Below are 46,887 nucleotides of genomic sequence, written 5' to 3' on the forward strand. Positions count from 1 at the left end.
GGCCCAGCCGGCAGCCCCGGCAGCCCCTGCGGCTCCGGCCCCAGCTGCCCCGGCAGCTCCTGCGGCTCCGGCCCCCGCGGCCCCTGCGGCTCCGGCCCCCGCGGCCCCGGCCCCGAGAGCCGGAGCGGTCGACACGGCGCTGTCATTCGCCACCCAGCAGCTCGGCGACCGCTACGTGCTCGGCGGCTCCGGGCCGAACGTCTGGGACTGCTCGGGGCTGACCAAGGCCGCCTACGCGGCGGCGGGCATTTACATTGGCTCGCACTCGGCCACGAACCAGTACCGCACCATGGCCAACGAGGGTCGCCTGGTTCCCTTCAGTCAAGCTCAGCGCGGCGACCTCGTATTCTGGGGTGGGGGCGGCGACTACTACCATGTGGCTATCTACGTGGGCGGCGGCAAGATCCTCGAGGCCCCGAACCCGTCCTCGCCCGTGCGCATCCATGGCATCTGGTCTGCCGGCGACGTGGCTCCCTACGTGGGCCGACCCGGCTGACCGGCGAAACGATCACCGGGTTGTCTGGTGCGTGGGCATCTCGGGCGTGTCTGCGAATTCGTGTCACCACACCACGATCGCGCTCAGGACAGTCTCACTGCCGAGATCTCTTCTCGGTTGACTCGACTGCCACCGATCGATCGGGCAATGTGTTCGGCCCGGTGCACAAGGGTCGTCTGCGCCTCCTCGGCAAAGACGGGCCCGCGCGGCGCCGGGAGGGGTGTCACGTCGAGGACGGCTTGGAGGGTCAATCTCACGCCCAGGTAGGAGAGCAGCTCGATGTCACCGATCTTCTCGGCCCTCCACTTGATATGACCGACCCAGCCCGGTAGGAATTGGAGCTCGGTTCGAAGTGTCTCCGTGCGGGCCGTTCGGTGGAGTGACGGGTCCCGGCGGGCCAGAGTTCGCCACACCTGGTAGAAACCGTGCTGCCTGTGGGGCATCGCCCAGAGCGGGTCCGGGTTCAGGTAGGACGACACCCAGGTGGCCAGGTACTCGTCCAGCCAGGGTGCCGATGGCCGCGTTGCGACGGGAGAATTCCACTGCGCGATCTTCATGTCCCGGACCGCCACGCCCACCACGGACACGCTCTTCCCCGCGATCGTGAGCTGTTCGGCGAGTTCGGGAACACGGTGGGCGAGGGCGGCTTCGAGGTCGGCAGTGACGATGGGGCCGCGGTCGGCGTCGTTGAGGTAGGCGTCGCGGGATCGGGTGAGCGCCACGCCCGGGGTGGTGGCGGTCTCGAATGGGCGGGGTTCGTGGCCCGCGAGAGGATTCACGGCGATGAAAGACTCCACAGGCCAGGACGGCACGATGTCATGGGCCGCCGTGGCCACCTGGGCGCGCAGAATTAAATTCATGACAATACTCCTGAGGTCACTGGCGGGCGGGGGACAGCGGGCTGGCGGGGGAGGGTGGTCGTCACGGTCCTGGTGTAAATGAGATCACCGAGGTGGAGTAGCCGGTGTGGGTTACGGGAGAGCAGTTGGACCGCGATGAGGCCGAAGGCGGGCAGGGCCATAGCCAGGCGGGGCGGCGTTGATGGTTGTCACGGGATCCAATGCCGCTGTAAACATCTGCAGGAGGACCACGTATCCGAAGGCCAGCACCACTATTGACGCGGCACCGGTGAGAAGCGTTCGAAGCGTGAAGTCGGTGCTCAAGGCTGTGCCCAAAGTGACGCTGGCGGTCACGGCAACGAACACGAGCAGAGCGGCACTGGCCGTTGACACGGTGGGGGAGAACACCCATTCGGCTGCAGTCAACGCCGCCAACGGCACCAGCACCGACAGCGTCATGGCTGCGGCGAGTGCGAAGGGCGACTGGATCTGTCGGGGTGGGAGGTCCCGGTCGACGGCGTGGTGGCGCACACCCATGCCGGCCCCGAGGGAGAGGGTGGATTTGAATAGGGAGTGGGCGACCAGGTGGAAGATTGCTGCCGCGAACACTCCCAAACCGCAGGCCATGATCATGAACCCCATCTGCGCCATCGTTGAGAACACCAACCGGCCCTTCACATCCGGCCGGACCAGGCGGACCGCCGATGCGTAGACCAGCGTCACGGCGCCGGCCACGAACACCCCGATCATGACGCTCTGGTGCGGCGCGATGGCCGGGGCGAATCGGATCAGCAGGATGGCGCCGGCGTTGACCACACCGGAGTGGGGGCCGCCAGCGTGAACGGTAACCAGCCCTGGAACGGAATCTGGGCTTGAGCGGGCTAACGCCGAGACCACGAGCAGCGCAGCACAGCTCAGTTGGAGCGGCACCGGTAACGACTCCGTGACCACACCAAGATGATCCAGGGGAATGTCTCCTCCGGCGGTGACCAGCAGGATGGCGACAGGAACCAGGAAGGCAGCATCGGCGACCAGGAACCGGGATCCGGTGCGCCGGACGCCGTCCCGGGCCTGCGCAATCGGCCGATAGGTCGTCAGGAGAACAACGAGGGCCGCCCCGGCTCCGATCCAGGCCACGGTGAACAGGGCCACCGACCCGGCGCACACCATCAACACGGTGAACCCGGTGAGCAGATTGGCGGCGACGAAAAACCAGACCTGTCGAAGGTCACCGCGCAGGTATCGAATCGCGAAGACCTGGATCAGTGCGCTGAGTCCCAGCACCAGCATCGACAAAATCAACGCCAGGGTATCCAGGTGCACGGAGGTAGACCCGAACACCACCTGCGCACTTTGGTGTGGTGCGGCAACGGATGCGATAGCGACCGCGACAGTCACAAGGAACCCGAACCCGACCACAGTCGCTGCAAGGCGGGCCACCCTGTCCCCGCTCACCCCCGGCCAGCCGAGGAGCGCAGCGCTCAGCCCCGCGATCCACGGCGTCAGGGTCATACCACCCACTACAAGCCAATCAACCATCGGCGCCTCTCAAAAGCACGCCTTACAAAACCGGAAAAACATAGCACATGTTGAGTGTCGGGATTTGAGTGTGTCAAGAGGCTCGTCGGGTGGGAGATAATCGAGAGATGTCGACCTGGACGTTTTTGACCAATCACGCCCACGTGTTGTTGTGCGTGGCGGATAACCCGAACGTACGGCTACGCGACGTCGCCGTTCAGGTCGGCATCACCGAGCGAGCGGCGCAACGAATCGTCACCGAGCTGGAGGAAGCTGGCTACCTGGACCGCGAACGCGAAGGTCGCCGCAACACCTACCGGCTCAACACGGCGATGCCGCTTCGGCACCCTCTGGATCGCGATCATCGCATCGGGGAGTTGCTTGCTACCTTCGCCAACACCCGTGACCAGTAACAGGTCCGCGGTCTATCTAGGATCGAGAGTGGGGTGTGTGTATCTCGTGAGCCGTGCGGGCTTGGCCACCACCACACCTGCCTTCATCGACATCCCTGCCAATTGAGGGCATGGTGTGGCGGGACATCGGCGGGATGATCTCCGGTCTGCGCGTGATCTAGGCCCGGGACGAGTCCCGGCGGCCCGCACTCACGCCCGCCCGCCCGCACGGCACCACGGGGCACGGGTCGAGTCTGCCGAAAACCCTCACCGGACTACAGGTGACGCGTCTTAGTGGCCCTCTTCCGCCAGTTTCGTGAGGCCGTCGCGCACGATCTGGTCGGCCTCCGCGGCGTCGCCCCAGCCCTCGGTCTTGACCCATTTGCCGGGTTCGAGGTCTTTGTAGTGCTCGAAAAAGTGCTCGATCTCCTTGCGGGTGTACTCCGGGATGTCGGTGACGTCCTGGATATAGTCCCAGCGCGGGTCGCCGGCGGGAACCGCGATGACCTTCGCGTCTGAGCCGCCATCATCCGTCATATTGAACACGCCGACCGGGCGAACCGACAGGCCGACCCCTGGGAACAGCGGAAACTCGATCAGGACCAGGACGTCGACCGGGTCGCCGTCGAGTCCCAGGGTGTTCTCGAAGAAGCCGTAGTCGGTCGGGTACACGAAGCTCGTGTAGAGAACCCGGTCCAGGTACACCCGCCCGGTCTCGTGATCGACTTCGTATTTGTTGCGGCTCCCGCGAGGGATTTCGATTACTGCGTCGTATGCGGCCATGGCCTGGTCTCTCCCTTGTTCACAGTCTGTCGATAACGTTACTGGATGGAGTCCCCACGCCGCCCGAGGCTCACCCCGGCGATCGCCGATGTGCGCCGCCATGTTCGCACCCTGCTCATCGAGGCCGGGCCGGCCCGCGGCGGCCGCCTGGTGCTGGTCGGCCTCAGCGGGGGAGCCGACTCGCTCGCCCTGGCCGCAGCCACGGCTTTCGAGGCGCCGCGCGCGGGCCTGCGCGCCGGGGCGGTCATCGTCGACCACGCCCTGCAGGACGGTTCGGCCGGCGTCGCGGCGGCCGCGGCGGGGCAGGCGCGGGAACTCGGCCTCGACCCGGTTCTCGTTCTTCGGGTCACGGTCGACCACGGCACGGATGCCGGCGGTCCGGAGGCCTCCGCCCGCACCGCTCGGTACGCGGCCTTCGACCAGGCGCGGCGGGAGACCGGCGCGAGCCACATCCTCCTCGGGCACACTCTCGACGATCAGGCCGAGACCGTGCTACTCGGCCTTGCCCGGGGATCGGGCCCCACAAGCCTGCGAGGAATGAAGCCGGTCGGCGGGCCGATTCTGCGGCCGCTGCTGGGCATCCGTCGCGCCCGGACCCGGCAATTCTGCGTGGATGCCGGCCTGCACCCCTGGCAGGACCCGCACAACGACGACCCCCGCTTCCAGCGGGTGCGGGTACGCCAGACCGTGCTGCCCGCACTCGAGCGGGAGCTGGGGCCCGGCGTGGCCGAAGCGCTCGTGCGCACGGCCGGGCAGCTGCGCGAGGACTCGAGCGCGCTCGACGACCTGGCCCGTGGTCTCAGCGAGCAGCTGAGCGAACCGCTCAGCGACCCTGCCGACGGCGCCGGAATCCGGCTGGACGCGAGCCGGCTGGAGGCGAATCCGCCCGCGGTGCGCCAGCGGATCATCCGGTTCTCGGTCGAACGGGAGTTCGGGGTGTCCCTGGAACGCGTGCACACGCTGGCCGTGCTGCGCCTGGTCACCGACTGGCACGGGCAGAAGCCGCTAGACCTGCCAGGCATTAGAGTTGTACGGCAGGACGGTTGGCTGATTTTCACCGCGCCTGGACACGCCCCGAGCAAAGGACCCTCCCGCTCCCATGGAACCCCGCGACATTGAAGGCGACCTCACCGAGATTCTGATCGAGGAGGAGCAGATCCGCACCCGGCTCGCAGAGCTGTGCCGCCTGATCGAGGCGGACTATGCCGGCAAGGATCTGTTGCTGGTCGGCGTGCTCAAGGGAGCGGTCATGGTCATGGCCGATCTGGCGCGCGAACTCGTGCACCCGATCACGATGGACTGGATGGCGGTCAGCTCCTACGGGTCCGGCACGCAGTCCAGCGGCGTCGTGCGCATCCTGAAGGACCTCGACACCGACCTGCACGGCCGCAACGTGCTCATCGTCGAGGACATCATCGACTCCGGTCTGACGCTCTCGTGGCTGCTGTCCAACCTGAAGTCTCGCGGTCCGGAATCCGTTGAAATCTGCGCCCTGCTACGTAAGCCGGATGCCGCTCGCGTCGACATCGACGTGAAATACCTCGGTTTCGACATCCCGAACCAGTTCGTCGTGGGCTACGGTCTCGACTTCGACGAACGCTACCGCAACCTGCGCTCGGTGGGCGTTCTCGCTCCGCACATTTACAGCTGAGCCTGGTAGCGCTTTGGGCGAACACACGGTCTTCGTCCAGCGCGGTCACGGTAGCCTGTGACCACGATGAACGTCAAGAAGCTACTGCGCGGGCCGCTCCTCTACATTCTCCTGGCGATTGTTGCTGTGTGGGTAGGGTCGAGTCTCATTACCATGTCGGGATTCAAAGAGATTCCGACCCAACAGGGACTGGAGTTCCTGAAAGACGGGAAGGTCTCCGAGGCCACGATCGTCGACGGTGAGCAGCGCGTCGATCTCACCCTGACCAAGGCGGATAAGGACCTCGGTAGCGAGGTCCAGTTCTACTACGTCGCCCCGCGCGGCGAAGAGGTCATCACGGCCGTCACCACTGCCAATCCGGCCGACGGCTTCACCGACGAGGTGCCGAAGTCCAGCTGGTTCCTGTCGCTGCTCGGCATCATGCTGCCCCTGCTCCTGATCGGCGCGTTCTTCTGGTTCATGCTCGCCGGCATGCAGGGCGGCGGCAACAAGGTGATGCAGTTCGGCAAGTCGAAGGCCAAGCTGGTATCCAAGGAGAGCCCCCAGGTGACGTTCGCGGATGTCGCGGGCGCCGACGAGGCCATCGAGGAGCTCGAGGAGATCAAGGAGTTCCTCAAGGAGCCGGCGAAGTTCCAGGCCGTCGGGGCACGCATCCCCAAGGGCGTTCTGCTCTACGGCCCTCCCGGAACCGGAAAGACGCTCCTCGCCCGGGCCGTCGCTGGCGAGGCCAGCGTGCCGTTCTACGCGATCTCAGGCTCCGACTTCGTGGAAATGTTCGTCGGCGTCGGCGCCAGCCGCGTGCGCGACCTGTTCCAGCAGGCCAAGGAAAACGCCCCGGCCATCATCTTCATCGATGAGATCGACGCCGTCGGCCGTCACCGCGGAGCCGGTATGGGCGGCGGGCACGACGAGCGCGAGCAGACCCTTAACCAGCTGCTGGTCGAGATGGACGGCTTCGACGTCAAGGCGAACGTCATTCTCATCGCGGCCACCAACCGGCCCGACATCCTCGACCCGGCGCTGCTGCGCCCCGGCCGCTTCGACCGTCAAATCGGCGTGGACGCGCCCGACATGCTCGGTCGTAAGCGCATCCTGGAGGTGCACTCCAAGGGCAAGCCGATGGCTCCCGGCGTCGACCTCGAGGTGCTGGCGCGCAAGACGCCCGGCTTCACCGGCGCCGATCTGGCCAACGTTCTCAACGAGGCCGCGCTGCTCACCGCGCGTTCCAACGCGCAGCTGATCGACAATCGCGCCCTCGACGAGGCCGTCGACCGCGTGATGGCCGGCCCGCAGCGCCGCAGCCGTGTCATGCGAGACAAAGAGAAGCTGATCACCGCGTACCACGAGGGCGGCCACGCGCTCGTGGCGACCGCGATGCGCAACACCGACCCGGTCACCAAGATCACGATCCTGCCCCGTGGCCGCGCCCTCGGCTACACGATGGTGATGCCGGTCGAAGACCGCTACTCCGTCACCCGCAACGAACTGCTCGACCAGCTCGCCTACGCCATGGGCGGGCGGGTGGCCGAGGAGATCATCTTCCACGACCCGACCACCGGCGCCTCGAACGACATTGAGAAGGCCACTTCCACCGCGCGCAAGATGGTCACCGAGTTCGGCATGAGTTCGGCCGTCGGCCCGCTCAAGCTCGGGCAGGGTTCCGGTGAGGTCTTCCTCGGCCGCGACATGGGCCACCAGCGGGACTACTCCGAGCGGGTCGCCGAAAGCGTCGACGCCGAAGTGCGCCAGCTGCTTGAAGACGCGCATGACGAGGCCTACCAGGTGCTGATCACGAACCGGGCCATCCTCGACGAACTGGCCGCCGAGCTGCTCGAGCACGAGACGCTCGACCAGCACGCGCTGGCCGCGCTCTTCACGGGCGTCGTCAAGCTGCCCCCGCGTCCGCAGTGGCTGTCCAGTGACAAGCGTCCGGTCTCCGACCTGCCGCCCATCGCGATGCCGACTCCCAAAGCCCTCATCGAGAGCGGTGTCGCCGATGGCAGTGCCGCTGGCGAGACCGCCGCGAGCACTCCGGCCCGCACTCCGGCCCGTACCCCTCGCCCCGCCACCGCGTAGGCCCCCGGGTGGCAGTGGACAGGGTGCGGATCGAAGCCGCGGTCGCCGAGATCCTCGCCGCAATCGGCGAAGATCCCGTCCGTCCGGGCCTCAGGGCGACCCCTCGCCGAGTGGCCGAGTCCTACGGTGAGTTCTTCGCCGGGATGGCGGTGGACCCGGTCGACCACTTGCGCGACACGATCCCGGTGGGCCCGCACACGGGTGAACTGGTGCTCCTGCGCGACATCGCCTTCCGCTCCGTCTGCGAACATCACCTGTTGCCCTTCCTCGGCATCGCCCACCTTGCCTACGTGCCGAACGAACGGGTCGTGGGTCTGGGCAAGCTGCCGGCCGTCGTCGACACGATCGCCGCCCGGCCCCAGATGCAGGAACGCCTGACCGAGGAGATCGCCGAGGCGCTCCAAATCGGGCTCGCCCCGCTCGGCGTACTGGTCGTGCTCGACGCCGTGCACGGCTGCGTGACCGCCCGCGGTTCGCGCCAGACCGCCAGCTCGACCGTCACGATGGCCAGCCGCGGGTCCCTCGCCGAACCCGTGAAACGCGCCGAGATCATGGCCCTGATCGGCTCCGGCCGGTGACCCGGCCGCGCACCCTGATCATGGGGGTGCTCAACGTCACACCGGATTCCTTCAGCGACGGCGGCCGGTGGGCGTCGACGGATGCCGCGATCATCCACGCCCTCGACCTGCAGTCCCAGGGAGCCGACCTGATCGACGTGGGCGGCGAGTCCACGCGCCCCGGCGCCGGCCGGGTCGCGCCCGCCGAGGAGCAGTCCCGGGTGCTCCCGGTGATCAGCGAACTCGCCCGGCAGGGGCTCTCGATCAGTGTCGACACTCTCAATTCGAGCACCGCGGCCGCCGCGGCCGCCGCCGGGGCGCAGATCATCAACGACGTCTCCGGCGGCCTGGCGGACCCGCTGATGGCATCCATCGCCGCACGCAGCGGGCTGACCTACGTCGCCATGCACTGGCGGGCGCACGCTCCGACGATGGACGACCTCGCTGTCTATGGCGACGTCGTGGCCGAGGTGCGGGCCGAGCTGGTCGCGCGGGTCGACCTGCTCACCGCGGCTGGCCTGCCGCCGGAGAAGATCGTTCTTGACCCGGGGCTCGGCTTCTCGAAGCTGCCCGAGCACAACTGGCGTTTGCTGGCCCACCTGGACGTCTTCGCCGACCTGGGGTTCCCGGTCATGGTCGGTGCCTCTCGCAAGCGGTTCCTCGCCGGGGTGCTCCCGGCCGACGCGGGCGTGCTGGAACGCGATCTGCCGACCGCCGTGGTCAGCGTGCTGGCCGCGCAGGCCGGCGCCTGGGCGGTGCGCGTACACGACGTCGCGGCGACGCGAACGGCGCTGAATGTGCTGGCACTGGCGGATTCCGCCAGAATGGGACAATGAGAAGCGACTCCATCACGCTCACCGGCCTGCGGGTCAACGCGCACCACGGCGTCTACGACTTCGAGCGGGAGAACGGACAGGACTTCGTCATCGACGTGACGGTTTGGCTCGACCTGCGGCGTGCCGCCGCGAGCGACGATGTGACGCAGACCATCCACTACGGCGAGCTCGCCGTGGAGGTGACGGATGCTGCCCGGCACAACCCGGTCGACCTGATCGAAACCGTCGCCGAGCGCATCGCCGCCGCGGTGCTGGCGCACGACGCCGCCGACACGGTGCAGGTGACGGTGCACAAACCACAGGCACCGATCTCCGTACCGTTCACGGATGTCGCGGTGCAGATCCTGCGGACGCGCGCATGACAGACGGGACCCCGGCGCTGCTCGCCCTGGGCAGCAATCTCGGCGACCGCATGGCCACCCTCACCGCGGCGATCGACGCGCTGGAACAGGAGCCCGGGCTCGAGCTGACCGGCGTTTCCCCGGTCTACGAGTCCGCCGCGGTGAAGGTCGGCGGCGTCGACGACGAGGCACCGCGCTATCTGAACCTGGTGGTCGGCATCCGTTACACCGGGCACCCGCACACCCTGCTCGACGCAGTGAACGCCATCGAGAAGGACCACGGTCGGGTCCGGGTCGAACGTTGGGGCGACCGCACCCTCGACATCGACATCATCGTCTTCGGAACGGCCTCGCTGCACGACGAGCGCCTGACCATCCCGCACCAGCGGGCCGCCGAGCGCGACTTCGTGCTGGCCCCGTGGTTGGACCTCGACCCGGCCGCCGTGCTGCCGGGCCGCGGCCCGGTGCGCGCGCTGCTCGGCGCGATCAACACCACCGTGCAGCGGTACCCCGCACTGCCGTCCGCGGGCGGCAGCCGGTGAAACGTACGCAGCCGTCGGCGCTGATCGCCCTGGGTCTGGCCGGCCTGGTCGTCGTGTTCCTGCTCGAGCTGGCCGCCGCGTCCGGCGGCTCGGCGATGTTCCTGCCCCCGGCCACCCTGCCGATCGCGCTGATCGCGATCGGGATCGGCGTCCTGGCGCTGGCCTGGCCGATCCGTCAGGCCATTCGCGGCTCGGTGCGGAAACACGTCAACCCGTTCCTGGCCATCCGGGTGGCACTGCTGGCGAAGGCGTCGGCGCTGAGCGGGGCGCTGCTTCTCGGCGGCGGACTGGGAATCGTGCTCTACATCCTGACCCGCTCGGTCGTGCCGGCGGTAACATCGTTATGGCCTGCAATCGGGACGGCGGTAGGCGCCGGGATCCTCCTGACCCTGGGGCTGGTGGCCGAGCACTTCTGCACGCTTCCCCCCGATGACGACGATCAAGAGCAGGGAGAAGTGCGTGCCTGACGCGGCTGTAGGACTGGACCTCCCCGACGTGGAGGAGTGGAAGCGCGTCTCCCCGCGTTATGTGGTGGTGGAGACGGTCGGCACGATCGTCTTCGGGCTGGTGCTCACGGCCATGGCCGCGGCGGTGTGGCTGCTCCTCGACGTGCAGTGGGCGCTCTACGTGATCGGCGCGATCGTGTTGATCACCGGGGCCAGTGTCGCCTTCGAACCGCGCCGGGTGCGGGCCATCGGCTATCAGCTGCGACGCGACGACCTGCTCTTCCGCCGGGGCATCATGTTCACCCGGTTCGTGTCCGTTCCTTACGGGCGGATGCAGCTGGTCGATATCACGCGCGGCCCGATCGCGCGCTGGCTGGGTCTGGCCGACCTCAAATTCGTGACCGCGGCGGCCTCGTCGGGGGTGCTCATCCCGGGGCTCGCCGAGGCTGACGCGGAGAGCCTGCGCGACCGGCTCGTGGAGCTGGCCGAGAGTCGCCGGGCCGGGCTGTGACCACGCTCGCCGACGGGGAATGGCACCGGCTGCATCCGGCCAGCCCACTGCTGCGCGGCGGCATCTTCATCGTCGCCGTTCTCGGCTTCATCATCGCCAACCTCCGCGAGCGGCTGATCGACGTCTTCTTCGGGGTGCCGAGATACGGCGGGGACCCGATTGACGCGATCCTCGAGCGCGGCGTCGTCGGCTGGGCGCTGATCGCGGTCGCGGTCGTGCTTGTGCTGATCCTGGTGGTCTTCTACCTGTCCTGGCGCATGCACACGTTCCGGGTCACCGGGGAGGTTGTCGAGGTGCGCAGCGGGATGCTCTTCCGCAGCAACCGCCGGGCCCGCCTCGACAGAATCCAGGGCGTCAACATCGTGCGCCCGTTCATCCCTCGCCTGATCGGCGCCGCGAAGCTCGAAGTCAGCGTGGCCGGTCAGGACGCCAATGTGCAACTGGCCTACCTGGGTTCGACCCTGGCGGACCAGCTGCGACGGGACATCCTTCGCCTCGCGTCCGGACTGCGGCAGCAGCCCATTTCCGCCCCGGATGCCGCACTGGCCCAGGCCTCCCGTCCCGGTCTCGCTCCCGCGTCACCCCACTCTCCCGCGACCGCCGTCGCCGACCGGGCCCGCGACCTCTTCGCGCCCGAGCTGGACCCCGACGCCGCCCCGCCGGAATCGGTGGTGCGGATTCCGCCCGGGCGGCTGATCGGATCCGTCGTGTTCAGCGGCTTCACGGTCTTCGTCGTGCTCTCCGGAATCGCCCTGATCGTCAGCGTGACCGCCGGCGGCAGCGACTGGCTGCTCGTAGCCTTCATCCCTACCCTGATCGGCAGCGTCAGCTTCTATTTCACCCGGGTCACCAAGTCGCTGCGCTACAGCATCGCCGGCACCCCCGACGGCGTGCGGGTCGGCTTCGGGCTGCTCACCACGAGCAACGAGACCCTGCCGCCGGGCCGGATCCACGCGATCGGTGTCTCGCAGCCGTTGCTCTGGCGCCCGTTCGGCTGGTGGCAGGTGCGCATCAACACGGCCGGTCACTCCAGCACCCAGGGTGCCGCCGGCGAGGCCAACACCACAACCCTCCCGGTGGGCACGCTCGCCGACGTCGCCCGGGTGCTCGAATTGATCCTGCCCGGGTTCGACTCGGCGGAGCAGCAGGCCCTGATCGAACGGGGCCTCCGCTCGAAGGGCGGTGACGACGGCTTCACGAACGCGCCGCGCCGGGCTGCCTGGCTGCATCCGTTCTCGTGGCGCCGCACCGGCTACACCGTCGTGGGCGGCATCGCCCTGCTCCGGCGCGGCGTGATCTCGCGGGAGCTGGTGCTGGTGCCGCTGGCCCGGTTGCAGAGCGTCGCCATCTCGCAGGGCCCTGTGACCCGGATGCTGCGCCTCGCCTCCGCCCGGCTGCACACCGTCGCCGGGCCGGTGTCCGCCTACCTCGGAGTGGTGGCCGCCGCAGAGGCCTTGGTTTTCTTCGACCGGATCGCCTCCGGGGCCATCGTGTCGGCCCAGTCCGACACCAGCCACCACTGGAACCAGCCGATCCAGGACCAGCCGATCCAGGGCCAGCCGATCCACGGCCAGCCGACCGCGGCCCAACCCACCTGGAAAAAACCGAACGGAGTCACCGAATGACACCGCGTCCCGGACGGCTCGGAATCGGCATCATCGGTGCTGGCCGGGTCGGCCCCATCCTCGGCGCCGCCCTCGCCGGCGCGGGCCACGCGATCGTCGGGATCTCCGCCATCTCGCAGTCCAGCCGCGACCGGGCCGAGGCGATTCTTCCGGGCGCGCCCATCCTCACCGTTCCCGAGATCGTCGAGCGCAGCGAACTGGTCATCATCGCCGTCCCCGACGCCCAGCTCGAGAGCCTCATCAGCGGGCTCGCGGCCACCGGAACCTGGCAGGCCGGCCAGCTTGTGTTGCACACCTCGGCCCGGTTCGGCACCGCGGTGCTGGCCCCGGCGCTGGCCGGTGGCGCGATCCCGCTGGCCATCCACCCGGCCATGAGCTTCACCGGCACCAGCATCGACCTGGCCCGCCTCGCCGACAGCTACTTCGCGGTGACGGCGCCCACACCGGTGCTGCCGATCGGGCAGGCGCTGGTCGTGGAGATGGGCGGCGAGCCCGTGATCGTCGCGGAGGCCGACCGGGCTGCCTATGCCGAGGCCGTTGCCACCGCCACGGCGTTCTCCACCTCGATCGTGGAGCAGGCCACCGGGCTGCTGGCCGGCATCGGTATCGAGCACCCCGGAGCGGTGATCGCGCCGCTGATGCGCTCCGCCATGGAGAACGCGCTGGCCCGCACCAGCCCCGACCGCCTCGACCTCTCCCAGCTCGACGAACTGGAGTCGCTCGACACCCGCGCCCAGGACGATTTCGACGAATGACACAACCGCAACACACCGGAGGACGAGTGAACGTGCTCACCAAACCAGAAGTCATCGGCACCATCGAGGAACTGCGGAGCCGCCTGACCGACGCGCAGAGCCGCATCGAGAGCGAGCGCGCCGAGCGTGGCGAGGCCGGCGGCACCCCCCGCGTCGTGTTGGTCCCGACCATGGGGGCCCTGCACGCCGGGCACCTGGCCCTGGTGCGCCGGGGCCGCAGCCTCGGCGACATCGTCGTGGTGTCGATCTTCGTCAACCCGCTGCAATTCGGGGTCGGGGAAGATCTCGGCAGCTACCCGCGCATGCTCGAGGCCGATGTCGCGGCTCTTGCCGCTGAGGGTGTGCCGTTCGTATTCGCGCCAACCAGCCAGCTGATGTACCCGGACGGCGCCGCTTCCACCCGGGTTGTCGCCGGCGCGGTCGGCAGCCTCTTCGAGGGCGCTGCGCGCCCCGGGCATTTCGACGGCATGCTGACGGTGGTCGCGAAGCTGTTCAACATCGTCGGCCCCGACGTGGCCGTGTTCGGCCAGAAAGACGCGCAGCAGGTCTTCCTGGTTGAACGGATGCTGGCCGACCTCGACTTCCGCACCCGCATCGAGATCGTCCCGATCGTGCGCGAAGACGGCGGCCTCGCCCTCTCCAGCCGCAACCGCGCTCTCGAACCGGCGCAGCGCGCCGCAGCCCGGGCGCTGTCCGCGGGGCTCGAGGCCGCAGCATCCGTCGCCGCCCAGGGGGTCGGCGCCGCACTGCAGGCCGCCCACGCGCGGATCGACGTGCAGCCGCTGGTTAAACTGGACTATCTCGTTGTCGTCGACCCCCAGACCTTCCTTCCGGTCGGGGGTGAGCATCACGGCCCGGCCCGCATGCTGGTCGCCGCGCTGGTCGGTCACACCCGGCTGATCGACAACGTGGCCCTGGACCTTCCCTAGGTCGCACCACCCGCACGACCGTCACCAGCCAGACCCTCACCAGCCCGACCTTTCATCAACACGTCGTCACATCAATGAGCACGCGCGGGAGCGCCGGGCATCGCCCGGCCGCCACCTGCCACGGAGAACCGCATGAGCGAGCAGAACCCAGCACCGACCGAGGCCGAAATCATGGCCGCCGCAGCGGCGGAGGCCGAGACCAACGAGCAGAAGGTCGTGCGCCTGGCCAAGCGTGACCGGTTGAACGCCGCCGCGACCAGTCCCGCCGGCGGCGCCTACCCGGTGTCCGTGCCCGTCACCGACACGATCCCCGCCGTGCGCGCGCAGTTCGGCGACCTCGAAGCGGATGCCATCACCGGCGTTACCGTCGGCCTCGCCGGCCGCGTCGTGCACCTGCGCAACACCGGCAAGCTCTGCTTCGCCAGCCTGCAGTCCGGGGACGGCAGCCGCATCCAGGCCATGATCTCCCTGGGGGCGGTGGGTGAGGAATCCCTCGCCGATTGGAAAGACCTCGTCGACCTCGGCGACCACCTCTTCGTCTCCGGCGAGGTCATCTCCTCCCGCCGCGGCGAGCTCTCCGTCATGGCGTCGGAGTGGAAGGTCGCCGCCAAGGCGCTGCTGCCACTGCCGAACCTGCACACCGCGCTCAGCGAGGAGACCCGCGTGCGCAGCCGGTACCTCGATTTGATCATTCGCGAGCAGGCCCGCCGCAGCGTGATCCAGCGCTCGCAGACCGTCGCTAGCCTGCGCCACACCTTCACGGAGCGGGGCTTCATCGAGATTGAGACGCCGATGCTGCAGGTCATGCACGGTGGCGCATCCGCTCGCCCGTTCACGACCCACAGCAACGCGTTCGACACCGACCTCTACCTGCGGATCGCGCCGGAGCTGTTCCTCAAGCGCGCCGTGGTCGGCGGCATCGACCGGGTCTACGAGATCAACCGCAACTTCCGCAACGAGGGCGCCGACTCCACCCACTCGCCGGAGTTCGCGATGCTGGAGGCCTACGAGGCTTACGGCGACTACAACTCGATCGCCGACCTCACCCAGAAACTGATTCAGGATGCCGCGTTCGCCATCGCCGGCTCGCACGTGGTGACCTGGGCCGACGGCACCGAATTCGACCTGGGCGGCGACTGGGACCGCATCGGCATGTACGACAGCCTGTCCGCGGCCGTCGGCTACGCGATCTCGCCGGCCACCCCGCTCGCCGACTTGAAGGTGCTCGCCGACACGGAGGGGCTCGATATCGACCACCCCATCCACGGCAAGTACGTCGAGGAGCTGTGGGAGCATTTCGTGAAAGGCGGCTTGACCCGCCCCACGTTCGTTATGGACTTCCCGATCGACACCAGCCCGCTCGTGCGCGGCCACCGGAGTGTTGCCGGGGTGGTCGAGAAGTGGGACCTGTACGTGCGCGGCTTCGAGCTGGCCACCGGCTACTCCGAGCTCGTCGACCCGGTCGTGCAGCGTGAGCGCTTCGTCGAACAGGCGCGCCTCGCCGCCGGCGGCGACCCCGAGGCCATGCGCCTCGACGAGGAATTCCTGCGGGCCCTCGAACACGGGATGCCGCCCACCGGCGGCATGGGCATGGGCATCGACCGTTTGCTGATGGCGCTGTCCGGGCTGGGAATTCGGGAAACCATCCTGTTCCCGCTGGTGAAATGATCATCCGATGAGGTCGAAGCCGCCTCGCGAGCCTGTGCCCGGCGAGCCGGTGCCCGGCCAACCGATCCCGCGCGTCCGTCGTCGTCCGTCCCTGCTCGAAATCTCGATCTGGGTCGGCGTCGCAGGAACCGGGATCTACGCAATCGGCACCGGTATCGCAGGGCTGCTGAACACGTAAACGCCGCGCGCCCGCCCGCCGTTTTCCCGTATCGTTGGAGACATCATGGACAACTTCTGGGTCAGCGCTTTCTGGGCGCTCCTGCCCACCGTCGCCGTCGGGCTGATCTTTTGGATCGTGATGCGTTCCATCGTGCGGGCAGACCGCACGGAGCGTAAGGTCTACGCCCGGATCGAGGCGGAAGAGCGCGCCAAGCTCGGGCTCGATAAACCGGTTACCTAGCACCGAATGTTCGGCATCGACATCTCGACCATCATCCTCGTGATCGCCCTGGTGGTCGATTTCTCCATTCGCGTGGTAGCAATCGTCGTCGTTCCTCGCAACCGTCGGCCGACATCGGGCATGGCGTGGCTGCTCACGATCTTCTTCCTGCCGTACATCGGCGCCCTCCTTTTTCTACTCATCGGCTACCGGACCCTGCCGAAAAAGCGGCTGGAGATGCAGGAGGAGATCAACCAGTTCATCCTCGACAGCACCGAAGGCATCGATCAGGTGCGTCGCGACCACCCCTGGCCACAGTGGCTCGAGTCGGTCGTCGAACTCAACCGCAACTTGGGGTCGATGCCGCTGGTCGGCGGAAATGAGGCGCGGCTACTCGGCGACTATGAGGGCACGTTCGCGGAGATGGTGACCGACATCGACAGGGCCCGCAAATTCGTGCACGTCGAGTTCTACATCCTCTCGCTGGATCCGACCACCGCATCGTTCTTCGACGCCCTCGAGAGTGCCGTCAAGCGGGGTGTCACCGTGCGCGTGTTGATGGATCATATCCAGTCGATGCGCAAGCCCGGCTACCGTCGGACGCTGCGCCGGCTCACGGAATCCGGCGTGAAGTGGGAGCTCCTGTTGCCGCTGCAACCGCTCAAGGGAAAGTGGCAGCGGCCGGACCTGCGCAACCACCGCAAGGTTCTCGTCATCGACGGCCTGGTCGGTTACATGGGGTCGCAGAACGTCATCGACCGCACGTACAACGTGCCGGGAAACATCCGTCGCGGCCTGAAGTGGAAAGACCTGATGACGCGGGTCGAGGGGCCGATCGTGTCGGGTCTCAACGCGATTTTCATCACCGACTGGTACAGCGAGACCGATGACCTGCTCACCCGGGACATCCAGCCGGTGCAGACCGAGGTCGTGCCGCACTCCCTCGACTGCCAGATCGTGCCGAGCGGACCCGGGTTCGAGGGCGAGAACAACCTGCGCCTGTTCCTCGCGCTGCTCTACTATGCCCAGGAGCGCATCATCATCACGAGCCCGTACTTCGTTCCGGACGAGTCGATCATGTACGCCATCACGACGGCCACTCAGCGCGGGCTGCGGGTGGAGCTGTTCGTTTCCGAGGTCGGCGACCAGGCCCTCGTCTACCACGCGCAGCGCTCCTACTATGAGGAGCTGCTTCGGGCGGGCGTGAAGATCTACCTGTACAAGGCTCCCTACGTGCTGCACGCCAAGCATTTCACGATCGACGACGAGGTGGCCGTGATCGGGTCGAGCAACATGGACATGCGATCGTTCAGCCTCAACTTCGAGGTATCGATGATGGTGCGCGGACGCTCCTTCGTGCAGCAGTTGAGGGCGGTGGAGGACGGCTACCGGGAGGACAGCCGTGAACTCACCCTGGAGGAATGGATGAAGCAGCCGCTGCGCTCCACGGTGCTCGACAATCTCGCCCGGCTGACCTCCGCGGTGCAGTAGCGGCGTGCGGCTCGGCTCCGAGCCCCGGCACCTCGATCCACCCAGGTCGGCGGTGGTCGTGGAGGCTCTCTCTCGCGAGGTCCGAACGCGCCGTCTCCGGGTTCCTGCTGGACATCATCGCCACGGCTGACTGTGCGGCCGTCGCCGGACTCGCTGAAGCTCGAGCCGAGACACAACGCCACGCCCGATCTCAATACCTTGCGTGCAATCACTAAGGCCGAGTTCGTGGAGCCGGTCTCAGTCGTCCTCAGCCGGTGGCCGAGTGCAGGCTCGACGCAGCGACCCCCGCCGCCCGGGGAAGGGGCGCGATCTCCCCGGATACAATGCTGCGGATCACGGCGATCGGCAGTTTGGGCTTCCGGTTCGCGTCGGTCAGACCGTTGGTCTCCTGCATCGTGTCCGTCAGCTGGGTGTAACAAAAGCCCGAGAGGATCGGGTTGTCCCGAAGGCTCCCGACGAGGCCTGATACACGATTTTCGAAGTCCTCATAGCTCGTCGCTGTCGTGTAGCCCCACGAGTCATCAGCGGCGTCGGGCGCGAAGCTGACCCCGCCGAATTCAGTGACCATGATCGACTGGCCATCGACCTCGCGGGGGATGAGCTGCAGACGACGGCCTGCCGGCCCCATACCCGCAACGAGGGATCGGATGGCGTCGATGTCCTTGTAATTGGCATCGAGCTGCTCGGCCGTGCCGGCATAGTCGTGGATTGTGAGGATGTCGGATATGGCGTGTTCCCAGCCGTCATTGGAGATGACCGGGCGGCTCGGATCGAGCGCTCGAGTCAGGTGGTAGAGCGACTGGGCGAAGCTCAACTGGGCGTCGTCGTGTGCGATATGTTGAACACCCCAACTCTCGTTGAGGGGAACCCAGGTGACGATGGACGGATGCGATCGGTCGCGGCGCACTACTTCGGTCCATTCGCGGGTGACTCGCGATACTGCCTCCGAAGAGAACTCGTAGGTGCTGCCCATTTCACCCCAAATCAGCAAGCCGAGCCGGTCCGCCCAATAGAGGAATCGGGGGTCCTCGACCTTTTCATGGATTCTCGCGGCGTTGAACCCCAGGGCCTTGATGAGTTCCACTTCGGCTCGCAGAGCTTCGGCCGAGGGCGCAGCGAGGTGCGACTGCGGCCAGTAGCCCTGCTCCAGCACCGATCGTACGAAGTACGGCCGGTCATTGAGCAGGAACCTGCCGCCCGCGACACCGACGCTACGAAGCCCGAAATAGGAGAAGGACTCGTCGAGAATGCTTCCGTCGTCAGCAATGATCGAGACATGCGCGTCAATCAGTCGCGGGTTTTCCGGTGACCAGAGGAGAGCTTCATAGGCCTGACCGTTCGCCTGCCGAGAAATTTGAATGGTTGCCTGTGATCGCGGCTCAACGGTCATGAAAGACTGCCGGGCGAGAATTCCGCCCGCGATGGACAGTTCCACCTGAACAGTAACGCTCGCCGCCGGGCGCCGTGTCAGGTCCACCTCGATCGCGACGTCCCCAGCCGGCACGTTCGGAATCCAACGCAGTGCCGTGATGCGCTGATCCGGCACAGACTCGAGCCAGACCGGTTGCCAGATCCCCGTGGTGCGGTGGTACCAAATGACGTGCGTATCCTCGAGCCAATCCTGTTTGCCCCGCGGCTGAGCTACGTCGTGGGGGTCGTCCTCGGCACGAACCACGAGCACGCAGTCCTCTTGGGGCGACAGCGCTTCGGTGATATCAAAGGAGAACGGCGTCTGGCCGCCCTCGTGAGACCCGATGAACTGGCCATCGATCCACACAGAGGCGCGGTAGTCGACCGCCCCAAAATGCAACACCACTCGGTCACGTGCGCGGGACAGGCCGCTCGCGGCCACGTCTTCGGGGCTGATGATGCGGGAATACCAGACAACGGGATGGAAGCCCGGCTCGGCGATTCCCGACATCTCCGACTCAGGTGGAAACGGAACAGTGATGACCCGGCCAAGGTGTGCAGGGTTTGCGAACCACTTCTCACGTCTGCCGATGTCGTGATCGTCGTGATCGAATGCCCACTCGCCGGCGAGATCGTGCCAATTCGGGCGGACAAGTTGCGGGCGGGGATACACGCCACCCTGGGCACTGGCAGAAAGCGGGAGAGAACGCGACATACCGCAATCATGCCGACAAATTACAGCGCTGTAAAGTCCAAGTTTTGGTCGAGGCGGCGAGGAGTGGATGGAGCGCTCTCGCGCACTTCGAGTGAATGCCCCACGATCCTGTGGCGGCCAACCCCCCGGTATCCAGCGATTCGTTCCTCGAGGAGATCGAAAGCAGCCGCGGCGATAGCGGTCTTCCTCGGCGCCACGGAGGTGAGTGTCGGGGACGTGTACGCGGCCAAGAAGGTGTTGTCCCAACCGACCACGGCCACATCTGCGGGTACCGATCGCCCGGAATTATGGAGGGCTTTCAATGCTCCGATCGCAAACCGGTCGTCGCGGCAGACCACGCCGTCAAAACGCACCCCGCGCTCAATCGCCTCGGCAACCGCACGAAGGCCTGCTTCAGCCGTGAATTCCAACGCCGTGAATACCAACTCAGGATCCAGTTGGACCCCAGCCTCCAGAAGACCCTGTTGGTAGCCGAGAAGGCGCTGATTCGTCGAACCAGTGATGTCCGCCGCTATGACACCGAGAAAAGCGACGCGTCGACATCCTCTCGCTAAGAGGTGCCGCGTGGCATCGAGAGCGGCCGAGACGTTGTCGATCATCACGTGGTCCGTCATGACAGGCATGGCCGCCTCGCCGAGCAAGACCAGCGGAGTGCCAGGATCGAGCTTCGCAATGTCGAGCGATTCCATGCGGACGGGGTGAAAGATTACGCCGTCGACCAGCCCAGCCTCTCGATCGCTGAGTACCGCCCGTTCCGCGATGGGATCGCTCAAGGTCTGCTCGATAATGACTCGGTATCCTCGACGAGTTGCTTCTTCGGCAATATGACGGGAGAGTTCCGAAAAGTACGGATGGTCGATTTCGGGGATCGCCAGGGCGATCATTCCGGTTCTTCCGGTAGCCAGACGCCGCGCCGTAAGGTTGGGTCGGTAGCCGAGCTGGTCAATTGCCGCTTGCACCTTCTCGCGGAGCGCCGGGGCCACGTGAGGATAGTTGTGAACGACGTTTGAGACGGTCTTCATGGACACGCCCGCGAGCTCCGCGACGTCTATGAGTCGAACCCTTGCCATGTTTGTCCTGTCCTGTCCAGTCCGGTCCGGTCCATCCTAAGGCGACTGTGGCCAGGCGCTGGAAACGGCTTTTGTCGCGAATCCTCGCAGACTAGACAAATATCTTTCCAGCGCTGTACATTGACGGAAGGCGTTCGTCTGCCGCTCCGATTGGTGCGGGGAATGGGCGGCCCGCTTCGCGCATGGGTCGCGGAGCGATGTTTTCGATGAGGAGGACGAACGATCATGAAGCAGAAAGACTTCCTGGGGCGGCGAATGATTGGGGCCACTGCCCTCGGTGCCGCACTCATGCTGGTACTGGCCGGATGCTCTGCGGGCGGAACCGGGCAGGCGGCGAGTGAGCCTTTCACCGGTGAATACACCGGACCTGAGGTGGAGCTGTCCTATTGGAACGGCTTCACCGGCGGGGACGGTCCGTTCATGGAGAAGATGGTGTCCGACTTCAATGCTGAGCATGACAACATCAAGGTCGTCTCGAACACGATGCAGTGGACAGACTTCTACCAGCGACTGCCCGCAGCGGTGACCGCCGGCGAGGGTCCCGACGTCGGCGTGATGCACCTGGACCAGCTCGCGTCGAATGCCGCGCGAAACGTCATCGTACCGATCGACGATCTCACCGAGGACCTGGGTCTGACGTCAGACGACTTCACCGACGAAGTCTGGAATGCCGGCGTCTACAAGGACGCCCGATACGGCATTCCGCTCGATGTGCATTCCCTGGCCATGTACTACAACACCGAACATTTCGCCGCCGCTGGGATCGAAGAGGCCCCGACCGACGCGGCTTCCTTCCAGGATGCGCTCGACAAGCTCAAAGCAGCTGGGTACGAAACTCCATTCTGGATGCCGACGCGGTGGCCGAGCCACCTCATGAACCTCTCCGTGCTGTGGCAGAACGACGGTGAACCCTATGGTGACGACGGGGCAACGTTTGATTCAGCAGCCGGGGTAAAGGCACTGGAGTGGCAGCGCTCCATCGTGGACGACGGTTACAGCCCGAGTGACGTCGCCATCGACTCTCAGTACGTCGCCTTCAAGAATGGTGAAACCTCGATCACCTGGGACGGCATCTGGCAGATCAACGATCTCGCCGAGTCCGGTCTGCCTTACGCGGTCGCCCCGGTCCCCACAATTGGTGACACAGATGCCGTCTGGGCCAACTCCCATAACTTCTTCCTCCCCCGCCAGGCAAACGCGGACCAGAACAAGGTCAACGCGTCGAAGGTGTTCATCGCTTGGATGAGCGAGCAGTCCGCCGAGTGGGCAGGATCGGGCATGATCCCCGCCCGTCAGTCGGTGCGCGATGCGGGCGCCCTCGACGGCCTGCCGCAAGAAGCAATCGCGGCGACGATCGATTCGATGCGTTTCTTGCCGCCCATTCCCGGAATCGGTGGGGTGCAGGCCGAGACCCTCGAAATCGCAGTCGCCGACGGGGTTCAGGGAACGACGACGCCGAGTGACGCGCTCAAAAAAGCCGCCGGAACGGCGACGAAACTCATGGCCGACAACAAAGCCTCGTTCGGGGACTGACCAATGTCGACGAAGGTCGGTGAACGCGTCCTCCCCACGGGGAGGGCGCGCCGCCCCTCGGCTTCCGACCCGGAGTCGCAGAAAAATCGTGGAATGCGAGCGGGCACCCGGCAGCAGGGGATAGCCACACCCTGGCTGTTCCTCGCCCCCTACCTGCTTCTGTTTAGCAGCTTCGTCATCCTCCCCGCAGTTCTAGGGGTGTGGATCAGTCTTCATTCCTGGGACTACACGTTGCCGAACAAACCCTTTGTCGGCCTCGACAACTACGTCGCCTTGTTCTCACCCGGATCGACGGTTTTCGGTCCGTTCTGGGGGTCCATGCGGGCCACCGGCATCTTCACGGTACTCAGCGTGCCACTGCTCCTGATCGTCCCGCTCGCCGTCGCCCTACTCATGAGCAAGAAGTTTCCCGGACGTGACTTTCTCCGAGCAATCTACTTCGCCCCCTACGTACTCGGCGTCGCCGTCATCTCGGTGCTGTGGCGATACCTGCTCGACAACAACATCGGGCTGGTGAACCACTATTTGGGACTCCTCGGACTTCCGGATGACACCGCGTGGACAACGACGACGCCCGCGGCCTGGGTCGCGCTCGTGGGAGTGACCGTCTGGTGGACGCTCGGATTCAACGCCGTCATCTACCTTGCCGGCCTTCAGGACATCCCGATCGAACTCTACGAAGCCGCACGTGTTGATGGGGCCGGACCGTGGATGCAGTTCCTGCACGTGACGATCCCCGGGCTCAAGCCCATCCTCTCGTTCATCACCATCATCACCCTCCTGGCATCCGCCAACATGTTTGGCCAGTCCTATCTGATGACTCAGGGCGGCCCCGGACGTGAAACGCGCACGGCCATCTATCAGATCGCCGACGCGGGTCTGCGCAACTTTCAGATGGGCAGCGCCGCAGCGATGAGTTATGTACTGACCGTATTCCTCATGGCGATCAGTGCCTTTGTCTTCTACATCTTTCGCGAGAAACAGCCCAAGAAGCTCAAGAAGGAGGTGCGCTCGTGAACGCTCTCACGACCAGGATCAGTGCCGGTTCCCGTGCACGCAGTGCACGTCGACGGAGTGGCATAATCACTCGGGTCGTCATTCTCGGCGCGATCGCAATCGCGTTCATCAGCCCGATCATCTTCATGATCGTGACCAGCTTCAAGACCCGGGCTGACGCAACGGCTATTCCACCGACGTGGATTCCCAATCCGATTTCCGTGCAAGCTTTCGCGTCTATCCTCGCTCCCGGTACTGCGACTCCGGTGCTGCAATGGTTCGCAAACAGCATGGTCGCAGCCGCCCTCAATGCGACGCTCGTCGTCGTCACGGCGTCACTGGCGGCGTATCCGCTCGCACGAATGCAGTTTCGCGGCAAGAATTTCGTCTTCGTCATCATCGTCGCGACATTGCTGGTGCCGCCGGTGATCCTGGTGATTCCCAACTACCTCATCGTGAGCGAACTGGGGTGGCTCAACTCGCTCGTCGCGATCATCATTCCCACGGCGGCGTCCGCATTCGGAGTGTTCTTCATGCGACAGTTCTTCGTCGGCCTGCCGATCGAGTTGGAGGAGGCCGCCCGGCTCGATGGGGCGAACCGATTCGTCATCTTCATGCAAGTGGTCCTACCGCTCGCCAAACCCGCACTTGCGACACTCGCGCTGCTCGCCTTCCTCGGCAACTGGAATGACTTCCTCTGGCCCGTCTACGTCTTGTTCAGCCCGGAGATACAAACACTGCCAGCTGGACTGTCCACGCTTCAGTCCGCAAATGCCGTGCGCTACGACCTTTTGATGGCCGGCGCGGTTGTCGCGAGCGTGCCCGTGCTGGCGCTGTTCATCTTCCTCCAGCGCTTCATCATCGTGGGCGTCTCTCGCTCCGGAGTGAAGGGGTAGCACGTGTGGACCTCTGCCCGCCGCGCAGCGGTAGCGTGTGTGGCTGGAGCCATGACCGCCTTCGCGGTGAGTGGCTGCACGGCGGCTCCGGAGCACTCGGCACTTTCGGCGCCCGCCGCAGCAGATGCTGCGGTACTCAACACGAATTTTGCAGACCCCGACCTGGTGGAGGTCGACGGCACGTACTTCGCGTATGCCACGAACGACAACAACCGCAACGTGCAGGTCGCCTCCTCCACCGATCTCCTCGATTGGGAGGTGTTACCGGACGCGTTGCCGGATCTCCCAAGCTGGATCATTCCGGGAAAGACCTGGGCGCCGGAGGTGACGAGACTCACCGATGATTCATTCGTCATGTACTTCACGGCGACGAATTTTGCGCCAACGCTGCAGTGCATCGGTGTAGCCACTGCCAGCAACCCGGCCGGACCGTTCATCGTTCAGAGCGACGCCATGATCATCTGTCCAGAAGACGAAGGCGGCGCGATCGATGCAAGCACCGTGCTCATCGACGACGTCCTGTACCTCGTCTGGAAAAATGACGGAAACTGTTGCGACCTCGATACCTGGATCCAGGCGGCCACGCTCTCTCCCGACGGGCTCAGCATCACGGGCGATCCCATCAGGATCCTGAAGCAAACCGAGGATTGGGAGGGCAACCTTATCGAGGCGCCCACCATCGTGGTCCGAGGTACAGGACTCCTGATGCTCTACTCCGCGAACTCTCACGGAGACGACCGATATGCGGTCGGTGCTGCAACCGCTGCCTCAATCGATGGCCCGTGGACGAAGGAAACGGGTCCGATCCTCTCGACCGAAGGGTCCGGGGGGTTATATCGCGGCCCTGGTGGCCAAGACCTGATCTTTGGTCTGAATGGTAAGGACTATCTCGTCTTCCACGGATGGGACAAGGACTACACGTACCGCGCACTTCACGTTGCGGAGACCGAATGGGACGCCGACATTCCTCGGGTCCTGATCCCCGAGTAGCCCAATTGCGCGTGAACTTCCCTGTATCTCCACTGATTGGTGTCCCATGTCACTCACTCCGCTGTCGGGAACCCAATTCGTTCTCGAGGCTTACGGCTACACCGCTGCGATCGCGAGCATCGGCGCGAGCGTTCGATCGCTCCGATATCGCGGACGGAACCTCATCGTGCCGTTCGATGCCAACCAGGTGCGACCTTTCTTCCGGGGTGCCATCCTGGCACCGTGGCCGAACCGAGTCGTGGATGGAAGGTACACATTCGGTGGCGTCGAGCAACAGCTCAGCATCACCGAGCCGTCGAGGGGCCACGCACTCCACGGACTCGCGTCCTGGTTGAACTTCGCAGTGGTCAGGCAGGCGGCCGATCGGCTCGTCCTCGCGGCAACCGTCGAAGCGCAGCCGGGATATCCCCACCGGGTGGCGCTGGAGGTGGATTTTGCGCTTGACGCCGGTGGCCTTCGAACGGCAGTCACGGCAGTGAATGCCGGTCCAAATGCCGCCCCTTTTGGCGTCGCTCCGCACCCGTACCTTGTTGCCGGCGATGGCCGCGTCAACGACTGGACGCTGGAGCTCGCAGCCCAGCGAATCCTGACCGTGACTCCTGACCGCCTCATTCCCCTTCACCTCTGTGATCTCGATGCGGGTGATCTTGCCGTGTTTGACTTCCGCACGCCGCGGACTATCGAAGACACCTTCATCGACCATGCATTCACCGGCTTCGACCGGGACGATGAAGGTACGGCGACACTTCGATTGACGACGACCGCGGGCAGTGGAGTGGAAATGATCTGGGGTCTCGAATGCCCGTGGGTTCAAGTGCATACGGCTGATCAACCAGTACCCTCGATCGACAGAATCGGACTCGCCGTCGAACCAATGACCTGTCCACCGGATGCGTTCAACTCTGGAATGAACCTGAACGTCCTTGAGCCATCCGGCTCAACGCGCGCCTCCTGGACGGTTCGTGCAATCGATTAGCTCTGCAGCCCGCTCCAGAATTGACGCGACTCGCGTCGCCGAATGACCAAACCGGCACGATAGCGCCTGACGTGCCTACCTCGGGGTGCCGACGAGGCACCCCTGGCGCTGACAGGGGGCAACGCGCAACCCGAATTCAGTCGCATCCACGCAGTGGCGGGTCATGTGCGATCGTGATAGATCTGAGATATGCACATTTTCCGCGCAGCCTGAGACTCTGCCCGGACATTCACCGTAAATGCACCTCCGAAAGTGAGGGCGGATCTTCCGTCTTTCACGGTCAAAATTTAGGGAGTGAAAGAAATGAAAGCAGTCGTCTATAAAGGCCCCAACGCGGTCAACGTTGAAGACGTTCCGGATGCCAAGATCGAACGCCCCACTGACGTTCTTGTTCGCATCACAGCGACGAATATTTGCGGTTCCGATTTGCACATGTACGAGGGACGCACCGATTTCGAGGTCGGGCGCACCTTTGGTCACGAAAACATGGGTGAGGTCATCGAGATCGGAAACGGCGTCGACGCCGTCAAGGTCGGCGATCGGGTCGTGCTGCCATTCAATATTTCCTGCGGGTTTTGCAAGAATTGCGAACGCGGTTTCACGAACTACTGCATGACCACTCAACCGAACCCGGTCGGCGCGGGCGCCGCCTACGGCTTCGCTGGCATGGGTCCGTATCCCGGCGGACAGGCCCAAATGCTGCGTGTGCCCTACGGCGATAACAACTGTCTGCGCCTGGGTGAAGACGCGGTAGAAAAGCAAAACGATTACGTGATGCTGTCGGACATTTTCCCTACCGGTTACCACGCTACCGAGATGGCCGGCGTGATCCCCGGTGACACGGTCGTGATTTACGGTGCGGGTCCAGTCGGACTGATGGCCGCCCTGTCCGCCACGATCAAGGGCGCGAGTAAAGTTTGGGTTGTAGACCGACGCCCTGACCGGCTGGCCCTCGCCGAGCAGATCGGTGCGATCGCCATTGATGACTCGAAGACGGACCCGGTTAAGTTCGTTTTGGACCAAACCAAGGGTATTGGCGCGGACCGGGGATGTGAATGCGTGGGTTATCAGGCCCACGACCCCCAAGGCACCGAAGATCCCGCCATGACTCTGAATCGGCTGATCCAGTCCGTGCGCATCACCGGGGGAATCGGCGTCGTCGGTGTCTTCCTTCCGGCAGATCCCGGCGGCGTCGACGATAATGCCAAGCAGGGCAAACTTTCCATTGACTATGGCCTGCAGTGGCTCAAGGGTCAAAGCATAGGCAGCGGACAATGCCCGGTGAAGAAGTATAATCGGCAGTTGCGTGACCTGATCGCCGCGGGCAAGGCCAAGCCATCCTGGATCGTTTCCCACGAGATCCCCCTCAGCAAGGCCGCGGATGCCTACAAGAACTTTGGCGAGCGCACCGACGGTTGGACCAAAGTCATCCTCAAGCCCGAGTAGGCCAACCGATCCTTCGTCGGGTATCCGCGCGTGCGCCGTCGCACGGCTACCCGGGATGAGGCAGTAGCACGTTCCGCGATGGCGACGACGGTGGCATCCGTGTTGCCGGACACTGCCGAGGGCATAATCGAGGCGTCTGCGACACGCCGTCCGTCGATTTGCGCGCCCGCACTTCCCGGGGCAGGGGCCCGACCGGCATCGGACCGCCGGTGCCCAGGATCACGGGATCACGGCTTTCCGTCGCCTCACCGACCCGGGAGTCGAAGTTGCCCTCCAAGGGCGCGATGTGTTCGTCCCTCGACCCAGGCAGGCCCAGCCTGGTGACAAGCGACGACGAGGTGACGCCTCCAGCGTGGCGACGACCTGCGTCTGGCGGAGCCGCAGCGCCTCGTCCCAGACGGTGGCGAACGCATCTGAGGACACCACCTGTTCGGCCGACGAGGTCGCCACGTGCGGCCGAGATCGCCCGCCACACCTGCCGGAATCGGCCGAAAGTGACGAGGTCGGAGCCGGTGCGTGACGACATCCGTCACGCCTGCGGCGAACAGAGGCACTCATTTCAGGGTTCGCTCGTTACTCTCGATGTATCGGCGCCACAACTGCCCTGGCGCCAAGGGAGCGATCACATGTTTGAGAGATTTACCGACCGAGCTCGTCGCGTCGTCGTTTTGGCCCAGGAAGAGGCCAAAATGCTCAACCACAACTACATCGGTACTGAGCACATCCTGCTCGGCCTGATCCACGAAGGCGAGGGAGTTGCGGCCAAGGCCCTCGAGAGCCTGGGTATTTCCCTCGACGCCGTGCGCGAGCAGGTGCAGGACATCATCGGCCAGGGCCAGCAGCAGCCGACGGGGCACATCCCATTCACGCCGCGCGCCAAGAAGGTTCTCGAACTGAGCTTGCGCGAAGCACTGCAGCTCGGCCACAACTACATCGGAACCGAGCACATTCTGCTCGGCCTCATCCGCGAGGGTGAAGGCGTTGCCGCCCAGGTGCTCGTCAAGCTCGGCGCCGACCTCAACCGGGTGCGCCAGCAGGTCATCCAGCTCCTCTCTGGTTACCAGGGCAAGGAGCAGGTGCAGGTCGGCGCGAACGAGCAGGCGAGCGGTCCGGCGGGCAGCCAGATTCTCGACCAGTTCGGGCGCAACCTCACGCAGGCCGCCCGCGACAACAAGCTCGACCCGGTCATCGGGCGCGAGAAGGAGATCGAGCGAGTCATGCAGATCCTGTCCCGCCGGTCCAAGAACAACCCGGTTCTGATCGGTGAACCCGGAGTCGGCAAGACCGCCGTCGTCGAGGGTCTCGCCCAGGCCATCGTCAAGGGTGATGTGCCCGAGACGCTGAAAGACAAACAGCTCTACTCGCTCGACCTTGGCTCGCTCATCGCCGGCAGCCGTTACCGCGGTGACTTCGAGGAGCGCCTGAAGAAGGTCACCAAGGAGATCCGCACCCGCGGCGACATCATCATCTTCATCGACGAGATCCACACCCTCGTCGGTGCCGGTGCCGCTGAGGGCGCCATCGACGCGGCCAGCATCCTGAAACCGCTCCTCGCCCGAGGCGAGCTGCAGACCATCGGTGCCACCACGATCGACGAGTACCGCAAGCACTTCGAGAAGGATGCCGCGCTCGAGCGACGCTTCCAGCCGATCCAGGTGGCCGAGCCGTCTCTGCCCCACACCATCAATATCCTCAAGGGGCTGCGCGACCGGTACGAGGCGCACCACAAGGTCTCGATCACCGACGGCGCTCTCGTGGCCGCGGCGAACCTGGCCGACCGCTACGTCTCCGACCGGTTCCTGCCGGACAAGGCCATCGACCTGATCGACGAGGCCGGCGCCCGCCTGCGCCTGTCGATCCTGTCCAGCCCGCCCGAGCTGCGCGAATTCGACGAGAAGATCGCCGTGGTGCGCGCTGCCAAGGAGACCGCCATCGAGGAGCAGGACTTCGAGAAGGCCGCCGGCCTGCGCGACGAGGAGAAGAACCTCCTCGGCGAGCGTTTGCGCCTCGAGAAGAAGTGGAAGTCGGGCGACGTCAAGACGACCGCCGTCGTCGACGAGGGTCTGATCGCCGAGGTTCTGGCCCAGGCCACCGGCATCCCCGTCTTCAAACTCACCGAGGAGGAGTCCTCGCGGCTCGTCTTCATGGAGAAGGCGCTGCACCAGCGCGTCATCGGTCAGGAAGAGGCCATCTCGGCGCTCGCCAAGACCATCCGTCGCACCCGTGCCGGACTGAAGGATCCGAAACGCCCGAGCGGTTCGTTCATCTTCGCGGGCCCCACCGGCGTCGGAAAGACCGAGCTGGCCAAGGCGCTCGCCGAGTTCCTCTTCGACGACGAGGCCGCCATGATCTCCCTCGACATGAGTGAGTACGGCGAGAAGCACACCGTGTCCCGACTGTTCGGCGCCCCTCCCGGATTCGTCGGCTTCGAAGAGGGCGGCCAGCTCACCGAGAAGGTGCGCCGCAAGCCGTTCTCCGTGGTGCTGTTCGACGAGATCGAGAAGGCCCACCCTGACATCTTCAACTCGCTCCTGCAGATTCTTGAAGAGGGCCGGTTGACGGATGGCCAGGGCCGCGTCGTCGACTTCAAGAACACCGTGATCATCATGACCACGAACCTCGGTACCAAGGACATCAGCGGTGCGCCCGTCGGTTTCCAACTCGAGGGTGACACGTCCACCGGTTACGACCGGATGAGCGGCAAGGTGAAGGATGAGCTGAAGAAGCACTTCAAGCCCGAGTTCCTCAACCGCGTGGACGAGATCATCGTCTTCCCGCAGCTGACCAAGCCGGAACTACTCCAGATCGTGGACCTGTTCATCAAGCGCTTGGGCGAGCGCCTGCTCGACCGCGACATGACCGTGGACCTGACCCTCGCCGTGAAGGAGCACTTGATCGAGGTCGGCTTCGACCCCGCACTCGGTGCCCGTCCGTTGCGCCGTGCCATCCAGCGCGAGGTGGAGGACCGCCTGTCGGAAAAGATCCTGCAGGGCGAGCTCAACGCCGGCGACCACGTGCACGTGGATTACGTGGGAGGGGAGTACATCTTCACCACGACGGTGCGCGCTTCCGCCGTCGCCGTCGGCGTCAACACCACGGCCGCAATCGGCACGGGGCCGGGCTCGCCCGACCTCGCGGTGACCAGCGAGTAGCGGTAACCCGGTAGAAGGGGCCCGGCGGAGACATCCGCCGGGCCCCTTCTCGTTCTTGCGGCTGCCTAGACTGGTGGCTTGGATGTTCCGAATGAGTGAACCGAGAGAGATCGGTGGGCAGCGAATGCAGGAGTTTTTGGTGCGCCGGGCACGCACCACCGATGTGCCTCGAATCCAGGCGCTCGTGGCGCCACTGGTGCAGGAGCGTATTCTGCTCGGCAAGGAAAGCGTCGTCTTCTATGAGGCGGTGCAGGAATTCCGGGTGGTCGAGGATGCCGACGGCACTCTGATCGGCTGCGGCGCCCTGCACGTGATGTGGGAGGACCTGGGCGAGGTGCGCACCCTCGCCGTAACCGCCGACCGGCTCGGCCATGGCGTCGGCCACGCGCTGATGGACCGGCTCGAAGCGGATGCTCGCGAGCTCGGCCTCAGCCGCCTCTTCTGCCTGACCTTCGAGGTGCCATTTTTCGCCCGGCACGGCTTCACCGACATGGGCTCCGAAACCGTCGGCCCGCAGGTGTACGCCGAGCTCGTGCGCTCGCACGATGAGGGTGTCGCCGAGTTCCTCGACCTGGCCCGAGTCAAGCCGAACACGCTCGGCAACACCCGGATGGTCAAGCGGCTCGACTGACCGTCTGGAAGCTGGCCGCAGTGGGCAGAAGACAGCGAGAGATTACCCGTTCAGGTGCCGCTCAGGTGAGGGTAGTTATGGAGATTTCTGCTCATCCGAGCGAAACGCCCGAATTCACTGATTGTTACTTCGCAGGTAGCGCACTGGCAACACCGCCTCCGTAGCATGGCGATCACTGTCGATCGTTAATAGCTGAGGAAAACTATGTCGCCTGCACCGAACAGCCGTTTGAAACTGGCTTTTTCTGCTCTACTCGGAGTGGGGCTGGTCGCCAGCCCCCTGGTGGCCCTGCCCGCCTTCGCCAACGTCGGCGGCACCGGGGTCGTGATCAACGAGGCCTACCTGAACGGCGGCAGCACGGGAGCGACCTACCTCAACAAGTTCGTCGAGCTCTACAACCCCACGGACGCTGCCGTCTCCCTCGCCGGCACCTCGCTGCAGTATCGGTCGGCCACAGGCGCGGCTAACCCGTCCGGCACGCTTGCACTGAGCGGCTCGATCCCCGCCAAGGGGTACTACCTGGTGCAGGGAACGGCCAACTCGACCAGTGGCGCGGCGCTGCCCACCCCCAACGCCACCCTCGGCTTCTCTTTCAGCGGCGGAGGCGGGACCCTCTTCCTCGCCAGCCAGGCCACGCAGCTGACGGCCCCGGCCACGGGATCCCTCCTCAACGCCCCGGGCGTCATCGACCTACTCGGCTACGGCACGTCGCTGACGTTTGAGACCACGGTGGCGTCTGCCGCCTCCGTCACCACCGCGCTCACCCGCGCCACGGGCCTCGACACCGACGTCAACTCGGCCGACTTCATCGTCGCGGCTCCCACCCCGACGAACGCCGCAGGCGAGACCGCAGCGACCCCGGTCGACCCGACCGCGACGCCGACCGCGACGCCGACCGCGACGCCGACCGCGACAACTCCGCCCGTGCCTGCCACCGCCCTTGCGATCAACGAGATCCAGGGATCCACAGATGCGGGCGCCCAGACCGGCAAGGTCGTCACCACGACCGGCGTCGTCACCGCCACATATCCCACGGGCGGTTTCAAAGGATTTTACCTGCAGACCCCCGGCACCGGCGGCGCGGTCGACCTGACCACGCACACCGCGTCCGACGCCCTCTTCGTTTACACGAACGCACTGGCCGCCCCGGTCACGGCCGGCGACTACGTCTCCGTCACCGGCACCGCGAGCGAGTTCTTCGGCCTCACCCAGATCACGATCGCCGCGCTCAGCGATGTGACCGCGTTGGACAAGGCCGGGATCGTCGGCCCGGTGCCCGCCACGGTCGGCCTCCCGTCAACGGATGTCGCACGTGAGTCTCTCGAGGGCATGCTCGTCTCCCCGCAGGGCGACTTCACCGTCACCAACAACTATGCGACCAACCAGTACGGCGAGATCGGCCTCGCGGCCGGAACCACCCCGCTCGTCGGCCCGACCGTCACCGCTCGCCCGGGAACGGACGCGTACACCGCGGCCGTCGCCGGCAACAAGGCGCGCGCGGTCACCCTCGACGACGGTGCCACCACCAACTTCTTGTCCAGCATCAACAAGGACAAGCCCGTCCCCTACCTTTCGACGACCAGCCCGGTGCGCATCGGCGCCGCCGTCACGTTCGCGACGCCGGTCATCTTCGACTTCCGCAACAGTGCCTGGAAGTTCCAGCCGACCACCGAACTGGTGCCTGCGACCGCCGCAGCCGTGCAGCCCGCCACCTTCGCCGACACCCGCACCGCGGCACCTCGGTCGGTAGGCGGCGACATCCGTCTGGCCACCTTCAACGTGCTCAACTACTTCGCCACCACCGGTGACTCGATCTCCGGCTGCAGCTACTACACCGACCGGGCCGGCACGCCGATCACGGTCAACAGCGGATGCGACGCCCGCGGCGCGGCCACCCAGGTCAGTTTCGAGCGCCAGCAGGCAAAGATCGTCTCGGCGATCAACGCCCTCGACGCCCACGTCATCACGCTGGAGGAGATCGAGAACTCGGCCCGCTTCGGCAAGGACCGCGACTTCGCCCTCGCCAACCTCGTCACCGCCCTGAACACCGACGCGGGCAGCCCGGTTTGGGCGTTCGTACCCTCACCGGCCGCCCTCCCCGCCAGCGAAGATGTCATCCGCACCGCATTCATCTACAAGACCGCCGCGGTCGAAACCGTCGGCGGATCGACCATCTTCGACGACGCCGCGTTCGTGAACGCCCGCCAGCCGCTCGCCCAGGCGTTCCAGTTGGTCGGCGACGCCGGCAGCAGCTTCCTCGCGATCGTCAACCACTTCAAGTCGAAGGGTTCCGGAACCGGCGCCGACGCCAACACCGGCGACGGCCAGGGAGCCTCGAACCTGTCCCGCGTGAACCAGGCGACCGCGCTCGTCAAGTTCGCCGACACGCTGAAGACCAGTACCGGCATCGCGCGCGTCTTCCTCACCGGTGACTTCAACGCCTACGACCAGGAAGACCCGATCAAGGTCATCACCGACGCGGGCTACCTCAGCCAGGAGGCCAAGAGCGGCGAGTACACCTACGCCTTCGGTGGCACCGTCGGCTCGCTCGACCACGTGTTCGCGTCACCCGAGGCAAATGCCGCGGTCACCGATGTGGACGTCTGGAACATCAACTCGGTCGAGTCCGTTGCGCTCGAGTACAGCCGCTACAACAACAACGTCACCGACTTCTACGTGGCCGACGCGTTCCGCTCGTCGGACCACGACCCGGCGATCGTCGGCTTGGACCTCGCCAGCCCCACCGACGTCGACATCAACCTGCTCAACATCAACGACTTCCACGGGCGCATCGACGGCAACACGGTGAAGTTCGCCGGAACGATCGAGCAGCTCCGCGCGGAATACGGAGACGCGTCCACTTTGTTCCTCTCCGACGGTGACAACATCGGCGCTTCCCTGTTCGCCTCGGCGTCGCAGGGCGACAAGCCCACCATCGACGTGCTGAACGCGCTCGGACTCAAGACCTCGGCCGTGGGCAACCACGAGTTCGACCAGGGCTTCGCCGACCTCACCGGGCGCGTCGCCGAAGCCGCCGACTTCGAGTACCTCGGCGCGAACGTCTACCTGCTCGGAACGACGACCCCGGCGATGCAGGAATATGCGATCTTCGATGTCGACGGTGTCTCGGTCGGTGTGATCGGCGCCGTCACCAAGGAGACCCCGGCGCTGGTGTCGCCGAACGGGATCGCCAGCCTGAGCTTCGGTGACCCGGTCGCCGCGGTCAACCGGGTCTCGGCCCAGCTCACCGACGGAGACCCGGCCAACGGCGAAGCCGACGTGCTGATCGCCGAGTACCACGAGGGTGCCAGCGCCGGAACGCCGGACAACGCGACCCTCGAGCAGGAACTCGCCCTCACCGACAGTGCGTTCGCAGTGATCGTCACGCAGACCTCAGCCGAAGTCGACGCGATCTTCACCGGCCACACGCACAAGCAATACGCGTGGAACGCACAGCTGCCCGGTGCGCCCGCCGGCGTCACCCGCCCGGTGCTTCAGACCGGCAACTACGGTGAGAACATCGGTCAGGTCGTGCTGAACTACGACATTGCCTCCGGTGACACCACGACCGTGAAGAACCAGAACGTCAAGCGCTCGGTCACCGCCGACGCCACCCTGGTTGCCGCCTACCCGAGGGTCGCCTTGGTGAAGACAATCACGGATGCCGCGCTCGCCCAGGCGGCCGTCATCGGCAACCAGCCGATCGGCTCCGTCACCGCCGACATCACCCGCGCCTGCCTCGGTGGCACCGCACCGTGCGCGGAGAACCGGGCCGCACCATCGGCGATGGGAACCCTGGTGGCCAACTCGCTGCGCGAATCGCTGGCTGACCCGCTCAAGGGCGGCGCCGAAATCGGCGTGGTCAACCCCGGCGGCATGCGCGCCGAGCTGCTACTCGCACCGGACGGCGTCGTCACCTACGCCGAGGCCAACGCGGTGCTGCCGTTCCTGAACAACCTGTGGACGACCAGCCTCACCGGGGCCCAGTTCAAGACGGTTCTGGAGCAGCAGTGGCAGCGTGACGCGGCCGGCAACATTCCGAGCCGTCCGTACCTGCAGCTGGGCCTCTCCGACAACGTCAACTACACGTTCGACGCGAGCCGGACCGAGGGTGACCGCATTACGGGCATCTGGATCAACGGCTCGGCAATCGACCCGGCGCGCTCCTACCGGGTCGGCTCGTTCAACTTCTTGCTCACCGGAGGCGACAACTTTCGGGAGTTCAAGAACGGAACGGGCACGCGCGACTCCGGTCTCGTCGACCGGGACGCGTGGATCTCCTACATCACGGCCAAGAGCCCGCTGACGCCGTCGTTCGCCACCCGCCAGGCCAGTGTCACGGGTGTCCCGACCGTGGGGGTCGAGCGCGGCGCCTCGGTCACGTTCACGGTGGGCAACCTGAACCTGAGCTCGCTCGGCGCGCCGAAGAACACGGCGCTGTCGTTGGTCTGGGCCGGCAGCAGTGCCAGCCTGGGCACGGCCGCCGTTGATGCAACGGGTGCGGCGACGGTCACCGTCACGGTGCCGCAGGATGCCGCGGCGAACAGCGAGCTCGAACTCACCACCACGGAGTCCGGCACGATCGTGCGGGTGCCGATCACCGTCGTTGTGCCGGTTCCGCCGACGAGTGAACCGGTCGCCGCCAGCCCGAAGGCGCTGACCAAGGCGCTCAAGAACGCGATCGTCACGGACGCGGCCACGTATGCCGTGGGTGCCCCGGTCACGGTCGACGTCGGGGCGGCGCGTGCCGGTGAGTTCGTCTCCGTATCGCTGCAGTCCAAGCCAGTGGAGAACCTGGGCGGCTGGCTGCTGGTGAACGCGCAGGGTGAGGTCAGAACGACCCTGCCGGCCGACACCCGTGCGGGCAAGTACAAGCTGGTCGTGCAGGACGAGAACGATAACGTGCTCGGCTGGACCGAGATCAGGGTCGACAAGGCGCCGCGCGGCCGGTAGCCCGGGGCAAACCGGACCGGCGCGAAACCGAGCCTCTCGAGGTAGGCCGCGCCGGTTCGGCGTTTCCCGCCCGACACGCGCACGACACGCACAGCATTGCCGGCGGCGCCGGTATACCTCGTTAGCCTTGGGTAATGTCGACGATCAAACATCCGGTCGGCCCCCAGTCCAGCAAGGTGTACTGGCGCCGTCGTCTCGTGGTGGGCCTCGGCCTGCTCATCGTGCTCGCCCTCCTCATCCTGATCATCTCGTCCATCGTGCGCCCGGCCGCCGGCACCGGTGTGCCCGACAGCACTCCGACGCCCGCGGCCGAGGCCGCCGGGTCGGAGGTCTCCGCCTCCGACCCGGCGGCCGACCCGGCCGCGTGCGCCCCCGCATCCGTGCAGATCGAAGCGACCACCGACGCGGTCAGCTACGAACCGGGGGCAGAGCCGATGCTCTCGCTCAGCGTCACCAACATCGGCGACGTGCCGTGCGTGCTGAACGCGGGCACGGCGACGCAGGTGTTCACGGTGTCGAGCGNCATCGGCGACGTGCCGTGCGTGCTGAACGCGGGCACGGCGACGCAGGTGTTCACGGTGTCGAGCGGCACGGATGTCTACTGGACGTCGACCGACTGCCAGCAGGAGCCAGGCGACGCCGACGTCACCCTGCAGCCGGGTGAACCCGTGAGTTCCGGCGAAGCGATCGCCTGGGACCGCACCCGTTCGAACCCGGACACCTGCGGCGAAGCCAGCCGCGATGCCGCGCCGGCCGGCGGAGCGGCCTACAACCTGACCGTGAGTGTCGACGGCATCGAGTCGGCGAACCCGAAGCAGTTCTTCCTCTCCTGAACCGGCCCGGCCGCCGTTCGCTCGTGGCGTGCCCCCCAAGGGTCGGATTCGGCGTGTCACTACCGCGCCAACTGGTTGAATGGAAGCCGTGACTGACGCTACTCCACCGACGCATTCCCCTGCCCTCGCTGCCGCTCTGGCCGCCCAGGATGTGGTCGCTGTGGCCTATGCCCTGCGCAACGATGTGATGATCGTGCCGCAGCTGGTCGTCAACGGGCAGGCGGAACAGGTGCGGGTCTTCGGCCGTGAAGGCACCGACCGCCGGATGCTGCTGCTCTTCTCCTCCGCCGAGAACTACGCCCGCATGGTTCCCGACGAGATCGATCCGCAGATCATGGTCGGTGACGCACAGTGGCTTCGCGAATTCCTCACCGTGCACCAGCAGGTGCTCGAGATGGTGTTCTTCGACGTCGCCGGTCCCCATGTCATGCAGGCCGCACCGGCGGACCTGATGCGCGCCCTCGGCCCGCTGCCCGGCGAGGAAGAAACCGGCACGAGCGAACCCGGCCGGTAGCGCCCGACTGACCCCCTCAGGCTGGGGGTCCCCAGACCCCCGGCCGCGGAGTCGGCCCGCGCTAGGCTGGCGCTAGACAGTGTTCGGCCCGCTCCCGAAGCGGAATCCGACGGACTTTTCACGGTCAGCATTCAGCCTGTCAGGGAGCAGGTCAATGTGGTGGGGACCGAACAGGGTCTGACCGACGCCCGCCTCGCGGGCGTCGAGCGACAGTACTGGATCGACCGCAATGTCGCCCTCCAGGACGCCGAGGCCTGGCTCGCCGAGTTCGGCGACGGGGAGCACGGAGCGACCGCGCGACGGCTGCAGGTTGTCGTCGCGGCCGTGCGCATCCGTCGCGGCGACCCGAGTCAGAGCGCCGTTGACGTGCAACAGATCCTGAGCTGGGCGGAGCAGCACGGCGAGCTCGCCCTGCAGTCGCGCTGTCACGACGTGCTCGGTTCCGTGTTCGAGATGGTGGGCGACCGCGCCCTGGCCCTGGAACACGCCGTCGCCGCGAACGACCTGCTCGAGGAGTCGGAGGTTCCACTCATGCGTGCAGCCGCCCGCAAGTGCCTGGCCGACGCGCTCGGCTCGGCCGGGTCCCTCGACGAGGCGCGCCGCCGATACGACGATGCCCTCCGCCTCGTGATCGATGACCCCGAAACCATCATCCGCTACAACATCCTGAACAATCTCGCCTACACCGAGTACCTGGCCCACAATCAGGTTGAGGCCCTCGCGGCAGTGGAACAGCTGATCGGCCTGTCCGAGGTGGGCGACCGGCAGATCGGTATGTACGCCCTCGACACGGTCGCGCGCGTCTACCTGACGGCGGGGAGGCTGGACGAGGCGGAAGCGAAGCTGCTGCCGGCGATGGACCCGGCCGTGGGCGACCTGCATCCCGACGGGTCCGCAGTGGCTCTGGTCACGCTGGCCGAGATCTATCGCACGCAGGGCAAGCTGGCCCGGGCGCAGACCGTCCTCGACCGGTGCCGCGAGCTGTCCCAGCGGTTCGGGCTCACCCGCTGGTCGACGGAAGCGGCCAGGGAGCAGGCCGAGATCCATGCGGCCAACGGCGCCTTCCGCGCCGCGTTCGAGGCGTACCGGCACTTCCACGAACAGTTCGAGGCGCTCGGTGCGAGCGAGAACGAGTCGCGCGGGCGCATTCTCGATGCCATGTTCCAGACCGCCGAGTCCCGCCGAGAGAGCGAGCGGTACCGAGAGCTGGCTGAGCGCGATCCGCTCACCGGGTTGCACAACCGCCGGTTCGTCGATGAACATCTCAGCGCCGCGCTGATGCGTCTGCGCGAGGGTGGGCCGAGCGTGGCCATCGCCATGGTCGACCTCGATCACTTCAAGCGCATCAATGACACGCTGTCGCACGAGGTCGGCGACACTGTGCTGCGCGAGGTGGGCAGCATCCTGATCGCTGCGGCGGCATCCGCGGCCGACGGCATCGCCGCACGCCTGGGCGGCGAGGAATTCCTGCTGATCATGCCAGGCATCGACGCCATCGAGGCGTACCGGCGTTTCGAGGCGGTCTGCCGCTCGATCGCTGATCACGACTGGTCGCCGATCACCGGCGCCCTGCCGGTGACCGCGAGTCTCGGGATTGCCCTGGCGCCTGCCGACGGCCAGCAGAGCTCGGACCTGCTGCGCGCCGCCGATGTGCGCCTGTACGTGGCCAAACGTGACGGTCGCAACCGGGTCGTTCACGCCGCCATCGTCTCCACGTCGACCCCGGAGGCGGAACTGCTCGCGGCCCGATGACCGCGGTGGGTCGGGCTTTGCGGGGGTCGAGCGCCGGGCGCTCGAGCTCGGCGAGACCCCGGTGACCCGAACCTGCCGCTCGCCCGGGACATCCGTGGCGGCCCGCGCCGGATGCTCCCGTCTAGAACGCGCGGTCGAGCTCGGCGTCCCGTGCGGACTGGCCGGTCGCGATGGCCGCGGCGACCGCGGTGCCGATCGCGCCGGCCTCGGCATCGAGGCGGATGGTGAAGCCGAGCCGGGCAGCCTCGGCTGCGCGCAGCTTGGCCGCCGACACCGGTCGCACCTCGCCGGCGAGGCTGATCTCGCCGAACGCCACGGCCCCCTGAGCGATCGGCTTGTCCTTGAACGCGGATGCGATGGCGAGGGCGATGGCGAGGTCGGCGGCCGGTTCGGTGAGACGGATGCCGCCTACGGTCGACACGTAGACATCCATGCTGCCCAGCCCCGACAGGCTCGCCCGGCGCTCGAGCACAGCGAGGAGCATCGCCACCCGTGAAGAGTCCACCCCGTTGGTGACGCGGCGGGGGTTCGGAGCCTGGGTCTTGATCACCAGAGCCTGCACTTCGACCGGCATCGCCCGGCGGCCCTCGAGCGCCACCGTGACGCAGGTGCCGGACACGGGGGTGGAGCCGCGGCTGAGGAACAGCGCGCTCGGGTCGGGCACCTCGGCGATGCCGTCGCCGGTCATCTCGAAGCATCCCACCTCGTCGGTCGAGCCGAACCGGTTCTTGAGCGCCCGCACGAAGCGCAGCGCGCTCTGCCGGTCACCCTCGAACTGGCACACCACGTCGACGAGGTGTTCGAGCAGGCGGGGCCCGGCGATCGAGCCGTCTTTGGTGACGTGCCCGACGAGCAGGATGGGCAGGTTGCGGTCTTTGGCCACCCGGATCAGCGTGGAGGCCACCTCCCTCACCTGGCTGGGCATGCCCGCAAGGCCGTCGGAGAGCGAGCTGGCCACCGTCTGCACCGAGTCGACGATGACGAGGTTGGGCTGAACGGCGTCGATCTGGCCGAGGATGGTGGCCAGGTCGGTCTCGGCGGCGATGTACAGCTCGGGTTGCAGCGCCCCGGTGCGCTCGGCCCGCAACCGCACCTGGCTGACCGATTCCTCGGCGCTGACGTAGAGCACGCGGGATTTGGCGGCCGCTGCCTTGGAGGCCACCTCGAGAAGCAGTGTCGACTTGCCGACGCCGGGCTCGCCGCTGAGCAGGATGACCGAGCCCGGCACGATGCCGCCGCCCAGCACCCGGTCGAACTCGGCGATGCCGGTAGGCCAGTGCGAGACGGCCGTGGTGTCGACGTGGGTGATCGGACGGGCGACGCCCGCGCCGGTGACGCTGGCCGGCTTGAGCGCGCGGGCCAGGCTCGCCTTCTCGGTGGTGTCCACCACGGTGCCCCACTGCTGGCATTCGCCGCAGCGGCCTGCCCACTTCAGGGTGGTCCAGCCACACTCGGTGCAACGGAAGGAGGAAACGGGTCTGGCCATTCTGCGAGCCTAGCTCGGGCCGCTGACACCACCCGATTCCGAAGTGTTCGCCACCGGAGTCGACGTGGGATCCGGCGCGGGGGAGGGCAGGCCGACCGACACGGTCGAGGGCAGGCCGGCAGGCGCGTGTGCGGATGAGGGCAGGTCGACAGCCGCGTTGGGGGCATCCGGCCCGGCTAGGGCGGCAGGCCGGATGCCCCGCACCAGATGAGCGCTCAGCGCCGGAACGAACGCCTCGGCCCAGGCCCGGTAGCCGCGGTTATTGGGGTGGAACAGGTCGCCCGCGACATGCGTGGCGACGCTGCGCAGCCCGAGCCGCTTCGTCGTAGCGTGGAGCGGCACCACGCGTAGCTGGTGCTCCGCGGCCACCTGGCGGATGATGCGGTTGGCGACGGCGACCATCCGTTCGTTGCGGGGCAGGTGGAAGCAGGGTAGGTCGGCGACCAGGGCGTGCGGGGGCAGCGCCGCGAAGACCTGCCGGATGCCGGCCTCGAAGACGGCGGCGTCCCAGAGGGCGATGTCGTTGGCGCCGATCGCGACCGTGACGATGTCCGGGGTGAGCTTCACGAACGTGGGCAGCTGGTCGCGCACAGCCAGTTCGACCGTGGCCCCCGACACGCTCAGGTTCACCACGCGCACCGAGCGGCCGGTGGAGAGACGGATGTGGTCGGTCAGGATTCCGACATAGCCGCGGTGCGGGGAACTCGCCCCGATCCCCTGCGCAGCACTGTCTCCGATGACGGCGTAGATCAGCTCGCCCTTGTCTTTCGCGCGGGCGCGCCACCAGAGAGAGTGCACCGGCAGGGTCTCATTGAGAATCACCGAGCTCTCGGCGATGCGACGCTGGAAGCCGCGGTAATTGATCACGGCGGCGGCGCCGAGGCCGGCCGCTGTGGCCAGGGTTCCGGCAGTGAGGGCAAGGGAACGGAGCCTGTGGTTCGCGGTGATCACCCGGTGAGAATACCGCTTCGTGCTGGGTTCTCGTCGTTCAGGGTCGTTCGGGGCCGTTCAGACACGGATGTCCGCCGCCGCGATTCGCGCAAGGCCCCCGATTTCAACTAAACTCTCCCTCGGTACCGTGTCCGAGCGGCCGAAGGTGCAACTCTCGAAAAGTTGTGTGGGGGAGACTCCACCGTGGGTTCAAATCCCACCGGTACCGCCACAGATAACCCCCTGCAGCCCAGTGTTTCATTGGGAAGCAGGGGGTTTTTTCTTGTCCGGAATGACCCAGCGGTAACGCAGCGGTAACGTAACGTTTGGGAGCGGGTGTGAGCAAGTGTGAGTTGAGGCGCGCGGAGTGTGGTGACCCACGCGACTGCCGGGTAGCCCGCACCTTCCTGGCGACCATCTTCATGGTGCGCTGTGGCGGCTGGAGAGCAGCCGTTTCAATGTCCTCGCATCGATCACGGCGAGGGGGTGCGCTGTTAGTGAGCGCATGGAGCTACGCGGCCTCGACACGCCCGACATGTCTGGGAATCAGCTGTGTGGCCGATGTCTCCGAAATGCACACTCATACACATTCACCCTCGCCGGGACGTGTACCTGTCTGGAAGCGGAACGACCCATACGAGACAAGGGGAACGGGCCTATCCAGCTTCAACGGTCGTACACATTCTCGCGACGACAACTCAAGTTTAGGACCCCCCGGGCGCGCACAGATTCAAGGGAGTTGAGAGGAGAGTGCACATCTGTACACATACTTATCGTGGGTGCGAGCAGAGTCGCTAGGTTTAGTGATCCGGCGGTACAAACGGCACACGCGGTCCGTCCACCCGAGATCCGCGTAAATCCGCGGAGGTTAAGGTTGATTCGATGGGTTTTCGATTTTTCAAAAGCGGAACATCGCCGGTGCTTTTCCGGCGGGCTCGCGCCTAACGCACGACGACCGCCACGTCTGAACGCATGATGTGCTATCAAACTGCTCCTAAAGCAGGGAGCCGGAGCCACCGGAACTTAGTCGCACAATCAGAGGCGAGTGCCGTCGTTCTTGTTCCAATCTGGAGGCCACTCCTCGCGCGCAGCGTCCACCCACTCCGGTGACCTGCCTGGCCAACCTGTCGCCAGTGTGTCCCTTTGAACGTAGTAATGGCTTCGGTGCTCCGCGCCGCCCGTCTCCAGCACAGCTCCCCCAGGAGTGCGGCGCCAGGCGCGCCATACTTGTCCTCGCTCGGCGGTCTCGACCACGAATCGAAGATCAAGTCCGCCAAAAAGCACTTCGCCGCGATCGGCATCGACGACTACGCAAAGTCGAGCCCGGAGAATTGGAATCTGTGATGCATAAGCGCCGGCGTCGATCGATTTGAAGGATGATTCCCAGCTAGTTGTTTGCTTGGTCATTGCCGGTTTGCTGCCCGAGTCACCAGAGACGGGCCTCCGCGAATTTCCCGGTTCTGATGTGCTCAAGACTCGTTGCCAGAATCAAACGTTGCCAGCGGAGCGCTACCGGGATTGAAGCTCAGGTTGGGTGATCCTTATGCCAATCTGGGTACACCCCAACTAGGCGTCAGATTATAGTGTGGAACTTATGTCAGACAACGTCGGTTTCTTCATTCTTTGACACTCGCCGGCGTGGCTCTTGGAGTCGCCCTGACACATCGCGGTCAGTCGTTGGTCATCCAGCGACAGCGAATCCACCCGAAGCGACGCGAGGACTACTCGTTGTCTCGTTCGAATGTGAGCCACGCGGTGATGTCGAGTGGTTGAGTTGGCGGCAGGTCGATCGCTGATGGGCTGATCTTTCGCGGTGCGGGATTGGTCTGCGGTGACTCGCTCATTTGTCTCCGTTGGAGTTTGGTGTAGATGTGGCGCTCGGTTCAAGAGCGACGGGCGGAGCCGAAGAGGGAGCGGGAGTCGGCGGGGCCGTCGGCGTCTGCTGTGTGAGGGGCCGCACTTGGGCAAAGGGTGGCACGGCCGGAGCAGCGGTGGAGAGGTCGGGCTCACCGCTGGGTTGCAAGTTATAGTCCACCGAGTCGACCGTGTTGAGTGGGAAAACGTTCCAACCGGTTCTCCCCGGTACGTCGGAGCTGGGGACCAAGAGGACCTCCGTCCCGTCGGCGCCGTATGTGGTAACCCACGGTGTGGCGTTCGGATCGCCGACTGTCGTGAGTGGTTTTCCATCCTGGTCGAAGAGTTGCACGCCGGTGAGAGGTTGACCGTCTGAGTCATAGGCGAACACATTGGAGACCTCGTTACCGTCGAGGAGCAGGCCTTGTGGAACGTAGTCCTCCACGTATTGGTCGGCCGAACTACTCCACGGTGTGGCGAGCACAAGAAGAAGTGGCAGCGCGATGATCGAGCAGACGCTGACCAGTGTCCTAAGCGGTGGCAGCCATGACCAGGGCAGCCATCGTCCCCGTCCCCATTGCACGCTGACGGTGACAAATAGCAGGAGCAGAACCCACTCAGTGCCATTCGACGGCAGAGTACTGGCAAGGCTGGTGTCGATAACTAGAGCCGAGATGACCTTGTAGACGGCCCAGCCCCGCAGCACCCACCAGAACGGTCGGAGTGAGATGAAGAAGTCCAGGGTGTGCGAGCCGATCACTGTCGATCGTGCCTTACGGGCGAGGTTTGATCGCTGTGCGTTGGCCCAGGTGCGAAGTTCGTTGGCGGTCCAGGCGGATGGCAGCCGCGGCTTTCCCCTGACTGGTAGCCCGGCCGCAGCCCGCAACTCGTCGGCGTAGCCGACAGCATCGCCCGGGTCGAAACTTTGCGCATCGAGATCCTCGGCTTGCTCGGTCAGATCCGCTTCAAGTCCGTCCGTGAGTTCTTCGACATCTTCACTGGGAAGGTCGCTGAGCGCGGCGCGCACGGCAGCGGCAAAATCACGGATGGCCAGGGTGGGTGAGGTGGTCGTGCTCATGACTTGTCCCCGATCGTGCGGATGGTAGCGGTGGGCTGGTGCTGTTCTGTGAGGAGGAGTGACATTGTGTTGGCGAACCGAGTCCAGCTGGCTCGTTGTTCGGTAAGCATGGTCCGTCCCTCAGTGTTAATTCCGTAGTACTTGCGGTGCGGACCGCCATCGGAGGGCACGACATAGGTTGACAATGCACCCGCGGTATAGAGGCGCCGGAGGGTTCCATAAACCGAGGCGTCTCCCACCTCTTTGAGGCCGGCAGCGCGCAGGCGCCGCACAATGTCGTAGCCATAGCCGTCTGCTTCCTGAATCACGGCGAGCACCGCGACGTCGAGCACTCCTTTGAGTAGCTGTGTGGTGTCCACGTATCTCCTCTGACGCATCACACACTACTACGCGGTACGCGGTAGTGATTCCAGCGCCACGCCGGATGATGGCACCGAACAGTCATTTTCCGAAGTCGCCTGCACAAACTTCCGTACTCGCCTGCACAATCGTCGCGGCGATGCCCCCCTGGCCGAGTTCGAGCGGGCCCTTATCTCTGGGCGCACCGTGGCCGGGCTCGCCGCGGCGCGAGCACGGGGGAGGACGGGTGGGTGTCCGTTCAAGATGACGCCGGCCACGATTCGCCTGGCCATGGCCGCCATTGGTCAGAAGGAGACGAAGGTCCGTGAACTTTGCAAGGAGCTTGGGATCACTCGGCAGACGCTGTACCGCCATGTTTCACCGACGGGGGGAGCTACGGCCTGACGGTGCGAAGCTTCTCTCCAAGAATTAGCGGCCAGTCCGAGGCCTAGGCCTTTCGTGACAGTACGGGATGTCTCGCAACTGACGGTGACTACCGTCATGCAGCCAGCAGGTTAAGCGACGTAGTTATGAGAATCACCGCACCACGAGATCCGGCGTTCTCGAAAGGCGCAGGAGATGGAGCTTGAGGCGCCTCATATCCCTACGGTTACGAGACGACACATTGGCCGATCTGGGTCGCTCATCACGATCCCGAATTTGTTCGCCATTTGGGTTATGGGTGGTCCGCTCCTTCAGCTGAGGTCGACTTCACCTGCCATGCTCATCCTGGAGCTGCCACCCAACGGAGCAGCAACGCGAAAATCCACTGGAGGCATTGTGACGATGATCAAACATCTTGAAGTGGGCTCAGTGTTGGCTGCAACATTCATCGATGGCATCGAGGAGACCCCGCACGTAGTGGGAACTTTGAAACTCGACGATGAACGAGGAGTCCGAGTCTTCATCCCGTTCGTTCAGGGCAGCAAAGACTTCGAATCAGTCGAAGACTGGTTTGACGGGCAGAATCCCCCTCCTCATTTATCAGTTATTGGTAACGATCTCCGAATCGGCCTCTTCGGCTGTGGCTTCAGTGGGCTGACTTCCAACACTCCACATGGAACTGCGGAAGGGCACATCGATGCTGAGGAAGCCGTGTTGAAGGAACGTGACGGGGAGTTCTCGGACCCTCTGCGAGTCAAAGAAGTCACCTCAGAGATTGATGGACTCTACGAATGGGCGCGGCTGAAATCAGTCACGACTGACCATTCAACAGAGGGGGACGGCTGGTCATTGACCAACACCCTTGTCTTCACGGTGAAGGCCGCCCAGGGTCTTGTATGGCGACAAGGTGATGCCACTCTTTCCGTTTCAACAACGTTCAACGGGTCCAGCGGTCGCGGAATCAACCTCGAAGAGAAAGCAGTCCTCCGCAGCGCTTTTGATCTTCCGCGTTCCTTTGACGGCGCTCACTGAAATTCCCCAGTTCTGCTCACCGAAATTCCCCACTCCGGGTCGCTTCCGCACATAGAAGCGGGCCTTCCTCGATGCTGATGGT

At 65.6% G+C, this 46,887-nt stretch carries 41 protein-coding genes, 1 tRNA gene and 1 pseudogene; 33 read left to right on the top strand and 10 right to left on the bottom strand.

What is annotated here, in order from left to right; all coding sequences use genetic code 11:
* A partial coding sequence (locus E3O62_RS00135; protein ID WP_166786379.1) for a C40 family peptidase occupies positions 1-496 on the top strand: 496 nt, incomplete at its 5' end.
* 83 nt (positions 497-579) lie between these two features.
* Here the strand turns inward: E3O62_RS00135 and E3O62_RS00140 are convergent.
* A complete protein-coding gene (locus E3O62_RS00140; protein WP_134397135.1) occupies positions 580-1,356 on the bottom strand; it encodes a putative inorganic carbon transporter subunit DabA in 777 nt (258 codons plus the stop codon).
* Positions 1,357-1,467: 111 nt separating this feature from the next.
* Entirely contained in the window at positions 1,468-2,847 is a 1,380-nt protein-coding gene (locus tag E3O62_RS00145; protein WP_166786380.1) for a proton-conducting transporter membrane subunit, read from the bottom strand.
* A gap of 134 nt (positions 2,848-2,981) precedes the next feature.
* On the opposite strand from E3O62_RS00145, the gene E3O62_RS00150 reads away from it, so the two are divergent.
* Positions 2,982-3,266 (top strand): MarR family transcriptional regulator, encoded by a 285-nt coding sequence (locus E3O62_RS00150; protein WP_134395386.1) that lies wholly within the window; start codon positions 2,982-2,984, stop codon positions 3,264-3,266.
* 270 nt (positions 3,267-3,536) lie between these two features.
* On the opposite strand, the gene E3O62_RS00155 is transcribed toward E3O62_RS00150, so the two are convergent.
* Positions 3,537-4,028, bottom strand: coding sequence for an inorganic diphosphatase (locus E3O62_RS00155; RefSeq protein WP_104102469.1), 492 nt, complete (start codon positions 4,026-4,028; stop codon positions 3,537-3,539).
* Between the two features lie 45 nt (positions 4,029-4,073).
* Between E3O62_RS00155 and tilS the strand changes: the two genes are divergently transcribed.
* The 16 genes from tilS (at position 4,074) to cls (ending at position 17,835) form a co-directional block, all read left to right on the top strand.
* Entirely contained in the window at positions 4,074-5,147 is a 1,074-nt protein-coding gene (gene tilS / locus E3O62_RS00160) for a tRNA lysidine(34) synthetase TilS (protein ID WP_134397137.1), read from the top strand.
* Positions 5,128-5,679: a hypoxanthine phosphoribosyltransferase gene (gene hpt, locus E3O62_RS00165; RefSeq protein WP_104169606.1), complete on the top strand. Its 552-nt coding sequence runs from the start codon at positions 5,128-5,130 to the stop codon at positions 5,677-5,679. The genes tilS and hpt overlap by 20 nt, the downstream gene beginning before the upstream one ends.
* A gap of 66 nt (positions 5,680-5,745) precedes the next feature.
* Complete coding sequence (gene ftsH, locus E3O62_RS00170) at positions 5,746-7,755, top strand: ATP-dependent zinc metalloprotease FtsH (RefSeq protein WP_134395384.1); 2,010 nt, start codon at positions 5,746-5,748, stop codon at positions 7,753-7,755.
* Positions 7,756-7,763: 8 nt separating this feature from the next.
* Positions 7,764-8,333 (top strand): GTP cyclohydrolase I, encoded by a 570-nt coding sequence (gene folE, locus E3O62_RS00175; protein ID WP_134397138.1) that lies wholly within the window; start codon positions 7,764-7,766, stop codon positions 8,331-8,333.
* Positions 8,334-8,353: 20 nt separating this feature from the next.
* Positions 8,354-9,148: a dihydropteroate synthase gene (gene folP / locus E3O62_RS00180; protein WP_134397158.1), complete on the top strand. Its 795-nt coding sequence runs from the start codon at positions 8,354-8,356 to the stop codon at positions 9,146-9,148.
* Positions 9,145-9,510, top strand: coding sequence for a dihydroneopterin aldolase (folB, locus tag E3O62_RS00185; protein ID WP_134397139.1), 366 nt, complete (start codon positions 9,145-9,147; stop codon positions 9,508-9,510). Before folP ends, folB begins: the two co-directional genes overlap by 4 nt.
* The gene (gene folK / locus E3O62_RS00190) at positions 9,507-10,031 is read left to right on the top strand and encodes a 2-amino-4-hydroxy-6-hydroxymethyldihydropteridine diphosphokinase (RefSeq protein ID WP_134397140.1); all 525 of its coding nucleotides are present in this window, start codon (positions 9,507-9,509) and stop codon (positions 10,029-10,031) included. Before folB ends, folK begins: the two co-directional genes overlap by 4 nt.
* Positions 10,028-10,498: a DUF3180 domain-containing protein gene (locus tag E3O62_RS00195; protein ID WP_134395380.1), complete on the top strand. Its 471-nt coding sequence runs from the start codon at positions 10,028-10,030 to the stop codon at positions 10,496-10,498. The genes folK and E3O62_RS00195 overlap by 4 nt, the downstream gene beginning before the upstream one ends.
* On the top strand, positions 10,461-10,988 hold the full coding sequence (locus tag E3O62_RS00200) for a PH domain-containing protein (RefSeq protein WP_104102447.1): 528 nt from the start codon (positions 10,461-10,463) through the stop codon (positions 10,986-10,988). Before E3O62_RS00195 ends, E3O62_RS00200 begins: the two co-directional genes overlap by 38 nt.
* Entirely contained in the window at positions 10,985-12,613 is a 1,629-nt protein-coding gene (locus tag E3O62_RS00205; RefSeq protein ID WP_134397141.1) for a PH domain-containing protein, read from the top strand. Before E3O62_RS00200 ends, E3O62_RS00205 begins: the two co-directional genes overlap by 4 nt.
* A complete protein-coding gene (locus tag E3O62_RS00210; RefSeq protein WP_134397142.1) occupies positions 12,610-13,368 on the top strand; it encodes a Rossmann-like and DUF2520 domain-containing protein in 759 nt (252 codons plus the stop codon). The genes E3O62_RS00205 and E3O62_RS00210 overlap by 4 nt, the downstream gene beginning before the upstream one ends.
* Entirely contained in the window at positions 13,365-14,297 is a 933-nt protein-coding gene (gene panC / locus E3O62_RS00215; RefSeq protein ID WP_134397143.1) for a pantoate--beta-alanine ligase, read from the top strand. Before E3O62_RS00210 ends, panC begins: the two co-directional genes overlap by 4 nt.
* Before the next feature lie 171 nt (positions 14,298-14,468).
* Complete coding sequence (lysS, locus tag E3O62_RS00220) at positions 14,469-15,965, top strand: lysine--tRNA ligase (RefSeq protein ID WP_370448868.1); 1,497 nt, start codon at positions 14,469-14,471, stop codon at positions 15,963-15,965.
* A gap of 7 nt (positions 15,966-15,972) precedes the next feature.
* The gene (locus tag E3O62_RS16425) at positions 15,973-16,143 is read left to right on the top strand and encodes a hypothetical protein (protein ID WP_158252116.1); all 171 of its coding nucleotides are present in this window, start codon (positions 15,973-15,975) and stop codon (positions 16,141-16,143) included.
* Positions 16,144-16,188: 45 nt separating this feature from the next.
* Complete coding sequence (locus tag E3O62_RS16430) at positions 16,189-16,365, top strand: hypothetical protein (RefSeq protein ID WP_166784554.1); 177 nt, start codon at positions 16,189-16,191, stop codon at positions 16,363-16,365.
* A gap of 6 nt (positions 16,366-16,371) precedes the next feature.
* Positions 16,372-17,835 carry a cardiolipin synthase gene (gene cls / locus E3O62_RS00225; RefSeq protein WP_134397145.1) on the top strand — a complete coding sequence of 488 codons (1,464 nt, stop codon included), beginning with the start codon at positions 16,372-16,374 and terminating at the stop codon, positions 17,833-17,835.
* Positions 17,836-18,082: 247 nt separating this feature from the next.
* Here cls and E3O62_RS00230 read toward each other — a convergent pair whose 3' ends face one another.
* Positions 18,083-19,960, bottom strand: coding sequence for a glycoside hydrolase family 2 protein (locus E3O62_RS00230; RefSeq protein WP_134397146.1), 1,878 nt, complete (start codon positions 19,958-19,960; stop codon positions 18,083-18,085).
* Between the two features lie 20 nt (positions 19,961-19,980).
* Entirely contained in the window at positions 19,981-21,030 is a 1,050-nt protein-coding gene (locus tag E3O62_RS00235) for a LacI family DNA-binding transcriptional regulator (RefSeq protein ID WP_134397147.1), read from the bottom strand.
* 225 nt (positions 21,031-21,255) lie between these two features.
* On the opposite strand from E3O62_RS00235, the gene E3O62_RS00240 reads away from it, so the two are divergent.
* The 6 genes from E3O62_RS00240 to E3O62_RS00265 all read left to right on the top strand — a co-directional run bounded on the left by E3O62_RS00240 (position 21,256) and on the right by E3O62_RS00265 (position 27,867).
* On the top strand, positions 21,256-22,563 hold the full coding sequence (locus E3O62_RS00240) for an ABC transporter substrate-binding protein (RefSeq protein ID WP_134397148.1): 1,308 nt from the start codon (positions 21,256-21,258) through the stop codon (positions 22,561-22,563).
* 93 nt (positions 22,564-22,656) lie between these two features.
* Positions 22,657-23,580, top strand: coding sequence for a carbohydrate ABC transporter permease (locus E3O62_RS00245; protein ID WP_134395372.1), 924 nt, complete (start codon positions 22,657-22,659; stop codon positions 23,578-23,580).
* A gap of 125 nt (positions 23,581-23,705) precedes the next feature.
* Positions 23,706-24,455, top strand: a complete 750-nt coding sequence (locus E3O62_RS00250; RefSeq protein WP_134397149.1) for a carbohydrate ABC transporter permease — start codon at positions 23,706-23,708, stop codon at positions 24,453-24,455.
* A 51-nt stretch (positions 24,456-24,506) separates the two neighbouring features.
* Positions 24,507-25,445: a glycoside hydrolase family 43 protein gene (locus E3O62_RS00255; protein WP_134397150.1), complete on the top strand. Its 939-nt coding sequence runs from the start codon at positions 24,507-24,509 to the stop codon at positions 25,443-25,445.
* Positions 25,446-25,491: 46 nt separating this feature from the next.
* A complete protein-coding gene (locus E3O62_RS00260) occupies positions 25,492-26,421 on the top strand; it encodes an aldose 1-epimerase family protein (RefSeq protein ID WP_134397151.1) in 930 nt (309 codons plus the stop codon).
* 303 nt (positions 26,422-26,724) lie between these two features.
* Positions 26,725-27,867, top strand: a complete 1,143-nt coding sequence (locus tag E3O62_RS00265; protein WP_134397159.1) for a glutathione-independent formaldehyde dehydrogenase — start codon at positions 26,725-26,727, stop codon at positions 27,865-27,867.
* Here the strand turns inward: E3O62_RS00265 and E3O62_RS17425 are convergent.
* Positions 27,807-28,025, bottom strand: coding sequence for a GMC oxidoreductase (locus tag E3O62_RS17425; protein ID WP_134417198.1), 219 nt, complete (start codon positions 28,023-28,025; stop codon positions 27,807-27,809). The two genes, E3O62_RS00265 and E3O62_RS17425, sit on opposite strands and share 61 nt — an antisense overlap.
* Before the next feature lie 468 nt (positions 28,026-28,493).
* Here E3O62_RS17425 and E3O62_RS00275 point away from each other — a divergent pair, with 468 nt between their 5' ends.
* The 6 genes from E3O62_RS00275 (at position 28,494) to E3O62_RS00300 (ending at position 39,702) form a co-directional block, all read left to right on the top strand.
* On the top strand, positions 28,494-31,019 hold the full coding sequence (locus E3O62_RS00275; RefSeq protein WP_134395367.1) for an ATP-dependent Clp protease ATP-binding subunit: 2,526 nt from the start codon (positions 28,494-28,496) through the stop codon (positions 31,017-31,019).
* Between the two features lie 124 nt (positions 31,020-31,143).
* Positions 31,144-31,650 (top strand): amino-acid N-acetyltransferase, encoded by a 507-nt coding sequence (locus tag E3O62_RS00280; protein WP_134397160.1) that lies wholly within the window; start codon positions 31,144-31,146, stop codon positions 31,648-31,650.
* A 204-nt stretch (positions 31,651-31,854) separates the two neighbouring features.
* Positions 31,855-36,603, top strand: coding sequence for an ExeM/NucH family extracellular endonuclease (locus E3O62_RS00285; RefSeq protein ID WP_134397152.1), 4,749 nt, complete (start codon positions 31,855-31,857; stop codon positions 36,601-36,603).
* Between the two features lie 134 nt (positions 36,604-36,737).
* Entirely contained in the window at positions 36,738-37,436 is a 699-nt protein-coding gene (locus E3O62_RS00290) for a hypothetical protein (protein ID WP_134397153.1), read from the top strand.
* Positions 37,437-37,524: 88 nt separating this feature from the next.
* Positions 37,525-37,950 carry a dehydrogenase gene (locus tag E3O62_RS00295; RefSeq protein ID WP_233191481.1) on the top strand — a complete coding sequence of 142 codons (426 nt, stop codon included), beginning with the start codon at positions 37,525-37,527 and terminating at the stop codon, positions 37,948-37,950.
* A gap of 156 nt (positions 37,951-38,106) precedes the next feature.
* On the top strand, positions 38,107-39,702 hold the full coding sequence (locus tag E3O62_RS00300) for a diguanylate cyclase (RefSeq protein ID WP_134397154.1): 1,596 nt from the start codon (positions 38,107-38,109) through the stop codon (positions 39,700-39,702).
* 121 nt (positions 39,703-39,823) lie between these two features.
* On the opposite strand, the gene radA is transcribed toward E3O62_RS00300, so the two are convergent.
* Both radA and E3O62_RS00310 read right to left on the bottom strand, forming a co-directional pair.
* Positions 39,824-41,188 carry a DNA repair protein RadA gene (gene radA, locus E3O62_RS00305; RefSeq protein ID WP_134395363.1) on the bottom strand — a complete coding sequence of 455 codons (1,365 nt, stop codon included), beginning with the start codon at positions 41,186-41,188 and terminating at the stop codon, positions 39,824-39,826.
* A gap of 9 nt (positions 41,189-41,197) precedes the next feature.
* The gene (locus E3O62_RS00310) at positions 41,198-42,139 is read right to left on the bottom strand and encodes an SGNH/GDSL hydrolase family protein (RefSeq protein ID WP_241973218.1); all 942 of its coding nucleotides are present in this window, start codon (positions 42,137-42,139) and stop codon (positions 41,198-41,200) included.
* Between the two features lie 121 nt (positions 42,140-42,260).
* On the opposite strand from E3O62_RS00310, the gene E3O62_RS00315 reads away from it, so the two are divergent.
* Positions 42,261-42,350, top strand: a tRNA-Ser gene (locus E3O62_RS00315).
* Between the two features lie 1,608 nt (positions 42,351-43,958).
* On the opposite strand, the gene E3O62_RS00320 is transcribed toward E3O62_RS00315, so the two are convergent.
* Together E3O62_RS00320 and E3O62_RS00325 are read right to left on the bottom strand one after the other, a co-directional pair.
* Complete coding sequence (locus E3O62_RS00320; protein ID WP_134397155.1) at positions 43,959-45,050, bottom strand: hypothetical protein; 1,092 nt, start codon at positions 45,048-45,050, stop codon at positions 43,959-43,961.
* Positions 45,047-45,409, bottom strand: coding sequence for a PadR family transcriptional regulator (locus tag E3O62_RS00325; protein ID WP_134397156.1), 363 nt, complete (start codon positions 45,407-45,409; stop codon positions 45,047-45,049). The genes E3O62_RS00320 and E3O62_RS00325 overlap by 4 nt, the downstream gene beginning before the upstream one ends.
* Positions 45,410-45,551: 142 nt before the next feature.
* Here E3O62_RS00325 and E3O62_RS16910 point away from each other — a divergent pair.
* A pseudogene (locus tag E3O62_RS16910) lies at positions 45,552-45,822 on the top strand (helix-turn-helix domain-containing protein); the annotation flags it as partial.
* Positions 45,823-46,109: 287 nt separating this feature from the next.
* Complete coding sequence (locus tag E3O62_RS00335; protein ID WP_166786381.1) at positions 46,110-46,805, top strand: hypothetical protein; 696 nt, start codon at positions 46,110-46,112, stop codon at positions 46,803-46,805.
* The last annotated feature ends 82 nt before the right edge of the window (positions 46,806-46,887 follow it).

Origin of the sequence: Cryobacterium sp. TMT2-15-1 (assembly GCF_004402345.1) — a bacterium.
In the GTDB taxonomy this organism is placed as follows: domain Bacteria; phylum Actinomycetota; class Actinomycetes; order Actinomycetales; family Microbacteriaceae; genus Cryobacterium; species Cryobacterium sandaracinum.

Coding starts and splice junctions, on each gene's coding strand:
- ftsH (WP_134395384.1), top strand. CDS start 5,746: ATGAACGTCAAGAAGCTACTGCGCGGGCCGCTCCTCTACATTCTCCTG.
- E3O62_RS00285 (WP_134397152.1), top strand. CDS start 31,855: ATGTCGCCTGCACCGAACAGCCGTTTGAAACTGGCTTTTTCTGCTCTA.
- E3O62_RS00335 (WP_166786381.1), top strand. CDS start 46,110: ATGCTCATCCTGGAGCTGCCACCCAACGGAGCAGCAACGCGAAAATCC.
- E3O62_RS00240 (WP_134397148.1), top strand. CDS start 21,256: ATGAAGCAGAAAGACTTCCTGGGGCGGCGAATGATTGGGGCCACTGCC.
- lysS (WP_370448868.1), top strand. CDS start 14,469: ATGGCCGCCGCAGCGGCGGAGGCCGAGACCAACGAGCAGAAGGTCGTG.
- E3O62_RS00250 (WP_134397149.1), top strand. CDS start 23,706: ATGATCGTGACCAGCTTCAAGACCCGGGCTGACGCAACGGCTATTCCA.
- E3O62_RS16430 (WP_166784554.1), top strand. CDS start 16,189: ATGGACAACTTCTGGGTCAGCGCTTTCTGGGCGCTCCTGCCCACCGTC.
- E3O62_RS00200 (WP_104102447.1), top strand. CDS start 10,461: ATGACGACGATCAAGAGCAGGGAGAAGTGCGTGCCTGACGCGGCTGTA.
- E3O62_RS16425 (WP_158252116.1), top strand. CDS start 15,973: ATGAGGTCGAAGCCGCCTCGCGAGCCTGTGCCCGGCGAGCCGGTGCCC.
- folK (WP_134397140.1), top strand. CDS start 9,507: ATGACAGACGGGACCCCGGCGCTGCTCGCCCTGGGCAGCAATCTCGGC.
- E3O62_RS00280 (WP_134397160.1), top strand. CDS start 31,144: ATGCAGGAGTTTTTGGTGCGCCGGGCACGCACCACCGATGTGCCTCGA.
- E3O62_RS00235 (WP_134397147.1), bottom strand. CDS start 21,030: ATGGCAAGGGTTCGACTCATAGACGTCGCGGAGCTCGCGGGCGTGTCC.
- E3O62_RS00245 (WP_134395372.1), top strand. CDS start 22,657: ATGCGAGCGGGCACCCGGCAGCAGGGGATAGCCACACCCTGGCTGTTC.
- tilS (WP_134397137.1), top strand. CDS start 4,074: ATGGAGTCCCCACGCCGCCCGAGGCTCACCCCGGCGATCGCCGATGTG.
- radA (WP_134395363.1), bottom strand. CDS start 41,188: ATGGCCAGACCCGTTTCCTCCTTCCGTTGCACCGAGTGTGGCTGGACC.
- folP (WP_134397158.1), top strand. CDS start 8,354: ATGGGGGTGCTCAACGTCACACCGGATTCCTTCAGCGACGGCGGCCGG.
- E3O62_RS00255 (WP_134397150.1), top strand. CDS start 24,507: ATGACCGCCTTCGCGGTGAGTGGCTGCACGGCGGCTCCGGAGCACTCG.
- folB (WP_134397139.1), top strand. CDS start 9,145: ATGAGAAGCGACTCCATCACGCTCACCGGCCTGCGGGTCAACGCGCAC.
- E3O62_RS00265 (WP_134397159.1), top strand. CDS start 26,725: ATGAAAGCAGTCGTCTATAAAGGCCCCAACGCGGTCAACGTTGAAGAC.
- E3O62_RS00275 (WP_134395367.1), top strand. CDS start 28,494: ATGTTTGAGAGATTTACCGACCGAGCTCGTCGCGTCGTCGTTTTGGCC.
- E3O62_RS00145 (WP_166786380.1), bottom strand. CDS start 2,847: ATGACCCTGACGCCGTGGATCGCGGGGCTGAGCGCTGCGCTCCTCGGC.
- E3O62_RS00320 (WP_134397155.1), bottom strand. CDS start 45,050: ATGAGCACGACCACCTCACCCACCCTGGCCATCCGTGATTTTGCCGCT.
- cls (WP_134397145.1), top strand. CDS start 16,372: ATGTTCGGCATCGACATCTCGACCATCATCCTCGTGATCGCCCTGGTG.
- E3O62_RS00230 (WP_134397146.1), bottom strand. CDS start 19,960: ATGTCGCGTTCTCTCCCGCTTTCTGCCAGTGCCCAGGGTGGCGTGTAT.
- E3O62_RS00155 (WP_104102469.1), bottom strand. CDS start 4,028: ATGGCCGCATACGACGCAGTAATCGAAATCCCTCGCGGGAGCCGCAAC.
- hpt (WP_104169606.1), top strand. CDS start 5,128: ATGGAACCCCGCGACATTGAAGGCGACCTCACCGAGATTCTGATCGAG.
- E3O62_RS00140 (WP_134397135.1), bottom strand. CDS start 1,356: ATGAATTTAATTCTGCGCGCCCAGGTGGCCACGGCGGCCCATGACATC.
- E3O62_RS00210 (WP_134397142.1), top strand. CDS start 12,610: ATGACACCGCGTCCCGGACGGCTCGGAATCGGCATCATCGGTGCTGGC.
- E3O62_RS00260 (WP_134397151.1), top strand. CDS start 25,492: ATGTCACTCACTCCGCTGTCGGGAACCCAATTCGTTCTCGAGGCTTAC.
- E3O62_RS00150 (WP_134395386.1), top strand. CDS start 2,982: ATGTCGACCTGGACGTTTTTGACCAATCACGCCCACGTGTTGTTGTGC.
- panC (WP_134397143.1), top strand. CDS start 13,365: ATGACACAACCGCAACACACCGGAGGACGAGTGAACGTGCTCACCAAA.